Annotated in this window: 46 protein-coding genes (2 of these 46 running past the window's edge); 24 read left to right on the top strand and 22 right to left on the bottom strand. The window is 44.3% G+C overall.

What is annotated here, in order from left to right; translation table 11 throughout:
* The 5 genes from C7475_RS29400 to C7475_RS29380 form a co-directional block, all read left to right on the top strand.
* Window positions 1–78, top strand: the 3' portion of a protein-coding gene (locus tag C7475_RS29400) for a hypothetical protein (protein WP_110057006.1). The gene continues 1875 nt to the left of window position 1, outside the view; 78 of the gene's 1953 nt are visible here — the last part of the coding sequence; its start codon lies off the left edge, out of view; it ends in the stop codon at window positions 76–78.
* A 244-nt stretch (window positions 79–322) separates the two neighbouring features.
* Entirely contained in the window at window positions 323–787 is a 465-nt protein-coding gene (locus C7475_RS29395; protein WP_110057005.1) for a DUF1016 N-terminal domain-containing protein, read from the top strand.
* Window positions 778–1026, top strand: a complete 249-nt coding sequence (locus C7475_RS29390; protein WP_110057004.1) for a PDDEXK nuclease domain-containing protein — start codon at window positions 778–780, stop codon at window positions 1024–1026. Before C7475_RS29395 ends, C7475_RS29390 begins: the two co-directional genes overlap by 10 nt.
* A 254-nt stretch (window positions 1027–1280) precedes the next feature.
* The gene (locus tag C7475_RS29385; RefSeq protein WP_110057003.1) at window positions 1281–1970 is read left to right on the top strand and encodes a hypothetical protein; all 690 of its coding nucleotides are present in this window, start codon (window positions 1281–1283) and stop codon (window positions 1968–1970) included.
* A gap of 816 nt (window positions 1971–2786) precedes the next feature.
* Window positions 2787–3602: a restriction endonuclease gene (locus C7475_RS29380; RefSeq protein WP_110057002.1), complete on the top strand. Its 816-nt coding sequence runs from the start codon at window positions 2787–2789 to the stop codon at window positions 3600–3602.
* A 48-nt stretch (window positions 3603–3650) separates the two neighbouring features.
* Here C7475_RS29380 and C7475_RS29375 read toward each other — a convergent pair whose 3' ends face one another.
* The 3 genes from C7475_RS29375 to C7475_RS29365 are packed head-to-tail and all read right to left on the bottom strand — an operon-like array spanning window position 3651 to window position 6340.
* Window positions 3651–4661 (bottom strand): CBASS cGAMP-activated phospholipase, encoded by a 1011-nt coding sequence (locus C7475_RS29375; RefSeq protein ID WP_110057001.1) that lies wholly within the window; start codon window positions 4659–4661, stop codon window positions 3651–3653.
* A complete protein-coding gene (locus tag C7475_RS29370; protein ID WP_199236311.1) occupies window positions 4651–5118 on the bottom strand; it encodes a hypothetical protein in 468 nt (155 codons plus the stop codon). Before C7475_RS29370 ends, C7475_RS29375 begins: the two co-directional genes overlap by 11 nt.
* Window positions 5111–6340 carry a nucleotidyltransferase gene (locus C7475_RS29365; RefSeq protein WP_233260005.1) on the bottom strand — a complete coding sequence of 410 codons (1230 nt, stop codon included), beginning with the start codon at window positions 6338–6340 and terminating at the stop codon, window positions 5111–5113. Before C7475_RS29365 ends, C7475_RS29370 begins: the two co-directional genes overlap by 8 nt.
* Before the next feature lie 129 nt (window positions 6341–6469).
* Here C7475_RS29365 and C7475_RS29360 point away from each other — a divergent pair, with 129 nt between their 5' ends.
* Genes C7475_RS29360 through C7475_RS29350 form a run of 3 tightly spaced genes read left to right on the top strand, consistent with a single transcriptional unit; the run spans window position 6470 to window position 8268 of the window.
* Entirely contained in the window at window positions 6470–7168 is a 699-nt protein-coding gene (locus C7475_RS29360; protein WP_110057000.1) for a sigma-70 family RNA polymerase sigma factor, read from the top strand.
* Window positions 7155–7502, top strand: coding sequence for a hypothetical protein (locus C7475_RS29355; RefSeq protein WP_110056999.1), 348 nt, complete (start codon window positions 7155–7157; stop codon window positions 7500–7502). The genes C7475_RS29360 and C7475_RS29355 overlap by 14 nt, the downstream gene beginning before the upstream one ends.
* Window positions 7471–8268 (top strand): ImmA/IrrE family metallo-endopeptidase, encoded by a 798-nt coding sequence (locus C7475_RS29350; RefSeq protein ID WP_110056998.1) that lies wholly within the window; start codon window positions 7471–7473, stop codon window positions 8266–8268. Before C7475_RS29355 ends, C7475_RS29350 begins: the two co-directional genes overlap by 32 nt.
* Window positions 8269–8642: 374 nt before the next feature.
* Here C7475_RS29350 and C7475_RS29345 read toward each other — a convergent pair whose 3' ends face one another.
* From C7475_RS29345 to C7475_RS29320, 6 genes are all read right to left on the bottom strand, one after another.
* Entirely contained in the window at window positions 8643–10142 is a 1500-nt protein-coding gene (locus C7475_RS29345; RefSeq protein ID WP_110056997.1) for a hypothetical protein, read from the bottom strand.
* A 6-nt stretch (window positions 10143–10148) separates the two neighbouring features.
* Window positions 10149–10796, bottom strand: a complete 648-nt coding sequence (locus C7475_RS29340) for a hypothetical protein (protein ID WP_110056996.1) — start codon at window positions 10794–10796, stop codon at window positions 10149–10151.
* A gap of 62 nt (window positions 10797–10858) precedes the next feature.
* On the bottom strand, window positions 10859–12100 hold the full coding sequence (locus C7475_RS29335) for a hypothetical protein (RefSeq protein ID WP_110056995.1): 1242 nt from the start codon (window positions 12098–12100) through the stop codon (window positions 10859–10861).
* 25 nt (window positions 12101–12125) lie between these two features.
* Window positions 12126–13937: an O-antigen ligase family protein gene (locus C7475_RS29330; RefSeq protein ID WP_110056994.1), complete on the bottom strand. Its 1812-nt coding sequence runs from the start codon at window positions 13935–13937 to the stop codon at window positions 12126–12128.
* A gap of 22 nt (window positions 13938–13959) precedes the next feature.
* Window positions 13960–14511 carry a hypothetical protein gene (locus C7475_RS29325; RefSeq protein ID WP_146217692.1) on the bottom strand — a complete coding sequence of 184 codons (552 nt, stop codon included), beginning with the start codon at window positions 14509–14511 and terminating at the stop codon, window positions 13960–13962.
* 921 nt (window positions 14512–15432) lie between these two features.
* Entirely contained in the window at window positions 15433–15840 is a 408-nt protein-coding gene (locus C7475_RS29320) for a hypothetical protein (protein ID WP_110056992.1), read from the bottom strand.
* A gap of 727 nt (window positions 15841–16567) precedes the next feature.
* Here C7475_RS29320 and C7475_RS29315 point away from each other — a divergent pair.
* The 6 genes from C7475_RS29315 (at window position 16568) to C7475_RS29285 (ending at window position 24660) form a co-directional block, all read left to right on the top strand.
* Window positions 16568–17536, top strand: coding sequence for a sensor histidine kinase KdpD (locus C7475_RS29315; RefSeq protein ID WP_158286647.1), 969 nt, complete (start codon window positions 16568–16570; stop codon window positions 17534–17536).
* A gap of 107 nt (window positions 17537–17643) precedes the next feature.
* Window positions 17644–17922: a hypothetical protein gene (locus tag C7475_RS29310; RefSeq protein ID WP_110056990.1), complete on the top strand. Its 279-nt coding sequence runs from the start codon at window positions 17644–17646 to the stop codon at window positions 17920–17922.
* A 204-nt stretch (window positions 17923–18126) separates the two neighbouring features.
* Window positions 18127–19458 carry an McrB family protein gene (locus C7475_RS29305; protein ID WP_110056989.1) on the top strand — a complete coding sequence of 444 codons (1332 nt, stop codon included), beginning with the start codon at window positions 18127–18129 and terminating at the stop codon, window positions 19456–19458.
* 660 nt (window positions 19459–20118) lie between these two features.
* On the top strand, window positions 20119–21693 hold the full coding sequence (locus tag C7475_RS29295) for a recombinase family protein (RefSeq protein ID WP_110056988.1): 1575 nt from the start codon (window positions 20119–20121) through the stop codon (window positions 21691–21693).
* Window positions 21694–22080: 387 nt separating this feature from the next.
* On the top strand, window positions 22081–23010 hold the full coding sequence (locus C7475_RS29290) for a S1C family serine protease (RefSeq protein WP_233260004.1): 930 nt from the start codon (window positions 22081–22083) through the stop codon (window positions 23008–23010).
* Between the two features lie 123 nt (window positions 23011–23133).
* Window positions 23134–24660, top strand: coding sequence for a PD40 domain-containing protein (locus tag C7475_RS29285; protein WP_110056987.1), 1527 nt, complete (start codon window positions 23134–23136; stop codon window positions 24658–24660).
* A 3-nt stretch (window positions 24661–24663) separates the two neighbouring features.
* Here C7475_RS29285 and C7475_RS29280 read toward each other — a convergent pair whose 3' ends face one another.
* Window positions 24664–26481, bottom strand: a complete 1818-nt coding sequence (locus C7475_RS29280) for a glycoside hydrolase family 15 protein (protein ID WP_110057018.1) — start codon at window positions 26479–26481, stop codon at window positions 24664–24666.
* A 57-nt stretch (window positions 26482–26538) separates the two neighbouring features.
* Here C7475_RS29280 and C7475_RS29275 point away from each other — a divergent pair, with 57 nt between their 5' ends.
* Window positions 26539–27174 (top strand): hypothetical protein, encoded by a 636-nt coding sequence (locus C7475_RS29275; protein WP_110056986.1) that lies wholly within the window; start codon window positions 26539–26541, stop codon window positions 27172–27174.
* 126 nt (window positions 27175–27300) lie between these two features.
* On the opposite strand, the gene C7475_RS29270 is transcribed toward C7475_RS29275, so the two are convergent.
* The gene (locus C7475_RS29270; RefSeq protein WP_233260003.1) at window positions 27301–28062 is read right to left on the bottom strand and encodes a basic secretory family protein; all 762 of its coding nucleotides are present in this window, start codon (window positions 28060–28062) and stop codon (window positions 27301–27303) included.
* Window positions 28063–28206: 144 nt separating this feature from the next.
* A complete protein-coding gene (locus tag C7475_RS29265; RefSeq protein ID WP_110056984.1) occupies window positions 28207–28992 on the bottom strand; it encodes a patatin-like phospholipase family protein in 786 nt (261 codons plus the stop codon).
* A 51-nt stretch (window positions 28993–29043) separates the two neighbouring features.
* Here C7475_RS29265 and C7475_RS29260 point away from each other — a divergent pair, with 51 nt between their 5' ends.
* Both C7475_RS29260 and C7475_RS29255 read left to right on the top strand, forming a co-directional pair.
* A complete protein-coding gene (locus tag C7475_RS29260) occupies window positions 29044–29448 on the top strand; it encodes an ACT domain-containing protein (protein WP_110056983.1) in 405 nt (134 codons plus the stop codon).
* 148 nt (window positions 29449–29596) lie between these two features.
* Window positions 29597–30175, top strand: coding sequence for a hypothetical protein (locus C7475_RS29255; RefSeq protein ID WP_110056982.1), 579 nt, complete (start codon window positions 29597–29599; stop codon window positions 30173–30175).
* A gap of 72 nt (window positions 30176–30247) precedes the next feature.
* On the opposite strand, the gene C7475_RS29250 is transcribed toward C7475_RS29255, so the two are convergent.
* Entirely contained in the window at window positions 30248–30649 is a 402-nt protein-coding gene (locus C7475_RS29250; protein ID WP_110056981.1) for a hypothetical protein, read from the bottom strand.
* A gap of 171 nt (window positions 30650–30820) precedes the next feature.
* Between C7475_RS29250 and C7475_RS29245 the strand changes: the two genes are divergently transcribed.
* On the top strand, window positions 30821–34228 hold the full coding sequence (locus tag C7475_RS29245) for a glycosyl hydrolase (protein WP_110056980.1): 3408 nt from the start codon (window positions 30821–30823) through the stop codon (window positions 34226–34228).
* Between the two features lie 74 nt (window positions 34229–34302).
* Here C7475_RS29245 and C7475_RS29240 read toward each other — a convergent pair whose 3' ends face one another.
* Window positions 34303–38253 (bottom strand): caspase family protein, encoded by a 3951-nt coding sequence (locus tag C7475_RS29240; protein ID WP_110056979.1) that lies wholly within the window; start codon window positions 38251–38253, stop codon window positions 34303–34305.
* 390 nt (window positions 38254–38643) lie between these two features.
* Between C7475_RS29240 and C7475_RS29235 the strand changes: the two genes are divergently transcribed.
* Window positions 38644–38880: a hypothetical protein gene (locus tag C7475_RS29235; RefSeq protein WP_110056978.1), complete on the top strand. Its 237-nt coding sequence runs from the start codon at window positions 38644–38646 to the stop codon at window positions 38878–38880.
* A 135-nt stretch (window positions 38881–39015) separates the two neighbouring features.
* Window positions 39016–40548: a serine hydrolase domain-containing protein gene (locus C7475_RS29230; protein ID WP_110056977.1), complete on the top strand. Its 1533-nt coding sequence runs from the start codon at window positions 39016–39018 to the stop codon at window positions 40546–40548.
* Between the two features lie 58 nt (window positions 40549–40606).
* On the opposite strand, the gene C7475_RS29225 is transcribed toward C7475_RS29230, so the two are convergent.
* Together C7475_RS29225 and C7475_RS29220 are read right to left on the bottom strand one after the other, a co-directional pair.
* Window positions 40607–41701 carry a hypothetical protein gene (locus C7475_RS29225; protein WP_110056976.1) on the bottom strand — a complete coding sequence of 365 codons (1095 nt, stop codon included), beginning with the start codon at window positions 41699–41701 and terminating at the stop codon, window positions 40607–40609.
* A 190-nt stretch (window positions 41702–41891) separates the two neighbouring features.
* On the bottom strand, window positions 41892–42815 hold the full coding sequence (locus C7475_RS29220; protein WP_110056975.1) for a helix-turn-helix transcriptional regulator: 924 nt from the start codon (window positions 42813–42815) through the stop codon (window positions 41892–41894).
* 388 nt (window positions 42816–43203) lie between these two features.
* Between C7475_RS29220 and C7475_RS29215 the strand changes: the two genes are divergently transcribed.
* Window positions 43204–44091 carry an AraC family transcriptional regulator gene (locus C7475_RS29215; protein ID WP_110056974.1) on the top strand — a complete coding sequence of 296 codons (888 nt, stop codon included), beginning with the start codon at window positions 43204–43206 and terminating at the stop codon, window positions 44089–44091.
* Window positions 44092–44388: 297 nt separating this feature from the next.
* On the opposite strand, the gene C7475_RS29205 is transcribed toward C7475_RS29215, so the two are convergent.
* The 5 genes from C7475_RS29205 to C7475_RS29185 form a co-directional block, all read right to left on the bottom strand.
* Window positions 44389–45819: an efflux transporter outer membrane subunit gene (locus C7475_RS29205; RefSeq protein WP_110056972.1), complete on the bottom strand. Its 1431-nt coding sequence runs from the start codon at window positions 45817–45819 to the stop codon at window positions 44389–44391.
* Window positions 45820–45853: 34 nt separating this feature from the next.
* Window positions 45854–49027: an efflux RND transporter permease subunit gene (locus tag C7475_RS29200; protein ID WP_110056971.1), complete on the bottom strand. Its 3174-nt coding sequence runs from the start codon at window positions 49025–49027 to the stop codon at window positions 45854–45856.
* A gap of 101 nt (window positions 49028–49128) precedes the next feature.
* The gene (locus tag C7475_RS29195; RefSeq protein WP_110056970.1) at window positions 49129–50310 is read right to left on the bottom strand and encodes an efflux RND transporter periplasmic adaptor subunit; all 1182 of its coding nucleotides are present in this window, start codon (window positions 50308–50310) and stop codon (window positions 49129–49131) included.
* 341 nt (window positions 50311–50651) lie between these two features.
* The gene (locus tag C7475_RS29190) at window positions 50652–51533 is read right to left on the bottom strand and encodes a helix-turn-helix domain-containing protein (protein ID WP_110056969.1); all 882 of its coding nucleotides are present in this window, start codon (window positions 51531–51533) and stop codon (window positions 50652–50654) included.
* A 290-nt stretch (window positions 51534–51823) separates the two neighbouring features.
* Complete coding sequence (locus tag C7475_RS29185; protein ID WP_110056968.1) at window positions 51824–52264, bottom strand: MarR family winged helix-turn-helix transcriptional regulator; 441 nt, start codon at window positions 52262–52264, stop codon at window positions 51824–51826.
* Between the two features lie 178 nt (window positions 52265–52442).
* Between C7475_RS29185 and C7475_RS29180 the strand changes: the two genes are divergently transcribed.
* Window positions 52443–54029: a BACON domain-containing protein gene (locus tag C7475_RS29180; RefSeq protein ID WP_110056967.1), complete on the top strand. Its 1587-nt coding sequence runs from the start codon at window positions 52443–52445 to the stop codon at window positions 54027–54029.
* 51 nt (window positions 54030–54080) lie between these two features.
* Here the strand turns inward: C7475_RS29180 and C7475_RS29175 are convergent, their stop codons facing one another.
* Complete coding sequence (locus C7475_RS29175; RefSeq protein WP_110056966.1) at window positions 54081–56198, bottom strand: endonuclease MutS2; 2118 nt, start codon at window positions 56196–56198, stop codon at window positions 54081–54083.
* A gap of 202 nt (window positions 56199–56400) precedes the next feature.
* On the opposite strand from C7475_RS29175, the gene msrA reads away from it, so the two are divergent.
* Both msrA and C7475_RS29165 read left to right on the top strand, forming a co-directional pair.
* Entirely contained in the window at window positions 56401–57051 is a 651-nt protein-coding gene (gene msrA / locus C7475_RS29170) for a peptide-methionine (S)-S-oxide reductase MsrA (protein WP_370445446.1), read from the top strand.
* Between the two features lie 164 nt (window positions 57052–57215).
* Window positions 57216–57671, top strand: partial view of a hypothetical protein gene (locus C7475_RS29165; RefSeq protein ID WP_110056965.1) — the 5' portion only. It continues 291 nt past the right edge of the window; the window shows 456 of its 747 coding nt (coding positions 1–456); its start codon is at window positions 57216–57218; the stop codon falls past the right edge of the window.

Raw genomic sequence — 57671 nt, 5'->3', positions numbered from 1 at the left:
CTCGTATTGGCCATCCTTAAAATAGTGGATGATTTAATGCTTCAAAAAAGTATAGCAGATGAAAATGCAGGCTTATAATCCAGCTCAGAGCGGACCTTTGCACGTAAAAAAGCAAAAAATCGGAGAGATATCTCCGACCTTTCCGCTTTTGTGCCCAGTAGCGGAACGCTTACGAACCCAATAGTATTGATAATTAAAAAGTTATTCGTTTGCGTGTAGCTGTTACAGTATTATTTATAGAAATTAACATCGGATTAACCTGCCCGACGTTAACATAAGGTTATTTTTGAAGTTCGTACTGAACTAGTATGTGGATATTCTTATGGACAGACTATATAATGAATGGTTCTCACAAATTAAGCATAAAGTTCAACAGGCGCAGTTGCGAGCAGTTAGTAATTTCAATACTATTCTGATTGAACTTTACTGGGATTTAGGAAAAGAAATCGTGTCCAGGCAGGCAGAATTTAAATGGGGCGATAATTTTCTTCAACAGTTGTCAACAGATTTAAAAGCAAGTTTTCCTCAAGTAAATGGATTCTCCCGTAGGAATTTGTATACAATACGTCAGTGGTATTTATTCTTTTCTCAACAGTTTGAATTTGTGCCACAGGCTGTGGCACAATTGCCTTGGTCGTATCAAAGAACGTTGATTTCCAAAGTAAAAGACATAGATGTCGCCATTATTTATGCAAATGCCACTCATAAAAATAGTTGGTCCCGTGATATTTTGGAAGCAAAAACTTTAAAACGACACTTCCTAAGCCTCAGTCCGATTTGGCCGTAGAAAGTATAAAAGACCCGTATCATTTTGACTTTCTCGGTTTAGAGGATGATGCTCAAGAACGTGAAATAGAACAGGCTCTTACACGAAGAATTATGGACTTTATGTTAGAGCTTGGGAAAGGCTTTGCATTTGTTGGACGCCAATATAAACTGGAAATAAATGAATCGGATTATTTCCTGGATTTGCTGTTTTATCATTTGCATCTAAGATGTTATGTTGTGATAGAATTAGCTGGATAACGGTGTAAACCTAAGAGTTGATTTCCTGCTTACCAAGAAGGACAAAGTTATAGCTGCCCTTTGAATCGAAGGTAGATGGCAGTAAGTTGTCAGGTGGACAGAGTGACTTTTCGTAGAAGGAATTAAAGGCATCATATCCGGTAAAAATGGCGGCGCTTTCGACGGAATTCTTATCGATCCTTCAAAACTGAAAACAGGCATTTATCGCTGGAATTCCCAAACAGGTACATTTGTGTTGGAATAAAAATGCAGGTATGCAAAAAAAAGAAGTCATCAAAGAAATTTTTGAGTGTTTATCACCCACACTGGCGGCTGCGGGCTTTAGGGCCGATCTGAGAAATCAATTCTTTTTAAAGGATACTGACAGTGCTTTGTTCAATTTCGATATCCGGTTTTATGACCGGACCGTTTTACAGACCGGGCAGAAAGGTTTTTTAATAGAACCGGTAGCCTATGTACATGTAAAGGCTATTGAGGCGCTGTATAAGCAGATCACTTTAAATAAACACCTCAAAAAAGCCACACAGTTTATAACAGTAGGAGCAGCCATTGCAGACCTGGATGCCAACCCTGATGGTGTGGCTAAACATATAAACCAATCGTACGGGCTGCTGATTTTTGAGGAAAAGGATATTGCTGCTGTGTGCGATATGCTAAAAGAAATATTCCAAAGCAAGGCACTGCCTTATTTTCTCGCACATGAAAAAGCAGCGGGGATAGATGCGGTGCTCAATAATAAGCCTGATAAAGATTCCATACATATGGCCAATGAACGCTACCGGATTGTAAAAGGGCTGATAGCTGCCAGGCTGGCTGGCAACAGCAATTATCCAAAGCTGGTAGAGGCATATGCAAAACGAATAAAGAAGTATGATATGATGGATGAGACTTTTGAAGAATTTCAAAAGGTGCAAGTGTTGCTTGCCAGCCTTGCCAAGGCATAAATGACTGAACTACACCAGCTTTGCAGGAAGAAAAGATCTTTAAGTTAATTAGCTCATAACTGATTAATTTAAAGTAAAGCGATAAAAAATGACGGCCCTTAAAAGGGCCGTCGCTTTTTAGAATTATCCTGTTTTCTCGGTTATGGAGCCTTAGTAGGAAGAGGAAGGTAGATACTCTTACGCATAATAGGAGTTCACATTCAGATGTTTAACACTTGTTAGGCTATTCTTCCAGGAGATTATATGGCCCTAACGAGGGTGTGAGATATATTGGGTACTGCTGTTCTGGCTAACAAAGAGCGTTCATCAACAAGTAAAAAGAGCTGCTAAATTGGCCCTCTTTTACTTGTTGGTAGTTTTTTATTTTTTAGTAGTTCGAGCCTGTTAGTTGCAGGGATTTTCTTCACAATGGGGGATCGTACCGAAATTGGGTCGAGAAGAAGCCAGATATAGTGCCCAGTAGCGGTAAGTTATCGAACCAAATGGCGTTGATTATTAGTAAGTTGGAAAAAGTATATGTTTTATAGATCCTTTTTTTTAACCGAAATTAAGCCGAGAAGTAACAATTTATAGTCTTGAAGCTATGCCTCAAAGGAAATACAGGTATTTAATGCAGGGAACATTAACTTGTTTTAGGCTACCGTCTTCAATCTTTTCTTCCTGGATGTATGGTTTGAGAAATATTTAGCGAAAATAAAATTTGGTGTGCTTTATACTGGTATTGTGGGAACTCATCTAGCAGGGGGATTAACCTAACATTAACCTTTATATGTTAATCTGTTTATTAAATTGAGGGTCAAATATTCGGTAGTAACCATGAGTCGTTCGGATATCCATGAGCTCTTAATGTTAAAACTAACTGGAGGTCTTCACACTTCGCAATTGATGGAAGTTGATCATCTCATTTCCTCTAATAATGAGGTATCAACTTGTTGGAAGCACATACAGGATTATTACTTGGTTTCTGAGCGTAGGCGAAAGGACTTTGATAGTATTTCTGTTGACGATATCATGTCGGGGCTAAAGAATAGAATGAATTCTATTCACAGGATGACTTTCGCCGATATCATCGCAGATTGTCGAAATAAGGTGTTGGCGTTTACAAGAACGCTGTCGTTTCGTCCTGATTTGAGACCTTTTCTGACATTGGTTAATCCTCATATTCTGCATGTCCCGTGGATAGGTAACGGACACCTTTCTTTGGAAGAATGTCGCAGTTTGATTATCCGTATCGCGGACAATCCCCTTTTTATGAAGACTATTAGCCCGCGTGCATTTGAAGAAATAATAGGAGAGCTGTACCGGCATGATGGATTTCATGTTTCCTTTACCGGAAAAGCAGCTGACGGAGGTATCGATGTTATTTTAACTAAGGAAACGACAACTGGACCACAAAAGCATGCTATTCAATGCAAGCGGTATAGGTGGAGAAAAGTTGGAATAGAAGCGGTACGATCGCTTTATGGGGTAAAGGTTCACGGCAGCTTTACACAAGCGGTTATGTTTACGACATCAGCTTTTACTATGCCGGCGACCCTTTTTTCGAATGAACGGAAGCATGAGCTAACGTTAAAAAATGGCGGAGATGTAAGAAGCTGGTGTAAAGCCTACAGAGACCGGCACCTGGACTAAATTGTTAATCCATACAATGCACATCACCTTTGTACATTATCTCCCTACCTACCTGATGATTTTGTTCATAACATGATGGTTGTTATATTCGAATACCTGCAATGCTTTTTCGCTGAGTTTTTCGAGCTTAACAGCATCTGTTTCATCCAGTTCGACCAGACATGTTTTATCCAACTCTGTGGTAATGCGCATATAACTAAAGTTTTCGCCTTCCTGTTTACCTATTCCCAGGTGAAGCAGGCTAATAAGGTTTTCAACTTGCTGAGACTGCCCCTGCATAAACAGATCCATAATTCTGGTTTTATTAAGCCAGTATGCCAATCCCCAGCGCTTTCGTGCACATCCATCAGCAAACTTATGATGCCCGGTTCCTATACTGAGTACTTTCAGGTCTGCCAGGGAGCACCCAAACGCCTTCTGTGCCTCCACAATAGCCATTAATGCAGGGTTGTTAACGAAGACACCGCCATCTATTTTATGATTAAACGACTGTGTATTTCCATTTAGATCCTCATACGCAGCAGTGTAGGGATCAAAGAATGTAGGTGCCGCACTGGTTGCGAGAGCCACCATATATGCCGGAAGGTGGTAATCTCTTACGAAGATAGCATTGTACTTATTCTTCAATATGGCAGGTCTTCCCTCCATCAGATCATAAATAGGAATGCAGACATTGGTTTTTACATCTGCTAGCCTCGGGTCTGCGCCGTTGAAACCTGTCTGAAATACTTCACGCAGAAGTCCTTCAAGGACAGCCCGCTTATGTTTTGCCTGGGAAATCCAGCCTATCCATCTTTTTCCAGCGCCAAAAATAGCGGAAGCGTTTTCCATGTATAACTTATGTATACGAGCTGCCGGAATACCCAGTGCCAGGGCCAGGGCAATTATACCGCCGGTAGAGGTACCTGTGATCAGGTTGAAATGCTGATAAATGTGGGGCCTGTCTGGGAATTCCTGTGCAAGAGTAGCTTCCAGTTCCAGCAGATACTTCGCGGGGAAAACACCCCGGATACCGCCACCATCAATACTTAAAATTTTAAACGGTTTCTTATTTTCCATTCTCTTGTTCATTTAAATCATTGTTTTCTTTTTTATGGGTAAGTGGTTCCTCATGCTCTATTCCACCGCCAAGCCACTTGCCTCCAGTAAGTACCCATGTTTCATAGTAAAAGAGCCATTCGGAGGCCCAGGGTATTATCGTCTTTGCCATTAAAAGACCGGAATGCCATTCTCTATCCATCGGATAATACAGACACAGTTTCTGTTCGGCTGTACTATAAACGTGAGGAAGTTTAGTTGCTCCCGCAGCAAGCTCCAGTTTAGGCGATACCACATTTACACTTATTCCCTTCGTACGGTTATAGGTAAGTCTGACCCGGTAACGACGACTAAGAGCGGTAGGTTGAAGCTCTCCTTCCCAGACAAGCTGCTGTTCTCCCGTCCGGAGAACAGCGCTGTCAGGAAAATAAGAGAGCAGAGCGCCCTCCTGGTGTAATAAACTGATCTTTTTACTCATGACTGCCAAAGTAATTATGGTTAGGTACCTGTGTTCTGCCCACGTTTCCCAGTAGCCCTGATCCGGCTGCCATGAAAAGCCCGCCGTTCTCACGCTGTTCTCTGGTTTGTTGGCCTATACTGGTAAATACCGATTTAACCAGATCCTGCCCGAACGGTTTTTCGATAGCTTCCCGTAATGTAAACAGATCCTGCTGCTGTGTCATCAGTGCTACATCTTTTTTGACCTGATCGAGCCACTTCCAGAATTTTTTTTCTTTCTGGACGCATAATGGCCACTTATCAGCAAAATTCTCTGCCGGATTTACGGGGTTTCCGATCCAGTAGTGATATGACTGACTGAATGCATCATATCTTCTTTCAACATATTGTTCCATCTTAGCTACCACATTGGTTAATGCAGTAAGTACATCATCTTCACCACTATAAGCCCAGGCGGCGAGCGTTGTGATAATAATGGAGATAGGTTTATGCTCATCACCATGGAACATGATATCCCTGTGACGTTTAAGTATCTGCACTATAACCTGAAGAGGTAATTTGTTCTTTACCAGTTTGGGTACCGGTTGAATAGCCTCATTCAGTACCAGTGCCTTACGCAGTGCGGTAACCTGAGAGCGATACTTAAACCAGGCAGCAAAACCGAACATATTACTGGAGGGCCAACTAAGCACATCAGTGCCTGTATTATAATACCGGTGGCGTATGTCTGTTATGCGTATCGCCATGTCCTGGGCCTTCTGTAAATCCTCATCAGACATACGTTTCTCCAGTAGCGTGAAAAAGCCTTGACCAATCACTGCCGGTAATATGTCCATGTGAAATCTACGTTCCTCCGAGTAGCCAAGGGTCCAGTTGCGGCGTCCTTCAGGACGAAGCAGCTCTGCGTATACCCGGTGTGCTTTAAGCCGCTTTCCAACCTCGTGCTTAAGGTCATACTGCGTCCACCCAGCTTTCACACCGGAAAAACGACAGACCAGATCAATATCCAGGTCGTCTTCTTCATTAACTGGCCTGGTCATAGTTCCTAACAGAAATGAACCCTGGGGTAGGATTTCAGGCTCGTAAGGTGCCAATGTTGACCCTTCCGCCGCCAGCCACCTACCAACAGCCTGATAGCTATCTACAGCTCTTTGATATTCACTGGGCGTAATATCCAGGCCCGCTCCCAGTCCATTTAATACTGATGAAATTTGTTTTCTTTGTAGTTCGTTCATTTTCATGACTCTAATGTTATTTATTAACCCCATTTGTTTGTATCCGCCACATATCAGAAAAATTCCTTTAATTGCGGCTCACACTAACAACGGAAATGCGCCCCCACGCTTTTCCGTATACACCATAGCGATTGTATGAGCTGGCAAGAATTTCAGGCAGAACCAACGGCTGACCTCGTTGAATACATGATGGTTAGCGGCCCAGGTGATCAGGTTTCGGCGGATGATGCATTCAGGGCGTTTATTTTAAGATTCCGCGTATTTGTGCAGAAGTTATGTAGAAGCGTTGCTTCCAACTATGGTTACGATATTGATGTCGGTGACCAGATTGCAGAAGAAACATTCCGGAAGTTCAGGACATCAAAAACGTTCAGAACAGATAAATGTAGTTCCCCGGACCTCGATGCATGCATAAAGTACTATCTTGCCATTACGGCAAGCAGAACGATGGTGGATTTCCACAGGAATGAAACCGATGATAATCCCTTTGATGGTTCTGAAGAACTCGCTTACGACCTCCCCGATATTGATGATATTGTAGGAGATCCTGAGCGTCTAGCAACTCTGCGGAAGCAGCACGAAGTAGTAAAGTTGGTATTATCCAGATTGTCAGACAAGCACAAAATTATCTATCTTACTTATAAGCAGTATGAACTCGATTTATACAGGCGGGAACGTACTGAGGACGGCAAGCCGCGCCAGTACTATCTGCCCCGCCACCTTCTGAAAAAGCTGCGGGAACAGACAGGGTTAGCTCAGACTACCATTCGTAAATACAAGGAAGAGGCAAACGTACAGATTGAACAACTACTGAAAATTTATGGCAACAAATAAAACAGCAATAACACCAGGTAACATTCATGTATGGATGGCATCCTTGGGTTTTCTATTTCCCACCTCACACGGAGAAGTTGCCCGCTTTGAACGTCTCCATGCAGATATAGTTATTCCTGAAGAGGAGTTAATCGATCCTGAAGTCGTACTGGGTAATAAGCCAAGAAAGCAGCTTCCTATCCGTGGAATTAATGATAACAGTTTTGATAACCTACGCATGGCCGCCCGGAATGGTAACGGTAGCATCCCTCAGCACATATTGGATAAAATGAAGAAAAACCATAAGAAACCTGAAGAAGGAAATGACAGAACCAACGAAGAAAAAACTGAGTGAACTGGCCGAATATAGTGCATCCATATTTCGCACTCGGAATATTACACGTCTTGATGCTATAGCGGATATGGAAGACCTACAGATCAGTTATGACAGCTATGAAAATGCTTTTGATGGTATGCTGGTGATGGACGGTAATTACTGGCATATACATATTGATAATGACGGAGGCAATGGACAGGGAACTCGAAAAGGCCGTTTTACTCTTGCCCATGAACTTGCGCATTACATTATTGACGAACACCAACGGGGTATTGCTTGTGGAGAATTTCTACACGCCTCTAAGTTTGATGTTAACCGCAGTGATCCCAGGGAGAGAGAAGCAGACCACTTCGCCAGTGTTCTGTTAATGCCAGCTCAACGCTTTCGGGCAGTTAAAACGCCAAGAAAATTTTCGGCAGACACAATCATACAGCTCTCAGAGGAATTTCAAACAAGTTTTCTATCAACAGTTCAGAGGTTCTGCGAAATAGGAACGCACTCGGTTTGCGTGGTATTCTCACAAAACAATATTGTGAAGTGGTATAGAAAAAGTGTGGATTTTCCTGATTGGGCTTTCCGTTTTAAAATAGGGCAAACGCTTCCATCAACAACCATTGCGGGAGAGTTCTATTCTGATAGACAAATAAAATATACCAAACCAGAAGAGATGGACCCCTCAATCTGGTTTTATGATAAATGGTCTGTATCCGGTAAAATGCACGAACAGTGTTATTATTCAGATAGCTATGGTTATGTGATTAGTATTCTCTGGTTTGATAAATGAATACTTTGAATAGTATTTTGCTTACAAAATAATCTTAGTACCAACTATACACAAGCCAACACGTTGATTAGCGCAGACAATGGTATTGCTGCGTTATTACTTGGCGCTTGAAGCTGTGTGTTTGAGTAGCATGCAGGCCTTTCCTTAATGACTAGGATATCCTTGCGGCACCGGTCGCGTTGACAGACATCCGTTGTGCGGAGGCATTACAAAACGTATAGATTGCTACAAGAGAAAGCGGGGGGTATGAAAGTGTCGTCAAAGCACCGCCTTCTGGGATTCTTCGCAATATTTCGAAGATATACTTAAAATATTGAGATATGATGATGGGCTAATGCGCCCTATAATGGATACAAGCCCTTGCATGATTGTTATTAAAGCCAAACTTGCGCCCAAAAACTGTTATCAAAGGTAAATACCCTTGTTGCCTTCCCTTGGCTGCCTGGCAAAAGAATTTTATAAAGACCTTGAGTGGGAACATTTTGAAAGTAAAGCCCCGTGGATGTGCAAACTTGTTTCTGGAAAATTACCCATTTGTCTCTCCATATAGCAAGCGTATATTCATCTCCAACTACAGGCTTACACACTATTTTCTCTGTAGCTATATTTCTCATTATTTTATCAAAATTATGTTTGTCTGTGATTCGGGCCATCGTGTCCATCTGCATCTGTATAGGAGAGGCAAGTGACACTATAGGTAGGCTGGATATGGTGTTGCCTTTTCCATCGAGCTGGTGGATTTTACCTTCTTTAGTAAGTATAAACGGATGGGAGAGAGGCACTATGCGCCCATTATTACTGGCTGCTATCATATATAGCAGCTCCCTGCCCATCTTAGGGAAAAGCAGTGATCCTTCACGCAGTGTAACACTCCAATAGGCAGGCTTCCAGCTATCGTTGTTATAAACGCAGATATAGCCGGGAGCACGCACCAAGCATTTTAACCGATTTGAATATCGAATGTCAGATACACTCAGATATGAGTCGGTAACATCAGTAAAGCGATTATCTTTCAGAATTTCTGGCATTTCGAGGGAGGAATTCACGGGGTTGCCACCATCTGAACGAAGGCTATAGGTGCGGCGGAAGACCTTCGCGCATCTTTTATACGTAGTCAGGTCAGGATGGCTTTTGTCAAGCACAATAGCAAAAGGATCATATTCCATAGGGTAAGATTCCGCGGCCATAAATGGAACGGAGTGGTGATTATTGTAAACAATACTGTTCCACATGTGCATCGATCCGTCGAAGTTTCCGAATGAGCAAGTGAAATCCATCGCAACCGGGACACCCAGACTCCTGAGCGTATATACGCCCAACAGAGATTCGGAGATACAATCTCCTTTTCCACGGTTCCGGAGATCAGAATAGGTGAGACTATAGACCGCCCCTACCTTGGAGCTAAACCTGAACCAGTGTTTAAGATCGTCCACAATTTTTCGGGTGTAGCGGATATAATCACTGCTATCGGGAACAGCCGGTAATTCTTTATATTCCTTTCTTACCGCAGCCCGCCAGTTTTCTGCCCGCTCTGAAAATATTTTGTGGGGGAGCACATAGTTAAGAAAAACCTCCCTGTTAATCCCTTTTCCAAGCCGCCGCCCGCAAGCTTCATGGGCATCTACTATATGGGAAACGATAAAGGGTAGTTGCTGTTCAGGATTATCTTGCAAGAAGGAATCAATGGAGGGCTGATAACTTAGAAGTCCTTCGCTATGATCCAATAAAAATTGTAATGAAGATGCCTTCACTGAGTCAAGTTGGGCTTTTCTAATCCAATCTTCCTTCCCTCTGCTCCGGAGAGAGCTCACCAGGAGGCCAGAGGCCAGGCAGATACCTGAAAGGATGACTGCTGCATATGCTGGATAACGCATGGTTGTTTAAATAAGAACCCTGGGCACTGATAAATGATACCCATCGCTCATGAGAAGGTCATATACTGTATACTGCCTGTCGACCAGGAAAGGAACGTGATAAGGCTCACTACCGGAGATTTTTATGTCGAACAACGTGTGGTGCGAAACGTATACATAGCCAGAATAAGCGGTAGATATTAACTCCTGCACAGAGGCCAATGTTTCAGCAGTTTCCTTGTCCGATAAAGTAAAAAGCACGGTGAAGGACGTATCCATTACGCTGCCAGAATAGTCGGCATAGGCCTTCACCACATACCGGTCCTCAAAAAAGACTGTATAACATTTGCAAAGCAGTGATATATCTGTTATCATGCTCCTAGTAAAACTAATATTGTCTACCTGAATGTGGGTTGACAGTATTACACTTAGCGAATAACTAGGAAACTGACGGAAGGCATTGTCAAATACATTATCAGCCCCGTACCGTCGCCGCAACGCATCAACAAGACCAACCCACTCTAGTGGGGGCGCGGAATCTAAATTGTTTATTTTGTTCTCCAGTACTTGGAGCCACGCTTGTTTGCCGGTGTACATATCACTGTAGTCAGCAAAACCAATGGGATAATACGAATGCGCAGCCCGGATAAGCTCAGAAATTTGTTCGTTAGTCATTAGCAATTATTTAATGTGTAAAATTAAACCTGTGTATGTAATATACACAGGTTTAATTTTCGTTACTGGCAGTTGGGGCCATATTTTGCAGTAGTTACCGGAATGTTGCCTGAGCAAGTCGCTTCTCCTTCGCTAAACGTTGCCGCTACGTTGTGTTTTTTTAAATTCGTTAATAGAGTTTCTTTAAAATAAAGTGCCGTCTTGGCGCCTTGCGGTGGCATGCCTGCTTCTAGGGCCAGCTCCGTTTGTTTGCAGGCTTTGTTATAAGCTTCCCTGAATATTTCGGAGGCAGCCTCTGGGCCTATGCCATATTTCGGGATGGTGACACAAAACTTTTGCCAGTTAAATAGCAATGGCGATCCGCCACCATTATCCGGCAGGAAGCTAACTCCAAGGCCTCTGATGGCCCCGGTATAAGAATTGCCAACAAGCTTCATGGCAAAAATTTGTGGACAAAGGACAGGATCACCATTTCCCAAAGAATAAGAAGGATAACTTCCAGAACCGCCAGATGGCGGAGGCCCTACTTCGGAACAGGTAGTTACTACTTCACTTCCACAGATAAATGCTGGCTGGCACACAGTATGCGTGTACTCACCGTTCGTGTAATAGTCCGTGCAATCTTGACACCACTGGTCCAACACATAAGTACGGCAGCTTTCATCTGCAGCGACATTGTTATTATCAACTATCCGGCCACTAACCTGAAATGTTGTCGGATAGATCCCTGACACGGGCCTACCATTCTGATAGCGCCATCCAATAATAAAGTGTTCATCCCAGGTATGAAACAATATGTATCCGGAAAAATCGGCTGTCACTGAACGATAATTAACACCTTCCAGCGAATGATTATGCCGTTGCAGATAGCTTTTATCGCCTTTAATGGTCATTAGAGCAAAGCTGGTAACGCCAGTCCTATATTTATTAAAAACAACGTACCGGTATCCCACTTTATCAAGAATATTCAACGGCAATCTTGCTTTTGCATTCGTGTCGGAGATTTCATAGGCCCTTAATCCTTTAGAAAAAAATGGGATCTGATAAACGATGGTGCTGTCCTTTTGGTATGTTATGCCATCGTTCCACTGTAATTTCTTGCCGGGGATTTCACCACTCATTACTTTAGCCTCTGTAGCGGCATATTCGGTGGTGATCGTTTGCATAAACCATGCCTGGACATCGGGGAACTTTTGAGGTTGTGCGGCTTCTTTTGAAATACTGTCCTTTTTGTTGCAGGCGACGAATACAGCGGTTGCCAGAACGCCGATAAAAAGGACGACTACTAAGACTTTTTTTCTCATGAAATTTTGGGTTTAATCGTGATTGCTAAATGATACTTCTTTTATGCAAAAAAGACCTTGCATAATCCTTAATTTGGTTGGTCACTTTGGAGGGAACTTTCACATTCATGCCAAGAATCTCCTTCGCTACAAATACTGCCTTCACCCATTGGTTACAATCTTCATAAAGTGTCAGCAGGCGGTATTTAGGCATCAAGTGATGTGGCAGCATACGAGCTGCGAACAAATACGTCGATTCTGCACGGCCATAATCGCCCAACTGCTCAAAGCAACTTCCGATATAGAGAAACACGTCAGCGTTAGGCTGCTTTCTTGCGGCCGCTTCCAGTACGTCTAAAGAATACTGGTATTGGCCGTTGTTATAAAGGTCAATACCATAGGTGTATAGAAAATAGGAATTCCATTTAAGATGTGAATAATAATGGGTGAAATCGGACGTATTGTTTAACTGAGGTGGCCTGGATGACCTGGCTATCGATATACTGCGCCATTTACTCATCCAATATGCTCTTTCCAGATTGACCAATCCCGTTATCAGCGTAATTGATATAAGCAGCAGTGCGATTGGTTTGTTGATCATGAAACCGAAAATCTGCCGGTTACTTTTTAATTTTATGGACAGAAAAAGGATGGCCAGGAGTGTAATTACTATATTTGAAAACGGGAAACTAAAGCATGAAAAACAGACAATAAAACATAACTGTGCATTCACCATGTTCTCCATGTCGGTATCGGTCCAGATGGAAGAGGTATCTTTCCCTGATGAAAAGACGAGAACCAATGAGATTAGTACCAGTGCGAAACCGACCCAACCAAAGCAGGCTAACAAACGAAGCGGTTCTGAATAAGTTTCTTGTGTGAGGCTTGCCAGCAATTGCTCATACCCACTCCTGGTCGAAGAGAAATACCGTGCCTGCATCTTTGCATACGCGAAATTAATATTACCTACACCTACACCCGTAAAAGGATGTTCTTTAACCATCTGTAAAGTAATTTTCCATATCAATAGCCTGCCCCTGAGCGAATCCGGATTTACCTTTATCAAGGCCCAGATGAAAGTCAACATGATAGTAGTAAGCGATACCATCCCCGCAGTTCGTATGCTCTTCAAACTGGGCAGCTGTAAAACAATCAGTTTCTTTTGAACGAATATGAATAGAGCGACTATCAAAGACAGCCCTGCGGCCCTGGACCCTGATAAAACGAGTGCAATTGCCATTACTGTTAGCAATATTCCCGCTATCCAACTTTTAACCACTGGTTTCCAGGCGGCATAATACGGTGTACTTAGTACGAACAGCGCAGCTATGAAAGTAATGGCCAAAAAACATGCGTAAATAGCGGGGCTATTAAAAGTTCCAGGTGGGTGACCACTGATGAGCTCTTTTGAACCAACTACTACCTGATAAATCCCGAGTGTAGCTTCCATTGCCCCAGCAGCGGTCAGATATATAGAAATTTTATAAAATGTATCTGCGCGCTGAAGTTGTGACCGTAATATCAGTGCATATAAATAGGTGGCAACCACTAAAAAGCCACCGGCAATGTTGTCTGATCCCCATATACAGGTGTGAATAGTAAAGTATACAACTGCCCCTGAAGCAAAGACATCGGAAAGGGTTACGCTTACAACTCTTTTCCTAGCAAATAATACCATGCCGCACAGTAAAACCACAGCGGAAACTAAAGCTCCAGAGATGCTCTCCGTCAGTGCCATATTAATAGCAGTATGGCCGTAATTAATCCCCGTTAATACGGTAAGGCCTATCAGCAATAGTGCAAAAAATATCCTTTCCTGCAGGTTCTTGCCTGACTGACGGACCAACGAAGGGGCCATAGATAAGAGAAATTAATCAAACTTAAATGCTCAATTTTCTTCTTAAGGTTATTACGTACTGATCTTTATCATCAACAGGGGTGCCGTCGTAATCATTTGAATTATAAATAGATAAGATATAGTGTCCTATATTCCAGATATGATCGAGGTCCTCGGTGAGCTCAGACGATCCAAAGCTGGATTCATACCTCCATCTTCCATTTTCTGCACCTAGTTTTTCACTGGCAGTCATTAAGAATGCATCCTGCTTGCTAAGGGTTACAAAAACGCCGTTAACAGTGGAGTCCTCGTCAATACTGATCATTATTTTCCTGATTTCTGATCCAAATACACATATGCTATCCGGTTGCCTAAGTATAAAAAATCCGGTTTCGTACAGACTAAAGGTTCTTGCCGGAACATCCGATTGGCTGATGGGCCTTTCAAGATTATTTTTCAGATCCACTAAGGGTTTAGACAGCATACCTGTCAACGAAAGCAACTCGTGAGGAAGTTCCTGCTTAACCTGGCAAAGTGCGTTTTGCAGTACAAACAGTAAGCTTATTGAAAATGCAAAGCGGATTAAGGATTTCACGAACGTCTGATTTAACGTAACAATATTGCAACTGTAAGTGAATATAATAAATTTTTCCGGAAATAATATTATCAATCTCTACTACCAATTTGCTGAATTTTTCTAAACGCATATTTTTTAGACAAACTCATTTCAATGAACCTAACTGAATCCCCTAAGTCCGCACATCTGCTCATATTCTATTTAAACGATAAACACGTTTCATGGGTTGAATCATCCAGTCTGCCGTCAGCGGTAAGCTGTTTAGCCCTGAAATAGGTTTACACCTCAGTTGGACAATCCTGGTTTTAGTTTGCACTAGATTTTTTGTAATTCTGATTTAGTTTACAGGTAAATATCGGTGTGATTAGGCCCGTTTTGTTGTTCAGACATATTGCATTATTTATTTAAATTGAAATTCCAACTAATGCAGGATTGTGCCGGTCTTCTTGTTTATAACCTCGGTGTAATTTATCGTTTAATAAAAAAAAAGTGATGGCCCTTATAGTGTTATCGATTATAGGGGGCCAAATTCAAGAAAAATTTGGGTGTCTGACAGAATATTAGTGTCTCTATATTATAGATGCTATCGGGTTATAAAGAAAATACTCTCAATCTGTGATAAACCATTGCTTTATGAAACTATAATCGCATTATTTAGCTGGCCATAGTTTTATAAAATTGGAGCTGTTATAAGCAGATCTCATCTTCAGCTGTAACATATAGGGGTAGTCTATTTCGACCGACACTAAGTTAAAATGAAAATATTAATTAAGACGATGTTAGCAACAAGAGGGCTGCATCCATTTTTGGATATAGTCTTTCTTGTATCTCAAACCCTTAGCATATTGAAACAATTCATTAGGGGGCAAAATTCAACAAATTCTTTTAAACTCTACAGCATCTGGATGGAGAGCCCATATAAGGAAGTTCTTTATAAGACTAGCTCTTAGAAGTATATTGCTTCATATCTTCGACATTTTTGAACTTCTTCAATTTTAAAAGAAGTTCATTACTAATAGCCACCTCTTTTCCTATGTGCTTAAAAAACAATTGTGGGTCAGTTTCTATATATAGAGCAAATCGATAAACCTCCTTAACACCAAAATCCACAGGACTCCTAAACTTGCTTGAAAATCTAGTGTGATTAACCCCCATTTCATCGGCCATAGCCTTTGAAAACAACGGCTCTAACTCGCGTAGCCTGGTTAATTTACCTGTTTCAATGAGTGTTTTGATAGAAAGACGCTTCGATGCAATATCCTGTTTTAATTCCTCAATACTCTTTGTTTTACGACCACGTGCTTTCTTCGGATCATCTACAGGTGATATTTTAGTTTTCTTCGCCATTTAAAGAAATATTCAGTTAAAGCAAAAATGACGAAACACTTTGAATGTCAATATATTAATATACAATATAGATATTATTATATACAGATTGTTTATTTATTTATTTGGATTGTACATGTTTTTTATTAAATTGCTTACATAATAATCGTACTTGTATATAGCTATAGATAATGAGTTGACTTTTTTGTAAGAAATCATTATTTTGCGCTACTTAAGATATGAAGGTAAGCGTTTAACGAATCTCGTCTATCGAATCTGACAGTTTAAAGCACGAGTGTAAGTTAAGGCGCCCAATCCAGATAAAAAGGGTTGGGCCTACTTACGTATTGTGCTTGACTACCGAAAGGTAGTTGGCTTTGTCAGAGCCAGATAGACAATGCGGGTGGGTTCCAGCCCTTATTATTTCCCGTACCATTAATGCTTCCTCTGCTGAGTATTGCATGAAACCTTCTTACTCTATCTGACCTCACTCCTTATTTATAGCAGCATCAAATAGGGCAACTCAAATTCCCTGGCACCTCCTTATGCTTGGTCGCCAAGCAATTTGACCACCGTCAATCCAGATTATTTAAAATCTAATTTGGAGTTCCGTAAATGACTATTGTCGGTAAGATTAATTATTGGTAGAATCATGTATTTGGGTTTATTCGAATGAAACGGCATGTGGAAACTTCTTTCCATAGTCTCTAATTGTCCTATTTATATCAGCTTATATCAATCATCATTTATGAATAACAACAATCAAAGGTTAACTCAAAAAATCAAATTTCCGTTCTGTTTGTCAGATGAAGAAATGGTAAATCCGATGGACGTATTTTATTCATTCTGCAATAATTCCAATCTAAGAACAGAAACTCATAGACTTGATCGTGTTCTGGAAGCAATTTCCAGATCGGGGTACGAAAGTAATCGGCTTTGCCATGAATTGGTGGATACAGAATATCGACGGCTGATCGAAGCTTCATTTATACTTACTGAGCGCAAAACGATGGAAGAAATATCAACAGAGAGGTTTCTTGGGCTATTTGCACATGAAATAAAAACTCAACTTGCGGGTGCTTCAATTGCCATTGAAGCCCTTGTTGATAAAATGGATAAATTAATTCTATGTCAAACTGACTTTGCATATTATCTAACTTCCCTTAAAGCCATTCTTTTTAATAGTAATCAGGTATTGTCTAATATGGTTACAACCGTACGCTTCAAAGAGGAAGATTTCTCATTGAGAGCTGTTAAAGAGTCATTTAAAGTAGCTGATTTTTTAGATGATTGCACAGCACCTTATCATCTTATGAATGAAACCCTGAATAGAAAACTTCTTATCGAACATAGTGAATTACAGCATAAATCTATAATCTCTGATAAAATAAAACTCAGGCAAATAATTCAAAACCTTTTAAGCAATGCTTATAAATATAGCCGAGGAACGGATGTTCAATTAGTGGTTACTGATTTCGCCGATTACATAACTTTCTCAGTTATCAGTTTCGGCCACACAATTCCGTCTGAGGAACTTGAGCATATTTTAAAGTTATTTTATAAGGTAAGGCCGGGTGGTGCCGGGGATGGAGTGGGATTGTATTTGTGTCAAGTATATACTGAAATACTTGGTGGGAATATAAAGGTCACAAGCAATAAAGGGGTTACAAGTTTTACAGTAAGCATCCCATGCGAAAAATTCAATAATCTAGGATAAGTCAAAGATTTTCTAAAGCATGGAAGCCTCAAAGAGCGGCTGTTTATTGTCATTTTTTGTGTTTATGCTTTTACAAATTTTTAATCGTTAAATAAAAATTTCATAAAATGAAAAAATCGAAGCCATTGCAGGTATTACCAATCAATTTATTACAGGATGTGCATTCAAGGATGATTAATTTACCGATTTATTTTCGGGAGCGTGTATGTGAGGAATGTTCTTGGAGCATCCCTACATTTTATCGCAAGATGCGTAACATTTTAAAGCCTGGCGGCGATACAATGATGCCGAACTTAAGCAATGCAGAAAAAGAAAAGATCATTGCTGTTCTTGATGAGGTGTACGCAAGTTTTTGGGAATATTGTGAGAAGTACAGAAAAAAGTAACTCCTGGAGATTCATAACCTATGCCAACGTTATAAATACCTAGTAAATCCCCAACTGGTCAAAAATCCATGTTTAAAGAAAACGAAGAGATTAACTAACGGCCTCTGCTTGAATTTGGTAACATGTGGCTTTCTATGGCAGGTTATGATCCCTCAATAAAGCATTCGTTTGGTAAAATCATATTTATCACAAATTAATGATACCATGAGAAATATAATATCTAACAAGCCTGCTATAAAAAGTTTAAAGGAACGTAGATATAGGGCTTATAGAACTGAAGATGAAATCTTGGGATTGGATAAGCAATCTCCAGAAGGAAAGATTGGTGATATTGATGAGAGCATTGCTAATAGCAAGATCGTTAAGAAAAGGCGCAGTGCCAAAAAAGGGCTAAAGTCTGGGATTACTTTAAGTTCTACATTTCCCAATGACGTTGATTTCAATCATCCATACCGCCAAGCATTGATGGCCATAAAGACAAAGCCCTTCATAATCATGACCGGAATGTGTGGCACGGGAAAATCCCGGTTTGCAAGAATCTTAGCATATCAGACATGTCCGAAAAAGCTTCAAGAGGCTGGTAAGGCAGGTAATTTCCTAATGATATCAGTTCAACCTGAATGGTGCGCTAATGACGAAATAATTGGTTGGTTTAGCATGAGAGGAATTTATTATTTTACTACGTTTATGGAATTTATAATAAAAGCTTGGAGGCACATTGATACACCATTCGTATTATGCCTAGATGAAATGAACCTGGCTAAAGTCGAACAATACTTCGCTGACTTTTTATCAATTCTTGAAACACGTCGATGGATAAATGGCGAGTTAGTATCAGACGCGTTTATAAGTGGAGAAAAATTAAAGTTTTATGCTGAAAGGGATCGCGATATATGGGCAAGGTTTGGGCTCAAATTCGATGATGGTCTGCGAAATAGATTTTTAACCAATGGCATAACATTGCCTCCTAATTTAATTGTCATCGGAACCGCCAACATGGATGAAAGCGGTCATACGCTTAGTATGAAGGTGTTAGATAGAATTTCAGTATTGGAATTGACCGAAATAGATTTCTATAGCGGAATAAAATCAGATGATGCAGATTTTAACTTTCCAATAACTCCAATATCTCTTGACGCGATTTCGGGGAGATTATTATATGGCAAGGAAGCTTATGAATTGTCTCAGAAAAACGGGGATTTAATTATATCCGAACTTCAAGCAATAGATAAAATACTTACCAAATCACCTTTCAGATTTGGGTATCGTATTCGCGATGCAGCCCTTATCTATTGTGCTCATAATTCTCGATTATATAAGAATCAATATAATGAAGAGGCTATTTATAAATGTCTGGATGAAATTTTTTTGATGAAAATACTTCCTCGGATCAATGGCAGTGGTAAAGTTGTAAAAGAGGTTGTATCCGATTTACTCCGTTTGATTAAAAATAAGTATCCACGCAGTTTTCAACGATTATCATATATGTTGCATCAAGGTCAAGAGCATTCTTTTATTTCTTTTTGGCAACAGTGATTCCTTTCAGTTGTTTTTAGAGTTCCATCGATAAGCAAAGCAGTGTAAGTCAGATGTTTGTTAACCCAAATTTGTACGCTTTTAATCGGTTCTTGACTGAAATCAAATAGATTTCAAATGGGAATCAAATAGAAATCAAATGGTGAGCAAATAAACTTTGTCTCGTCCGGAAATAGGTTTACACCTTGGTGAGATAATCCTGGTTTTAGTTTACACCAGATTTTGGTAATCCGGACTTTAGTTTACAGCCGGATTTTTTAATCCTGTTATTAGTTGACAGATCAAACATACGGAATTATACGGATGCATTACAGTTACTTTACGAATAACATCATCCGGAAACACTTAATTCGGATAAATTTTAACTTCTTTTGGACAATCTGGACATTTCCGCGCAAAAGTGGGATAGCAAGTTTGTAGATGTTTATACATTGCCTGCTTATCATAAGCATATGAAGCATGACGTCCAACATCAATTGCCTCCTAAACCCTCAATGGAAGAATCGAAGCGAATAGTCCAGGCCGATCAATATGGCTATACAGACGAGGAAGTTTCCGTAATCATAGACTTCCTTTATCGTTTGGCTGCTATTGATTTGAATATCTATGAAGAGCTAATAAAGACAAACACACAAGTCATTCATATTAAGGATTATAACAATGATTACTCAAAGAAAAGCATTTCTATATCCAAGAGTCAGCACAGACGAGCAAGCTGACGGTTATAGTCTAGCCCATCAGGAAGACGTATTGATGCGCTATTGTGAAAAAGAGAATATTCAGGTAGTTGGTGTTTACCGGGAAGACCATTCTGCCAAAACATTTGACAGGCCGGAGTTCCAAAAGATGCTGCATGTAATCAGTAAGAATAAAGGTATTGTTGACTTAATCCTATTTTCCAAATGGGATCGTTTCTCCCGAAATGTCGCAGCTGCCTATGAAATGATAGGCAAACTGAAAAGGCTATCCGTAGAGCCTCAGTCTATCGAACAGCCTTTGGACATGGATATACCAGAGAGCAAGATCATGCTGGCCATCTATCTTACTACGCCGGAGGTAGAAAATGACCGGCGAGCGTTAAATACGCTTCATGGTATGCGACGAGCTAAGAAAGAGGGGAGATACCTAGGGATTGCCCCTATTGGCTACAAAAACGGACGTGATGCTCAGAATAAGCCTTTCCTTATACCTAATGAAAAAGCTGAAATAGTCCGCTGGGCGTTTGAAGAGTTGTCCAGAGGTATATGGGATATAGATACCCTTCGCCGAATGGTTAATAGGAAAGGCCTAAAAGTTGGGCGTAGCCAGTTTTGGAGCTTAGTCCGTAATCCAGTCTATTGCGGGAAGGTATTCCTGGCTGCTTATAAAAATGAACCTGCTCATTGTGTAAAGGGTATTCATCAGGCTATTGTCCCTGAGAGTTTGTTTGACGACGTTCAGGATGTCTTGAAAGGCAGGAAACGTAGTATCAGGGTGAACTCTTTTACAGAAATCGACGAGCATTTGCCACTTAGAGGTTTTCTAATCTGTCCACGTTGTGGAAGGCAGATAAGTGGAAGCGGTTCTAGGGGCAACGGGGGAATTTATTACTATTATCATTGTCAGTCAGTCAAGCAATGTAAAGAGCGTTTCCGGGCAGATACAGCCAACGAGGCATTTGTAAGGCAATTAAGCGAGATAGCTATCAATGCACCAATAATTGATTATTACTGCCAACTTATCAGTAATTCATTAAAGAACGACAAACAAGGCAAGGAAAAGGAGCTAAAGGAAATACAATCCGAAATAGATAAGCTATCCTTAAGGATACAAAATGCTAGATCTATGAGATTAGACGAAGAATTCACTGCGGAAGAATTCAAGGAGATGAAGACAGACCTTTTAAAAAAGATAGAAGGACTAGAAAAGAAGAAAACCAAGCTGTTGTCTGTCGCAGATGAACACCAGGAATACCTGTCCCAAGGGGGCGAGATAATAAGAAACATTGCCAATCGCTACATCGCAGCTTCCCCAATCGGCAAAAAACAAATCATTGGTTCGATCTTCGCTGAAAAGCTGATTTTTTCGGAAAACAAATATCGAACCACGGAACCGAACGTAATCCTTGAGCTGATAAGCAGGCCCAGAGCGGGCTCAGAAGAAGAGAAAAAAAGAAAGGTCGGAGATTTCTCCGACCTTTCCACTAGTGTGCCCAGTAGCGGTAGATACTCGAACCAGAGGATGTATCAAAAATAAACGAACGTTCTCTGGATCGCTTAAATGACTACCAGATCCCATCAGATACCCGAATAAAAGAGGCTACTCAATATTTTTGAGACAGCCTCAAAGTAGGAGCTGTAAGCTAATTAGGAGGAAGCCTGGTAGAGAAACAACAAAACAGGGCCTAATAAGCCGATTTTTGAGCAAACATTCCCGACAACGCATTACGGCTACAAAAATAATCTAAACGCACCAATAAGGCTTAAAATACCCTTAAATCATCGGCCTATATTAGCCTAAATGACAGCCCCTCTCCTTTTCTGACAGAATGCTGCTCCCGTATATCACCTCCTCCTGCCAGTCTGTCCAGATTTACAAGAGGTAAGATATTTGATCCATCTAAAAAAATCGATACAATTTAAAATGATGGACGCATATTCTCAACTCATCATTGACGCTGTTGAAAAAGTAAGTCCGGCAGTTGTCAAAATAGAAAGAGCTAACACAAATGGCAATCAGGAAGTCGCCTCCGGATCTGGTTCCGGTTTCCTGTTCTCCTCCGACGGATACCTGTTCACAAACAGTCACGTAGTTAATGGCGCTACCAGCCTCAAAGTAATGTTGCAGGATGGCCGCATATATCCGGCTACCCTGGCCGGCCAGGACCCGTCTACCGACCTGGCCATCCTGAAGATCGACGCCAGGGAGTTCACCACCGTAAAACTGGGCGATTCCGACGAACTGAAGATCGGCCAGATGGCCATTGCCATAGGTAACCCGCTGGGCTTCCAGCACACCGTTACCGCAGGCGTGATCAGCGCCCTGGGCAGATCATTGCAGGGACAGGACGGAATGATGATGGACTCCATGATACAGACAGACGCCGCTCTCAATCCCGGCAATTCCGGCGGCCCGCTCATTAATAGCAACGGAGAGGTCATTGGTGTAAATACCGCAGTGATCAGAGGCGCACAGGGACTCTGTTTTGCTATCAGCATTAACACGGCCAAAGCCATCGCCAACCAGCTGATCCGTTTCGGTAAAGTGAAAAGGGCCTACATCGGCGTTGCCATGCAGCAGATCGATCTCGTACCCAGATTACGTACTATTCACCAACTCAAGAACAAACAGGCACTGTTCATCTCTACGGTTGAACGTAGCAGCCCAGCTGCCAAAGCCGGCATCTTAAGCGGCGACATTATCTACCAGTTCAATGACCAGCCGGTGGAAACGGCCGACCAGTTCTTTAAAATGATGACCGCCGATAAAATAGGCCAGTTCCAGTATATCAACGTGATCCGCAACAACGAAAAGCACGAACTGCGCGTCACACCCGTTGAAAGAGGCGACTAAACCAGGTGACGTAATAAATACCTACTATGTAAATTAATAGCAATAGCTACTGACAGAAATCTGTAAATTAGATCAGATTCCACGGCACCCTTGCCTTAGTTGATCACGTTATACTATTTACTTATGGGTAAGATATTACGCTCATTAACCATTTTCATCTTGGCAGTTAGCCAGGCCGCAGGCCTCTCCGCACAGCACCTCGGCATTTTCGACGGACAAACAGACGTCGGAAAAGTAAAACACACCGGCAGTTTACGATACGATCCGAAAACACAACAATATACTGTTAGTGGCGCGGGTAATAACATGTGGTTCGGCAGTGATGAGTTCCACTTCGTTTGGAAAAAGATGAAGGGCGATTTCATCCTTCGCACTAATGCCCGTTTCCTCGGTAAGGGCACAGAATTACATCGCAAATGGGGACTGATGATACGCAGCTCGCTGGACACCAACGCCACCCATGTGAATGGTGTTGTGCACGGCGACGGCCTGACATCCCTGCAATACAGGAAAACACCCGGCGCTGTGACCGAAGAAATAAAGTCGTCCCTCACCGCCGCCGATGTTGTACAACTGGAGCGCAAAGGCAACACCTTTACGCTTTCTGTAGCAAAAGACGGTCAAACATTCATCAGCGAAAAACTCGATAACCTCTCACTCGGAGATGAAGTATATGCAGGTCTCTTCGTTTGCTCACACAACGCAGATGTTGTTGAAAAAGCCGTATTCAGTAATGTACGCATCGCAGTACCTGCGCCGGATACACTGGTAGCCTACCGGCAGTATATTGGCAGCCTGCTGGAGTTACTGGATATCAATACGCTGAACAGTACAATTGTTTACCAGACACCCGGTTCCATACAGGCGCCTAACTGGAACACCGATGGCAAATCACTGATCTATAATGCCGACGGACTGCTCTACCAGTTTGACCTCGCGAAGCAAACACCCTCCCTCATCAATACCGGTATCGCTAAACGCAACAACAACGATCACGTATTGTCCTTCGATGGAAAAATGCTGGCAATCAGTAGTGGCGACGGAGAAAAAGGCGCCTCTGTAGGTTACGTCGTACCGCGTACCGGTGGCGATCCTACCCGCATCAATAAGATCGGTCCTTCCTACATACATGGCTGGTCGCCCGATGGTAAATATCTCGTGTTCACAGGGCAACGTAATAACGATTTTGATATTTACCGTGTTCCCGCTGCCGGTGGTGAAGAAGTACGCTTAACCACTGCCCCCGGACTGGACGATGGCCCTGAATATACACCCGACGGAAAGTACATTTACTTCAATTCTGTGCGTAGTGGATTGATGCAGATCTGGCGGATGAAAGCAGATGGTTCAGAACAGACACAGATCACCAATGACCAGTTCAATAACTGGTTCCCGCATATTTCTCCCGATGGCAAATGGATCGTATTCCTGACATTCCTGAAAGAAGAAGTTGAACCTTCCGACCATCCTTTCTATAAAAGGGTTTATTTACGGTTGATGCCTGCCAGTGGTGGCCCCTCCAAAGTGATCGCATACCTGTATGGCGGACAAGGCACGATCAATACGCCTTCATGGTCGCCCGACAGCAAACGCATTGCCTTTATCAGCAACTCAAAATTGCTGTATCCGATATTTCCGATAGGAAAATGATCTTTACACACGACTAAGCTGTTTATTGAGCTCAACGGCAGCACTAATCAAAGCAAGGTGCGTGAATGCCTGGGGAAAGTTCCCCAGGTGCTCCCCCTTCTTACCCAGTTCCTCACTGAATAATCCCAGGTGATTGGCATACCCGATCATCTTTTCAAAACTCTCTATCGCAAGGTCCAGCTGCCCGCATTTGGCAAGCGCTTCGATATACCAGAATGAGCACATATTGAACGTCCCCTCTTCCCCATCCAATCCGTCTATCTTCTCCAGGTGATTATGATACCTGTAAATAAGCACATCCAAACGTAATGTCTTGTCTATCGCCTGCATTGTAGATAACCATCTCGGCTCCAGTGGCGTAATAAAATGGGTAAGTGGCATCAGAAGAGCGGCAGCGTCCACGGTCTTGGCGCCTTTGTATTGTACCCACGACTGCAGTTCTTCATTCCAGAAATTATGATAGATATCGTTATAGATCTCGTCACGGATAGTCTGCCATTCCGTTTCCGGATAAGGGAAAGACCGGTGTTGCGCAATCTTGATAGCCCTGTCCATCGCTACCCAGCACATTAAACGGGAATGCAGGAATTCTCTCTTTTCATTCCTGATCTCCCATATACCGTGATCAGGCAGTTTCCAATCACTGATCACACATTCTATCTGCATCTTGATCAGCTCCCAGAATTCGAAAGTAATAGGCTCGTAAGATTTGTTATAGATATAGATGGTGTCGATCAGCTCTCCGTAAATGTCCGTCTGCCGCTGACTGGCAGCGGCATTTCCTATACGCACAGGTTTGGACCCTTTGTATCCGTCCAGGTGTTTCAGTTCCTGTTCATCCCCGCTTTTATTGCCATCAATTTTGTACAGCAACTGCAATTTACTCTCCTGGCATAAATTGAATATCCATTTCATAAAGGCAGTCGCCTCGTCAAAAAAGCCCAGCTTGAGGAAGGCATACATGGTAAAAGCCGCATCTCTTATCCAGGTAAAACGGTAGTCCCAGTTACGGTTACCCGACAATGTTTCCGGGATCCCGAAAGTCGGTGCAGCTACTACCGAGCCGTATTTTGTAGAGGTCAGCAATTTCAGCGTAATGGCCGACCGTTGTATCAATTCCCCATAATGTCCCTTATAAGTCGATTTCCCTACCCATTCCCGCCATTTCACGATCGTATCATGATAGACGTCCGCATAATATTCAATGCCCTCTAATGGCTCCTTATGGTCTTTTTTTGCGGCCTGCAATACAATATGCGCCACCTCCGACTCCTTCAGCGTAAATTCCGCATATCCGTTCTTATGTTTCAGCTTAAGGGGTACGTCTGCGATCAGTCTGAGTTGTACGTTGCCATCATCTATAGGTGTGAAAATGATCTCGTTCTTTGTCTTCTTCAGTACAGCCTCGTGTTTCGCCCCTGCATAATCAAAACGGGGCACGCAGTTCACTTTGAAAGTTATATTTCCGCGGATAGTTTTGATCTTCCGTACGATCGTACAATCATTATCCTTCTCCACATCTGCAATGGGCATATAGTCCGTCAGCTCTGCAATACCTGCATCAGAAAAATAGCGTGTTAACAAAATAGCCGTACCGGGTATGTACAGCTGTTTGGAATTATAGTCCACGAGTTCCGGCTCAACGGAAAAGTAGCCCCCTTTGGTGGAGTCCAGCAGGGAAGCAAAGATAGTGGGGGAATCGTACCGGGGAAAACACATGAAGTCTATCGACCCGGTCAGCGAAACCAGGGCAACCGTCTCCAGGTTACCGATAATACCATAGTTCTCAATACGTTGATATGGCCTTTCGGAATGTTTCATACCCCTATGATGCATGAACCATGCCTAAAGCATGCCCGGCTGTGTTATCTTTACAGCATGTTAGAACTGCCCATCACCGTACGCATTCCCTCAGATGAGGAAATAGACTACCGTCCCGATATAGACGAGATCCTTTTCAAACGGAGGAAAGCGAAGATCGTGGAAGGATATGACCTTACCCTCAATGAGAACCCTCGCCTGCCCTACCGCTTCCAGGCTACGGTCAATATCGGCAATAGCCGTTTATGGGACTTATTCCAGGCGCTGGCAGCCACCCTGCCCGATAAGGTGAGCTGTGTGTACGGATTATATGAAGAAGACAACGTCACCACTCCCCTGCTGCAAAAACAGTTTGTGCTCAATGAACTGGAAAAATACCGGGACGAACTCACGCAGGAATGCCAGCTGGAAGCAGGCCTGCTGTTTCAAACAAAAGACATCCTTATAGAACTGGGTATCAGTGAAAGTAAGTACATCCGTTACTGGGGTGCTGAACTCGAACGCTTTAAGCTGTTGATGAAATCATTCCGCTTACCTTTTGTAGAAGGTCTGGAATTCATTGATGAATATCCGAAGATAGTCACTCCCCTCAGAGAGCTTGTACGCACGGCAAAAGCACCGGAGACAGTGATCTATTATCTCGACCAGGCCTTCCATATAGACAGAAGAGCGCCCGATCCATTCTTCGACTAAATAAAAAATATCCCGGCCATATGGAATAGCCGGGATATTATATAGCATCGCGTGTGACAGATCGCTGCCCATCCGCTCCTGATGATTGTTAAATGATGGCAATGCTACAATTGAATGAATAAGCTGCTACAACGCAGGACTGGCAGAATACTCAGCCCACAGCTGATCGACTGTTTTGCCGGTCAGCGTTACCCAGGTATTCGCAGTGTAAGTGTGGTTACGTAAAGCAGTATTCAGATTTGTAACGATCGAAGCGCTTTTGTGATTCTCCAGCCAGGCCAGGAAACGTGCAGTGATACGATAAGAATTCGTGTAAGACTGGGATGACGACCAGTTAGGCAAAGACCAGCCTGCAGGGCCGTTATTCACGCCATACCTGTAACGTACCAGGTCAGCGATGCCCTCAGTCAGCCAGCCGGGTGTACCACCAGTATAAGCCTGTATAACGTGCATGATCTCATGCGTTACAACATCTACATCATTCGGGTTGTTCACGAACCATGCAGAACTGTAGGTAATTGTTGTACCTGACGTATAGGCCACGCCAGTGTAGTTCGGATCAATCACAAACTTTACTGTTTTAGTAGCGTTAGTATTGAACCTGGTCCGCAGCTGCGGATAAGTACCGAAAAAGATGTCTACAAATTTCTGACGGATCGAGTCCTCAAAATTAGTAGCATTGTTAGTAAACGTTAATGTGTAACCATTGCTGCTGTAAGTAACCGTCCCTACAGGTACAGGCGACAGTGCGATGGCATCATTGACAGTCAGGGCTGTTTCATTGGAACGTTGCTGATCAGGCGCAACGGATTCAGATTTGCTACAAGCGGACAGTAAGAAGATACCCAGGGTACCGATAATCATGGAATTTTTAAGCGAGTGTCTCATTTTTGTGAGTGGGTTTACAATAGGAGGCAGATGAACAGTGATCTCAGGTTATAAAACGCAATTACTGCGATTTTCGTACGTCCATTGCTCATTCCTGCTAACTTTTCTTACACTCACATTGATCGCTATATGATAAACAACCTGTTATAGCTCAACCGCTTCAGGCGTTTCCTGCAATACTTGTCTTGTGTATTCCAATCCCACGTTATAGATAGCATCAAACCTCTTAAAATCGAACATACCGAACTGCCCCAGTTCCTGCGGCTCTATAAAGCGGCTGCATTGCAGCTTGCTCTTCAGTACGGGTTCATGAATGGCCATATGCAATGTCCGTTCTATGTTTGCAAGTATACCGCTTGCAGGGTTATAAGGCGTCAGCGGATTTACATGCACACCCACAATAGACCTATACTTTCCTACCAATGGCTCAACCGGAAGATTCCCTGAAATACCTCCATCCACATAAGGAACACCCTCTATTTCCACAGGCGGGAATAACATAGGGATCGTAGATGCCGCCAGTATAGCTGGTATCAATGGTCCTTTATCAAAAATAGTTTGCTGCCCGGTAGAGAAGTTAGTCGCCGTGATATATAGCGGAATAGGCAACGATTCAAAAGTAGTATGACGTAAATGCTGCATCAGCGCCTTCTCTACGGTCTTCAGCGACAGGAAGCCCGCCTTCAGGTTTGTCCACTGCATAGACAATCCCATCTTCGTATGCTGGAAGATATCTCTTACTTCATCCGTACTATAACCGTCACATATAAATGCAGTTGCAATAGAACCTGCGCTGGTAGCGGCTATCACTTCGGGATAAATATCCTGTTCAGCAAATGCTTTTAAAACACCAATGTGGGCATAACCACGGGCGCCACCACCGGAAAGGACAAAGGGACGCCGTATAGGGACTTTCAACTCCTGATTCATAGGGCTAATATATATAAAGAAAGTAAAATCTGGTATTGTATATTTACAACTATGAGCGGCATTACAGACATCACAACCTTACTCAAACACATGACGCCTCAGTTACATGAGGGAACGTACGTCTTCTGTACAGTTAACGATCCGGTGCAGATAAACCTGCAGGACGTCATCTGTACTTTCCGTGAAAAAGAAGGTGTAACACTTATCCTCTCCCGTGAAACCGCCGACCGTCTTCAGCTTCCATACACTTATATCGCTGCCTGGATCACGCTGACCATACATTCTTCACTGGAAGCAGTTGGGCTCACAGCAGCCTTCTCCGCCGCACTGGCGGGGGCCGGCATCAGCTGTAACGTAGTAGCCGCATACTACCACGATCATATTTTTGTACCTGTTGCAGATGCGGAAAAAGCCATGCTGGCGCTTAAATCGCTCACTATCAACACTTCCTTATAACTGGCAGTTTTTACATCAACCGTTCAGACCATTCCTCAGACCGTTGTTATAAAATTGTAAAGGGATAGTACTGAGGGGGTACAGTTTTAAAAATATTTTTATATCTTCGGCAATATTCAGACAATCAGCCATCCCTAACCAAACCTACATGAAAACTAAAATAATACCACTGGTAACAAGTGCTGTTATCGCTTTATTCTGTATGGGTTCCACGACCATACTGGCACAAAAGAAAGTGCCTAATCCGGGTACATTTAACATCGAAAAGAATGGCTCAGTGATCTCCACAAAGGAGATAAAGGGCAAAGCCACCATTGGTACCAGTAAAATGGCTATCATGAACCTTGAGTGTACACTGAAGGAAGGAAACAGGGTCCTGTCATTCCGATTCGATCTGAACAAGATCGGAGAGTTCAAGCCGGTGACCGTCACTTTCGACAAACCTGCAAGTGAAGAAGAACCATCCAACATTGCGCAGTACCTCAACTATCCGAAAGACGAATCAGCAGAAACTGCCGATGATGCTTCCGGAAAGGATGTATCCTGCAATTCGGAGAAAGGAAGCTTCACACTTTCAGAGATCAGGTTTGATGATGTAAAAGCCTACATCTCAGGTCATTTTGACTTTACCGGTAAAAATGATATCGAATCAGGGACTGAAAAAACGATATCACTGAAAGGCACCTTCAGTGGTGTGGAGATCGTTTGTATGGGCCCTCACCCATGAGAAATGCTGCCTGCGGTATAGAAACGAATTTTAAATAAGGGGATGTCTTTTCAAAAAGGGCACTCCCCTTATTTACAGGTCCTTACCCGTCAGGCAATAGAACAGGTTCTGTAACTGGTGTACATGTACGACCGGCCGTCCATAAGGCACCAATTGCCCCTGGGCAGCCGCCAGAAATTGAAACGAATATCCTTCATCCCGCACGTATACACTATCATTACGATTGTACTTGTAGGAAAAAACATTTTCATCCTCACCATGTTCTTTCTCTCCCCGTACAAATCCGAGGCTGTGCAGATAGCCGGCATCCAGCGATATCGGATGTACACTCGCCAGCGGCAGTTTACTTTTAGGGAGTGTAGAACAATAAATGAAGCCATCTAAAATACCCTCCACCTCAAACTCCGTTTCATTCATGTACATATCATAATACCATACAAGGTTGCCGGGGCGCACGTCAGTTGCTTCGATCATGATACAATAATTCTCCTGCAAGTATAACGGTATATTCCTATTATTTAGCGTTTCAGTACTGTCAATTAAATAGTATATTTGATAGTACGCAGCCTTATGCCCGGATTTCACGTTAAAGCGCCAACATTTCCCTGACACGATTTTTCTTAACTCAAAATAACCTCGGTAACTATGAAAAACCTGTATTTGTCAGCGTTCCTGCTGGCTGCAAGTGCATTACAACTGCATGCACAAACGCCCGTTCCCGTAGGCGCCGGAAGCTACGCTTCTTTCCCGCCCGCCACAGAAAATACTTTCGACTGGAATAACGATGGAAAAGGAGATCTGTATCAGTTCGTGTACGAACGGCCTATCTATGTAGCAGCAGATAAATTGAACAAGCCTATCCCTACCAACGACTGGTGGACGGACCTGGTAGTATCGCAATATGGCGGTATGATGTGGGCCTATCCGTTAGCCGCCGATCCGGAGGATTATGGCGTTAAACTGTACTACCCGAACAGCTTTGTAGCAGATGGTTCTAACATTGCTTACGGCGGTAGTATGATGATCAGGGCTACAGGCTACACGCCTTCCAAAGCCATCGCGAAAGACTGGAATGACTGGGGTGTAGTAATGTCGCTGCCGGATAGTGTCCATAACAAGAATATGGATGTCACTATGGTGCATGGCATCCCCTTCATGTGGCTGGAAACACAGGGCATCAATCCCGAATTCTCATTCGATCAGGGCGCTTCCTATCTTACCCAAAGCGGCGCCGCAGTGCAGTTCCCTGTTACCAGCTCTTTTGTGGTACAGACTGATGGCCGCTACTTTGGCGTACATCTCAACGGTAGCAGTACCGCAGAATTGCAGGGACAACAGTATGTGCGGATCGACCTGGGCGCTATCCAGAACATCACCAAAGTAAAGCTGAACTGGGAAACTGCCTTCGCAAAAGGATATTCCATACAGGTTTCCGCCAATGGCAGCACCTGGAGTACAGTCGCTTCTGAAGTGAACGGCAACGGCGGTCTTGACAGCTTAAGCTTCAACACATCCGCCAGGTATGTAAAGATCGCGCTTGCAGAGAAAGGCACTATCTACGCCTACTCACTATGGGAAATGGAAGTGTTCAATGGCAGCACACTGCTCTCCAGGAATAAACCAGTGGAAGTATCTTCCGTACAGGGCGCATTTACCGGCAACAATGTTAATGACGGCAATGCCGGCTCCCGCTGGGCGTCCGATGGCAACCAGGTAGAGAAACTGGTATTGAACACCAATAACGGTAACTCCTACTTCGTTGTTTCTGCACTGCCCTCCCCTGCCGATCTTGGCGCCTACGAAACCTATGCGTTCAACAAACCGTCCAATACAGCAGTTACGTACGACTATGACGCTACCGCCGGTAAGGTGTATGTGAACTGGAATATTACCACCGTTAACCTGAAAGGGCAAGCTGCCGGCAATACCATACAAGGGTTCCTGCCGCATCTCTATCAGAATGCAGCTAACACCATTGCCTTCACACCGGTTAACTATGTTACACCAAGAGGATCAATGAAAACGGCCATCGGTAAATCGTTCTCATTTACGTACGACTTCAACGGCATCCTTCCTACTTACAATGCGCCTTACAGGAATGCAGCAGACGCTAATCCCTACAACGCCAACGTTATGTTCGACCTGCTGACGAAGTTCTCCAAGAAACAGGGTTATGGAGGAGATACTTACTGGGGCGGTAAAGACCTGGTGAACTATGCCAAGTATACCCTGATGGCCAAAGAACTGAATCACCAGGCATATCAGTCGCTCAAAGCTAAAACAAGGGAAGCCCTCGTCAACTGGCTTACATACACTCCCGGTGAACAGGACAAATTCTTCGCCCGCTATGATCGCTGGGGAGCTGTTGTAGGGTTCAATGAATCTTACGGATCATCAGAATTTACCGACAACCATTTCCACTATGGTTATCTCATCTATGCCTGCGCACTGTACGGCATGACAGACCCTGATTTCCTGTCACAATATGGCCCTATGATCAGGATAGTGGCAAAACAATATGCCAACTGGGATAAAACAGATAACTTCCTGCCTTCCTTCAGGACCTTCGATCCATGGATCGGGCACAGTTATGCAGGAGGTACCAGTTCCTCTTCCGGCAACAACCAGGAATCCACTTCCGAGGCCATGCAATCATGGATAGGTCTATTCCTGCTGGGCGATATGCTGAACGACGAAGCTATCCGCGATGCGGGCGCATTCGGCTATATCAGTGAAGCCTATGCTACGCTGGAATATTGGTTTGACTGGAAGAACAGGAACCTGCCTCCCGCCTATTCGCACAATGTGGTAGGCATTCTCTCTAACCAGGGCTTTGCTTATGGTACCTACTTCAGTGCAAGTCCCGTGCACATCCACGGTATACAATACCTGCCTGTAAATCCCGGCTTTAAATACCTGGCAAAAGATACCACCTGGGCCAAGAGAGAGTACAATGATATGCTGACAGAATCAGCAGCTATTGACGGTCATACCAGTGAAACACAGTTCGGCGATGACTGGGCGCATGTGGCACTGGGTTTCAGACAACTGTTCGATGCGAAGTACGTCAGCGCATTTATGGCCAACAACCTCGCATTACCCGTTACCGATACCCGCTACATCATGGACTATGAAGTGGGTGGCATGACCTATTTCTATACTCATGCCAATCAAAACCTGGGATTCTTCTCTTTTAACTTCCGCACCAACTTCCCGTCCAGCAGCGTGTTTGAAAAGAACGGCGCATTCAGTTATGCAGTAGCCTACAACCCGACAGCCAGTGCGAAGACCTGTAATGTATACAATAACGCAGGCGCTGTCGTAGCATCATTCAGCGTTCCTGCAAGAACATTGGTGACTTATCCTACATTGTCAACCAGCGGACAACAACCTACCGGCTGTTATGGCTTATTGCCATCCACAGCTACTGCAACAAGCGGCAACGCATCAGCAGCTATTGATGGTAGCCTGGGGTCCCGCTGGGAAAGCGCCTTCACTGATCCTCAACAACTGACTGTCGATCTGGGCGTAGTATCTACAGTGAATAAGATCACCATTTCATGGGAAGTAGCCAATGCGAAGGACTATACCCTTACCGGCTCCACAGACGGCAATACATGGCTTCCGATTGCCACGAGGACCAATATGCCATCGGGCAACAGAACGGACCTTATTGACAACCTGAATGGCAATTACCGCTATATCCGTATGAATGGTACAGCAAGGACTACACAATGGGGCTATTCTATCTATGAACTGGAAGTATGTGGTACCGCTTCAACCGGCGCTGCGCTGCTGCCTGCTGCTCTTTCAATGGCAACTAAGACAACGGCCGATCAACCGTATCTTTATCCGAACCCCGCAAAAGACTGGGTGAAGGTCCAGTCTAAAGGAACGGGCCTGTTCTCCATTACCGACCTGCAAGGCAAAGTGATAAAGAACGGCAGGCTCGAAGCTGGCGCTAATGCCATTAATATTGGCGGCATTCCTGACGGCGTATACTTTGTTAAATTCAATGGACAGGTATTTAAACTGATCATCTCGAACAGGTAAAAACCTGCCGGCAAAAATAAGGCTGTCCGCCTGAGGTGGACAGCCTTTCTTCTTATTATGAACGGATAGTTACTTTAATGTGGTGCAGACATTACCGATGCTTCAGCGAATGGTTTAAGCTCTGATCTCAGTTCCTCGATCACATTTACAAACTTGTCAGCTACCAGCTGGAAACCTGCATTTGTAGGATGGATCTCATCATACCAGCTACCCCGCTCAACGATCTCCCTTACGTTGATATAATACACCACACCAGGAAATGCCGCTGCAACCTTTTCAAGCCGCTTGTTAAATTCATCCACCATAAAACGGATCAGTGATTCCCGTACCGTTTGCTGATGAATATTCTTACGGATCATGTACTTGCCCAGCCAGCTGGTTTTACGTGGATACAGGTCCGTATCAACCGGGATAATATAATCATAACTGTGCACCAGCATCCGGAGGTTCGGATACCTGTTATGCAGTTCCGTGAACATGTCCGTATACCATGTTTCCAGACGGTCGAGCTTGTCAAAGAACGTCTTGTTCAGGTAACGGGCAGGTGTGATATCGTCTTCCGCAGGTGTATCTCTTAATGAGTGCTGGAACTGTTCCCCGAGGATGTCATTACCTCCGCCGCTCACTACGAAGATCTGCGCTTCTTCCTCTTTGATCGCATCCAGGTATTCCCTTTTCTTCATATAATTTTCCAGCGTATCCCCTGCTTCCGCAAAACTGCGGATAGCATAGAGCTTATACAGATGATCAATTGTATCTAATACACGGATAGGATACTGGAACCAGGAATCACCTTCAGCTACGATCCGTAATCTGTCAGTATTCTTCAAACGTTTGTACAACCTTCTGCGCTGACGGCTTTCTATGGCATTAGCTGCCCATAGTATGACATCGCCCCATAAACCTTTTTCGCCTTCCGGCACTTTGATCTCAGGTTTCAGCTTCAGCCTTGTGGGTTGTCCGTTCTCGTCTGGTACGAGGTCATAGTACAGGCCAGCGGCATAGTACGATGTCTCATCATATTCCATCAGCTCTTTCAGCGTCTTGCGATCTATAACGTTAAAGTCCGGATTGTTGAAGACAAGGTATAATGTCTGGGTGATCCAGCCTTTGAATTCTGCAGGTTCCTCATCCTCCATGATAGCCCCTTTGGACACTTCTGTTTTACCCCTCAATATTCTCTTCTCACGATCAGACAATACATATGGCGCAGGCAAGTTATTCAGAGAAAGCGCCTTGACATTGAATTCGTCTGTGCTCACTATCAGCTTCAGCGTTTCCATGCTCAGCGGCCAGTTATACTCTCTCACAAATTCATCCTGCCGGATGCTGATCCTGTCCTTACCCTTTCTGGCCATGATCAGTTCTTTACCAGGTTCCAGCAACCAGGGTGATTGCGACAGATACTCCAGGTAACTGCTGAACTGAATACCCAGGTACAGGGCTGCTACATATACCGGCTGGTTAGTGGTATTGGTGAGTTTTATTTCCATCGCACCTTCCCACAAACCTTGTCCCTGCTCAAAATTAAAGGTGGCAGTACCGCTACTGGTATTGATCTTTTCTTTTCCTCCGTCAGGATAGATCCGTGATACGTCGATCTGTACAGGGTTTTCCGGGAAGCCTTCCGGAATGGAACTGTTCTGCAGATGTTTGATAAAGTGCCATTGAGAGATGTGCTTGAGAGTCTCCACAAGCTCAACATCTCCTTTGTCTTTCAACAGGTCGAGCGGACGCACCACCGGACGATAGGGATCATTGGCCCTGGTAATGACAGCCTCTCCTCCCCTGATATGCAGTGTATAATCCGCACTGCGCCCATTCTCTGCAGCGGCAGACTGGAACTCAAAATGCCCGCCGGCTTTGCTTTCTATGCTGTCCAGCAACTCGGCCATTTCAGCGGGGTTACCGTTGCTGTTGTCCAGCTCCAGTAAGATCTTTCCGCTCATCAATCCTTCAGCAAAGGCTTTATGGGCCTTATCAGGATCAGGAGTACCATCAATGGTGATGCTGCTGTAATCGATGAAAACATTGTCTATCCGGGCAGTCCATTTCTGATTAACATCAGCGGCATTTACGACTGTTACTTTTATGTTTTTGTCTACACCATGAATAGCACCGATATTCAATTGCCAGCCTTTCGGGTTGTAAGTAGCTTCAGCAATGGTGATATTGTCTGTGAGACTACGGTTCAGGAAACCGGTGAACAACAGCCTGTCTGTATCGCCGGACACATAGATCCGTGGCGTCTGTTCAAAACTGAACCGCAGGTATTGCCTGATCCTGCTACTCAGGTCATTGTAAGACACATTGCCTGTACAGGCGTCCAGTGCGCCTAGTAGTTTCTTTGTGAACACACCTTCCCCGTTTACTTCAACAGCCGACTGGTTACTTTCACAGGCCGCCATTTGTATATGGATGCCTTCGGGTAAAAATTCGTCCACCTTCTTATCTGCGATGTCCGCTTCTTTGATCTCATTGCTGAATATAAACTCACTCCATTCACGTTGAGGGAAAGCACCTGAGTAGCGGGTATTATCGTAGATCATACGTTTGGTCACCTTATCCTTCTTAAAGGCCGCATTGATCAGCTGACCACGGGTATTATCCCCCGAATGACAACAGTCGAAGATCACTACAATGTGTGCCCCTGTCTTTTCATATAACTTACCGATCAGGTAACGGAGCTCCTTGTCGGTCAGCAGGAACTCTGCCGCCTTTGAAGTACCTCCGTCATAACATACGATCGCTTCCAGTTTACCATCTGTCTCATTCCACATAGGCGCAGCGTCTTCCTGGGTACCATGACCGGAGAAATAGAACAATACGGTGTCGTCTTTCTTTGCCAGTCCGCAGTGCTCTTCAAATGCCTTTACCACATTCGCCCTTGTTACTTCGGAGTCTGTGATCTTTTTGATCTTACAATCGAACACAGTGCGGTTCTTCAGATAGTCTTCCACTTGTTGCAGGTCATGCAGGCAACCGCTTAACTTACGGACCTGGTCATATTCATTGATACCCGCCAGCAGTGCATATACTTTTCCGCTGGATGGTGTTACCTGTTTAGCACTGCTTTCTTCGAAATCATTGGGGTTATAACCTTCATTGTCGCTGGCTTCCGGAGCGCCTTCTTCCGTACTGCTTTCTTCAACAAACTGAGCAGCGATCCCGCCTTCAGTGGTCAGTCCGATAGATAACTCACGGGCTGCGAAATTCAGTGAACGGACAGTGGCGGCAGGCGTAAACTCTGTAGCGGTCACCCCATTGATCAGCGCTGGCCAGTCGAACGCCGGGCCGATGTCCCATTTTCCCGAAGGGCGGTAGTTAACGTGGGAAACGATGCCCTTGAATGTGAGCACATCATTGGTAGTAATGTATCTTTTATCTTCCGGCAGGAACTGACGCGGGATGTTGTACTTAGCCGTCAGGTAGCGGAGCAGTATAACAGTGCTTTCCACTTGTTCCGGTGTATAGGAAGCATAATAGGACTGTTCCCGGAAAGGTTTGTCGATCTTCAGGTAGGCGGCAGTATTGCTTAAGGAGCAATATTCATCAACAGGACCGGGCTTACCGTTCTGTGGCGCACGTGAGTAGATGGTTTCCAGGTTGCCGTCACGCGGTACCAGGTATGCATAGTTGGACAGCTCGATGCCGATGGTCGCCTTGTCCTGCGCATTCTGAGTACCCTGGTTGCCCACGCCGGCACCGATGTGGCCTGACCAGTTAGCCGATGGAAATAGCTGGTAAATAGTGCCGTCCCTGGCAATTACAAAAGCTACCGAAACATGCCTTCCCTGCGTGGTCAGGCTTTGCATGTCGGACCTGAGATTCCCGGCCGTAAAATGCAATACTATCCGCTCTTTTGTATGAGTGGCAGGATAGAAATAATCGCTACGGTTTGGTTTGTACAGTTGCCCTTTCAGGATCAGCTGTTCATTGGGGACCTGCAAGGAGAATGGCGTAAGGAATGGAGCCGCTTCACTCTTGAAACGAGCCTCGATCTGGGGTAAGGAGTCGTATCTCATGTAGAGGTTAAATTTAATATTGGGGTATGTATGATAGTTAATTGCTGATACTTATCTCAAAGCTATTCTGATCTGTTAACGTGTGATGATCTGTTTAAAAATGATTCTCCAACCGACAACAAAAGACGTTTGTCCATTCCAAATATATGAATTTAAGTTCAGAATCAGTGGTTTACCTTCCTTTTCTCGCGAGGGTGTTATAGATGTGGCTGTATAATTATTTTCCCCATTTTCGTCTACAAGTCCACAACAACATATTATTTACGCTTCAATACTTAATTATTCCAGAGATATAATGATGTGGTATATAACGAGATTTCCTGAAAACCTGAAACAAGCAGGATTTTAGTGGTAAAAGCTATTATTAATTCTCTTAAAAAATTCTCAGTCATGAAAAAGCATCTTTTAACAATCGGCTTACTGATCGTGGCTGGTGGGTTTGTTTACTTCCAGAACACACCGACACCATCTTATGCGGCTAAGACCGCTTCCGGTCAGGAATATACAAATTATAGCGAATCATTCAGGCAGGATACAACTCCGCGTACTGACACTTCAAAACATAAGATGAAGAAACATAAAATGAAAAAAGACAGCACATGGCGTAAAGACAGCATACCCCAATAAGCGCTGACTAGCATAAAGGCCTCCTTCGTTAAACGGGGAGGCTTTTCTCTTTATCACTTATCCCATGCGTTTCGTCACATTTGTTCCATCCACGTTCTCTTCTTCGCTAGTATTGCTGTCAAATTGATTGCTACTATGAAACGCATATTTTTCCTCGCAGCCATATTGCTAAGCGGCATGCTTTCCATTGCACAAAACCGGCTGGGGAAATTAAACATCTACTTTAATAACATTGCGCGGGAGAAAAACATGAACGGGAATATACTCCTAGCAGAAAATGGACGTGCCATATACCGCCGGTCTTTCGGCTATTCAGACTTTACTTCCGCCACTGAAAATGACGTTAACGTACATTATAATCTCGCCTCGATATCTAAAGTTTTCACAGCCACAGCCATTCTTCAGTTAAATGAAAAAGGAAAGGTCCATCTGGAAGATACGCTCCGGCATTATTTCCCTGACTTTCCTTATCCTGGTATCACCATCAGGCATTTACTCACGCATACATCCGGCCTGCCCGACCTTGAATTGTATGAACCGCTTGTTAAAAAGTTTCCGGACACTATCATTACGAATGATATTATCATTCCCGTATTAAGACGGGAGAACAGGCCGCTTTATTTTCATCCCGGCGATAAGTTCAGTTACTGCAATACCAATTATTCATTACTGGCGATGCTTGTGGAGAAACTCAGCGGGCTTTCATTTCGTGACTATCTGCATACATATATTTTCGAACCAGCAGGCATGCTGGAGACCTATTATGCAAAAACGTCGTACCAGGATACTTACCAGGGAGTAGTTACACCACATGTGAAAGCGTTGTATTATGACACTGCCTACACTTCTGCCTTTAAGGTAAAACGGTATCGTTATACCAGTTACAATAACAGTGCTGCTACCGGAGCATCCAATATTGTCACCACTATAAGTGACCTGCAGTTGTTCGACCAGGCTTTTTTTGATGGTAAATTATTAAATGCAGCAGCAATTGAAGAAGCGCTGACACCTGTCAGACTTAACAGTGGAGAAACTTACTGGGAGCATATGGATACGATGCTTGGAGAAGGGAAAGGCAGTTATGGTCTTGGTTGGGAGATCTTTGACCAACCAGGCTTTGGTAAGTCCGTGGGACATGGAGGTTTCAATTTCGGCCTGGCTACCTTCTATTTCAGGAATATCAGCAGGAAACAAACAATCATTGCCTTTGACAATGTAGCAGGACCATCCTTTGGGAACATTGTGACATCCGCCTTTTATATGATGAATGATCAGCCGCCAATGCTATTGAAAAAGAAAACATCTCTTGTCAGGTTATTTGCTGCAACCATGATACAACGTGGTATAGATAATGCTATCAGTGGTCTTACTGCATTTAAAAGCGACACCAATAACTACTATTTCAGCGAGCGTGAAATGAACCAGCTTGGTTATGAGTTCCTTTATTTCTCTCCTGTTCCCGAACATCTGCAATTAGCTATAGAGACCTTTAAGATCAATATGCTTTTATTTCCAGGCAGCTATAATGCTTATGATAGTTATGCGGAGGCTTTATCAAAGGCGGGCAAGCGCCAGGAGGCCATCCTTATGTATCAGAAGTCCATTGAGTTGAACCCGGACAACCAGGGAGGTATAAAGGCCCTGAAACAGCTTCTCAGCCGGCTGTAACAGGTCCGCCCTTGCTGTGAATAGTGTGGCTGCAAACAGCCACACTATTTCTTTTATATTATCGGTTGTTCAGTTCTGCTATCATTGCCAGCACATCTGCGCCCGATACAGGCACCAGATTAAATGCGACAGGAGAATAGTTTGTACCTGGTGCAGGTGCACCAATTACAACATCCTTTAACTGAGCATAAAACTGCCCGTTCAATGCTGTAACGGCCAGGAACGTTCCCTGCTGTCCAATAGGAACGATATTCTGGTAGCTCAGGAACCCTTTGAATCCGGTAGGCGCATCCAGGATAATGTTATAAAATTTGATAACGGAATTGATATTTCTCGGTTTGAAGAACAGCATGCTTGGCTGTTCGGGAGAAGAATTCGGGGTATCGTCATTGAAGATATTGAAATAACCCAGTACGGTTGTTCTTGGTCCGGTTACACTATTGAAGGCGTCACAGTTCCTCCAGCTAATGAGATCAGACAACTGGAAGTCCAATGTACCTGTTGTGGAGTTAAACAATGCATAAGCAGACGACTGGTTCCAGTCCACACCCGGATTCTGGGCCACAGGTTGTGTTACAGTCACAGACTGGTTCTGATAGTCATAACCGCTAAAGGTGGTAAACACAGTAGTGTCTCCCTGCCACATGGGAACACGTTGCTGCGGACGGTTATCTCCTCTTACAACAACCTGCACGGTAACAGGTGCTGCCAGTACGAGGTCGGCACCGGCTTCTGTAGCGCGTACAAAGAACTCACCATAAGAAACCAGGTAATCGCCTGCATTGGCGGTAGGTCTGTCAGACAATACAAAATCTTTAGGACTTAATACTTCTTTCACTGCAACGGTTACAGGGCCGGTAGGAAATGAACCGTCTCTTCTACGAAACGCTTGTGCAGGAATAGTGTACGTGGTACCATTCTGGGTCCTGATCGTGTTCCTTTCTTTGGGCTGAATAGTGAAAAACTGTGATTTAGGCGCTTCTTTTTTTAGAAGGTCTGCTAACAACTTAGCATCTTTACTAGGTTCTAATGCGGCGGCAGCTGCGGTTCCGGTGGGTTTCAACTTTTCTCCTGCGGATTGTTTTTTACAGGAAGCAAAACCACCAGCAATAGCAATTAGCAAAGCGAGTGCTTTGACAGAAAGGCTTCTCATGATTATCAGTTTTTATAGTTAGGAAATTTCCGGGGGCATTGGGTTATTACATATAGGTATCTACTTTATACAATAATAGGCACAAGGATATGAAATTCAACCGCACTACATAAAACAAAGGCTGTCAGCCATAAGACGGACAGCCTTTAATAAAGTAATATTATAACCTCATAAGACTTCTTTACACTATCTATATGCAGAGAAATTGCTGCATAGCTTCTTTCTTATAATCAGTAAAGCTTCTGCCGGAAAAGTTCTTAAAGAATTTACTGAAGTGTGCGATGTCGTCGAAGCCAAGACTATACGCAATCTCTTTCATGCTTGAACCGGAATAGGTGGCTTGTCTTTTCGCTTCCAGCACTACACGCTGACGGATGTGATGACTTGCAGGAAAGCCGGACACCTTCTTAACCATTTCATTCAAATGATTAGGTGTTACAGCCAGTTCGTCGGCATATTCCGCTACCAGTTTATACACCATGTATTTCTTCTCAACTGTGGAGAAGAACTTATTGACCAGCGCTTTGTTACCCTGCCTCGCCGGAGGCACCGTTACGGGTCTGTACTGACGGGTAAGATAGATCATGAAGATATTCAGTAAGCCTCTCAGTATTTCAGAACGTAACAGGAAAAAATTGTCAAATTCCTTCAGCATTTTTATCACCAGGTCTTCCATCTCGGTCCGTACTTCTTCGCTAAGAGAGATAACCGTGCTGCCAGACAACTGGTGAGAAGAATTGGAATGAAAGATCAATCCGGCATTTTCTTTCGGCATCAGCAGGAATTCATGGCTGAATGTGATTACATAACCCTTTATATTCTTATTGGGTTTAAACATATGCAGCTGTCCCGGGGTAAGGCAATATACCTCGTTCGGGGCCGCTTCATGTTGTTCATTATCTACCCAATAATGGCCTCCGCCCTCCAATACCCATATCAGCTCAAAACTGTTATGCTGATGGGGCTCACTATTCACAAAATGGCTTCCACCGGATCTATCTTCCAATTTATAGATCTCAAATGATAAATTGGTCTTCTCCCCCTGAAGGGAAGCATGTCCTGCACTGGGAGTTAAAGCGGGTTGCGTACTGCAACAATGAATAGTCTTTGGCATATGTGTGGTTAATAATGGTTCCTAATGTGATGGCGCTTTTTCGTCATCCTGGAAAAACAAAACACATACCACAGACATAACTGATTGATAAATAGCCAATTGATATTTTTCCACCATTTGTCAATTAACTATATTTAGTGATTTCACTGTTTTTCTTCGTTTTATTTAACGAATAACGGTCGTTGTTCCTCGCCGAACAGACCTTCGTGAACGTCGCACCTTAAATCTTCCATATATTCCCGCTTTAAGGCGAGATTTCGCTTACGAAACGGTGATATAACGAAATATCGTGGTTATGGCCTTCCCGGAAATATCATAAACAGATGATTATCAACAATAATCAATCAGGCATATAATTAGTCATAGTGAGACATAAAGCCACTGTTTTATGAAGTTTCCGGAATACAACCCCTTGCTAAGACCAGACGGCGCGGATGCTACGCTGCCATTCAGGATCCATCCCCTCCGCCTTCAGCGGACAGAAATGGCAGAGCATAATGCGTTCCCTCATAAGCAGAACTATATTGAGATCATCTGGATCACTAAAGGAAGCGGCACCCTTATTATGGACATGGAGAAGTTCACGTTACAGCCTAACAGTATCTTCTGTGTTACACCAGGACAACTGCATCAACTGAAGCACGATGAACAAACGGAAGGATATGTATTATCATTCACGGATTCGTTCCTGCATATGGGTGAACAAGAGTTTGACCTGATGTATAACTCGGGTCTTTTCCAGGCGCTGTCGCGTTCAGCAGGCATCAGACTAGATGCTGATATTGCCTGTGAGATGCAGGAAATCGCGATGAAAATGCAAAAGGAAAGTAATAACGTATATCTGTTCCGGACAGAAATGTTGCGGCGTTATCTGAAGATATTCCTGATCTATATTACAAGGCAACTTCAAAGTCCTTTACAAACTATTATACAAACGAGGAACCTGGAGTTGGCGGAGAAGTTCAAATCATTGGTAGAAGAGCATTTTAAGACACATAGAAAAGTAGCGGACTATGCGAAGCTGCTGGCAGTAACACCTAATTATCTGAATGAGATCATTAAGAAGATCACGGCTTATCCTGCCAGTTATCATATCCGTCAGCGCATTATACTGGAAGCAAAACGAAGAGTGGTATACTCCGACGAATGTATGAAGGAAGTGGCCTGGTACCTGGGCTTTTCAGACATTGCACACTTCAGCAAGTTCTTTAAAAATGCAACGGGTACAACCTTTACTGACTTCAGAAAAGAATGTGTAGTGATCAGTGTTGGCTAGCTGTCAGTAAGGATAAATGCAGTCCATGATTAATACAAATGAAACCACGAATCGTGCATTGCTACAGAACGTATGTTTTTTCATCTTTGCATTGTTATCAACAAGATATCGGATCATCAGCGAAAAATTAAACCTGATATTTTTATCAAGTTGGCATTGGTTACCAAACGGCTGTTTCTCTCCAGAAACAGCTTTTTTTTTATAATTGACAATAAAAATAAATAGCGCCACTGGGTTGTGGCGCTATTGGGTTACAAACATTTATCTACCTATTACAACTGTCTTTGATCAATTAAACTATTTCCAGCCACCACCCAGGCTTCTGTACAATTCAACAGAAGCGCTCAGCTGCTGACGGGTGATATCAGCCTGTGTCAGCGAAGCTTCGAGAGATCTGCCTTGTGCAGTCACCACTTCCAGGTAGTTGGCCATACCGCTCCGGAAAAGCATTCTTGCCTGTATCACTGCCAGCTGCAACGTACTCACCTGATCGGATGCTATCTGTTGCTGTGCTTTCAGTTTATCCAGTTTCACAAGAGAGTTAGACACCTCTCCTATTGCGTCCAGGGCTATCTGTCTGAACCTGATCACTGCCTCTTCACGTTGTACCTTCGCTACTTCCAGATTGGCTTTTAACTGTCCGCGCTGAAACAACGGTTGTGCAATACCACCTGCCACCGTACCAAACAGTGAAGCAGGCAATGTAAACCAGTCGCTCGCTTTGAAGGCATTCACACCACCACTCGCTGTGATATTCAATGATGGGTACATACTGGCCTGCGCTACGCCTACTTGTGCATTAGCTGCTACCAGTGCCATCTCCTGCGCCTTTACGTCCGGCCGGTTACTGATCAATGCTGCCGGTACACCTGTTGGCAACAGCTCACGCAATGGTGTGCCTGTCAGTGTAGTATTATACACGATAGTACCTGGCAGTTCACCCGCCAGTATGCGAAGTGTATTCTGTTCAATGGCCTTTGCCTGCTCCAGTTGCGGGATCAGCAATGCCGCTGTCTGCCTTTGTGCAATAGCCTGTTGTACACCCAGCTCTGTCGCTTCACCGGCAGCCTTTTGCAGGCGTATCATTTGTACAATGGTATCGCTCAAGGCAACATTGCTCCTGGCAATTTCCAGTTGTGCATCAAGCATCAGCAGGTTGTAGTAACTGTTAGCAATATCAGCTACCAGTCCTGTTTGTACGGCATGCATGCCTTCGTACGTTTCCAGGTAACTGGCCAGTGCCGCTTCCTTACGGCGCCTGATCTTTCCCCATACATCAATCTCCCATGACAGTCCCGCGCTGACGGTATAGTCTTCGATATGACTGGTACCCAGGAATACGTTCAGACTGGTACCATTTAAACTGTTCTTAGAAGGGATGGAAGTAGACGCTGTCGCCTGGAGGTCCACAGCAGGCAGCCAGCCTAGTTTCGCCTGTTTCAGGTATGCCTGTGCCGTTTCTATTCTTTTCAATGCCAGCTGCAGATCATAGTTCCCGCTTAGCGCCCTTCCTATTAATCCCTGCAGCGTAGTATCTGCAAAAAATTGTTTCCATTCTATTGTTGCTATACTGCTATCTGCCGCCGTGTTACCCGCAACGGCCGTATCGCTGTATTGAGCTGGCAACGCGACTACAGGCCGTTCATAATTACGGCCGACCCGGCACGCTGCAAACCCTGCAACTATAAAGAAAGAGACGATTAGAATCCTTATATATTTTAGTGTCATCCTGTTTTTCTTTATGCTTTAATATTAAGTGCGCTTATACAGTTCCATCTGCTGATAGTTCGGCAGCTGCAGCCTTCTGCTGCGGTGTTCCGCTGATCTTCTCCTGCAGATACTGGAAAACGATGAACAACACCGGAATTGCAAAAACACCCAGTATCACGCCTGTCAGCATACCGCCGGCAGCACCCGTACTGATGGAACGGTTTCCTAATGCTGAAGAACCTGTTGCACGCATCAGCGGCGTTAAGCCTGCCACGAATGCGAAGGACGTCATGAGGATAGGACGTAAACGCAAGCGTGATGCTTCCAGTGCCGCCGCCAGCAGTCCCATACCATTACGGCGTCGCTGCACGGCGTACTCCACGATCAGGATCGCATTCTTCGCCAGCAACCCTATCAGCATGATCAGCCCCACCTGTACATAGATATTGTTATCAATACCAAACAGGTTAATGAACAGGAACACACCGAAGATACCCAGCGGGATAGACAGTATTACAGAGAATGGCAGGATATAACTTTCATACTGTGCTGACAGCAGGAAGTATACGAAGACAAGACATAACAGGAAGATGATACCTGCCTGTCCGCCCGCCGCGATCTCCTCTTTTGTCATACCCACCCACTCATAAGAATATCCTCTTGGCAGGTATTGCGCAGCTACTTCCTCTACAGCTTTGATCGCATCGCCCGAACTGTAACCTGGTTTAGGCTGCCCGTTGATGGTCACCGCGTTAAAGAGGTTGTTACGGGTCACTGTTTCAGGGCCATATACCCTTTCCAGTTTTACCACCGCATTCACCGGTACCATCTCACCTGCATTGTTCTTCACATAGATCTCATCCAGTGATGCTGGTGCTGCACGGGAAGGCGCTTCCGCCTGTACGATCACACGATAGTATTTACCAAAGCGGTTGAAGTCGGACGCAAATGTGCTACCGTAATACACCTGCATTGTTTGCAGGATATCCGATACAGATACACCTAACTGTTTGGCCTTCGATTCATCGATCTCCAGGTCGTATTGCGGGTTACCTGCATTGAAAGTGGTAAATGCAAAAGCGATCTCCTTACGTTTCATCAGTTCACCGATGAAGCCATAGGCTGTATTTGCCAGCTTATCTAACGGACCGCCTGCACGGTCCTGCAAGATCACTTCAAAACCATCCACGTTACTGAAACCGGGTACAGTCGGCATGTTGAACATAAAGATGTTCGCCTCGGGAATACCGGCCAGTCTTCCCTGCATCATATTCATCACATCCTTCAGGTCTTTATGCTGTCCGCGGGCCTCATGTTTTTTAAGCTTCACGAAACCTACCGCATAGGCCGAACTACTGGAGTTCGTCAAGAGGTTGAAACCCGTCACACTCAGGTAAGTGCTCACAGCTTCCATCGCCTTCATTTCCTTCTCTACTTTGTTCACGACTTCCTGCGTACGTTGCAGGGAACTACCCGGAGGCATAGTTACGGAGTATACCACGAAACCGTTGTCTTCTCCGGGAATGAAACCGGTAGGCGTTCTTTTCACTAACCAGATCGTCACGCCCAACACCAGCGCCAATAAACCGATAGGTATCCATTTACGTCTTACCAGGAAACGGACACTGTTGATATATTTATTGGTCACTGCTTCAAAGCCCGTATTAAAAGCCTTGAAGAAACGGCTGCCGAACCCTTTGGTATAAGCAGCACCATGTACATCTTTAGCGTGATTATTCTTCAACAGCAGCGCACATAACGCAGGGCTTAAGGTCAACGCGTTCAATGCGGAGATAAGGATCGCGATGGCCAGCGTAAAGGCGAACTGCCGGTAGAACACACCTGCAGGTCCCTGCATGAAGCCCACCGGAATGAACACGGCCGCCATTACCAGGGTGATAGATATAATAGCGCCGGAGATCTCCTGCATACTGGTGATCGTGGCCACACGCGGCGACATATTAATATGCTCCATCTTTGTATGGACGGCTTCGACGACCACAATGGCGTCATCCACCACAATACCAATGGCCAGTACCAGCGCAAACAATGTCAGCAGGTTGATCGTAAAGCCGAACAGCTGCATAAAGAAAAAGGTACCAATAATTGCTACAGGTACTGCAATAGCAGGGATCAGCGTAGAGCGGAAGTCCTGCAGGAAGATGAACACGACGATAAATACCAGTATGAAGGCTTCTATGAGCGTGTGTTTTACCTGGTCGATAGATTCATCCAGGTATTCTTTGGTGCTATAGATATTAAAGTATTCTACACCTCTTGGAAAGAGGCCTGACGCCTTTTCCATCAGTTCATTCACCTGGGTCTGGATCTCGTTCGCATTTGAACCGGCAGTCTGGTATATTGCCATACCGATACCATGTTTGCCGTTCACCTGTGTATCATTGTTATAAGTAAACGAACCAAATTCAACACGGGCCACATCTTTCAACCTCAGTAGTGAACCGTCTGCATTTGCCTTCAGCACAATGTCTTCGTATTGTGCGTTCTCGTTACGTTTACCTTTATATTTTATCACATACTCGAATGCTTCCTTACTGCTTTCGCCAAAGCGTCCGGGAGCGGCTTCGAGGTTCTGTTCCCTGATAGCGGCCAGTACATCCTGCGGAGACAGATTGTTGGCGGCAAGACGGTCGGGACGTAGCCATATACGCATGGAATAGTCTTTACCACCAAACACCATCGCCTGTCCTACTCCGGTTACACGCTGTATTTCCGGGATGATGTTGATCTTCGCATAGTTCTGCAGGAATTTCTCATCGTATTCTTCCTGGTCGCTGACCAGGTTCACCACCATGATCATACTGTTCTGCTGTTTCTGTGTGGTGATCCCCGCATTCACAACTTCCACCGGAAGCAGGCTGGTAGCCTTTGAAACGCGGTTCTGCACATTCACGGCAGCCAGATCGGGATCAGTGCCCAGTTTGAAGTAGACGGTCAGCGTCATGGAGCCGTCGTTATTGGAAGTGGAGGTCATGTAGGTCATGTTCTCCACACCGTTCACGGCTTCTTCAATGGGTGTAGCCACAGAGCGGGCTACGACTTCTGCGTTCGCACCAGGGTAAGCGGCAATAACAGCTACGCTGGGCGGCGCGATATCAGGAAACTGTGTAACGGGCAAGGTAGCCAGGGACAATAATCCCAGTAACACCAGGATGATGGAAACCACCGTTGCCAGTACAGGTCTTTCTATGAATTTTCTTAACATAATCTTGTTGCATTAGTTGTTTATCCGGATGTCTGAAACGTAGCGATCCTGTGCGGCCTATACGGCCGTCATAGGGGGATACGTTGCCTGCCTGTAGTCAATTAAAGGGGTCTTACCTTCAGCAGACTATCCAGAGACATTGGTTGTGGTTGTATAACAACGCCATCGCGAAGACGGTCTAACCCGGTATAGACAATACCTTCTCCGGGAGCGATACCTTTTTCCACGAAATAATAAGCGTTATTCTTACCAGATACCCTGATAGGTTTGCTGACTACTTTATTGCTGTCGCCAACGGTGAAGACAAATACTTTGTCCTGCAGTTCAAAAGTAGCTTCCTGTGGCACCACTAATGCGGCGGGGAAGGATTCGGACAGCTTCACCTTACCGGTATTACCGGAACGCAGTAAACCGTTAGGGTTAGGGAATACAGCGCGGAAGCTGATAGCACCCATTGTCTTATCGAACTGGCCTTCCATGGTTTCAATACGGCCTTTCTCAGGATAGACTGAATTATCGGGCATTACCAGTTCAACAGGAGGTAATTGTTTTACCTTGTCTGCGATGGTAGCACCTTTTATCTTGTCTTTAAACTGCAGGAAATCCACTTCACTCATAGAGAAGTAAGCGTATACTTCGTGCACATCGGATAACATGGTGAGTGCCTGTGTTTCACTACGGCCCACAAGGCTACCTATCTTATAAGGAATACGGCCGATGTACCCGGTAACCGGTGCAGTAATTAAGGTATATCCCAGGCTGATACGCGCGTTGCTGACACCTGCCTGTGCCTGCGCTACATTGGCTTTTGCGGCCTGAAGAGCAGCTACGGCGGTTTTCAGTTGTACATCAGAGACTACATTATTGTCAACCAATGGCGTGATCCTGGATACTTCCACCGCAGCTTTTTCCTCGTTGGCCTGAGCGGCAGCCAGGCTGGCGGACGCATTGCTTAATTGTTCGCGGTAAGGACGGTCGTTGATACGGAATAACGGCTGACCTGCTTTTACATAAGCACCTTCATCAACGAAGATCTTATCGAGGTAACCGTCAACCTGTGCGCGGATCTCCACATTCACTTTACCCTCCAGTGAAGCATTAAACTCACGGTAAGTGGTAGCAGGCAATGCAACGGCTTTGAACACCGGCAGTGCAGCGGGAGGAGGCGCACCATCTGATCTGGCGGAAGAAGAGGCACAACCTGATAATACTGCCATAACCATTAAGCTATAGAGAAAGCCAGCGGGCTTTTGTTTGTAAATGATCTGAAATAAGTGGTTCATACGATTTGTTTTTCTTGATTATTGACAATAGCGGTCCAGACTGTAATCTTTATTGGCGATTTCAGATACATCGTGGAGCTACGGGCAAATCTTGCCTAGCCCTTTCCGAGGTTGGAGGAAAGGAAATATAGTTGTCGCGTAGTTCGCACTACGGGGTAGATTTACGCTTAACTTAATGACTAATAAAAACTGCTAAGAGAATTGGTTCCTGGCGATTAGCAGATAGAGACACTGAACTTCATGAGCTTTCGGTTTTAGTTTGACGGTTGCTAAAACATTAATCCTATCAATGCACAAAAATAGAACGTATGAAAAAGAAAATCGTTTAACAAATTACGGTATTAGTTGTACTTTTCCCGGATGCTTCTCTGAAAAGAGGCAGGAGTTGCACCCGTGTGTTTCTTAAAAAAGCGGTTAAAATAGCCGTCGTCTTCAAAATTAAGCTGCCCTGCTATTTCCTTAATGCTATGTTCCCCCCAGTACAGTAACCGTTTTGCTTCAGTTATACGTTTCTCATCAATGATCTGTTTTGCTGTTTTTCCCATGGCTGATTTGATGGTATCATTCAGATGCCCCGGTGTTACAAACATCATATCTGCATAATGTGCTACCTGTGTTTTGTCCTTATAATGCAGGTCAGACAGCTCGTTAAACTGTCTTACAATGCGGTTAGGCAGGGTATCTGACTGAATAGAGGCTATATCCAGTTGCGGTAATCTGGCGGTTGCTGCCATCAGTGATTTCAACTGACTGCGGATGATCAGTTCACTGAGTGGCTGCGGATTTTCCGTTTCCCTCAACATCAAGCGGGCAAAGCCCATCAACTCTTTTAACTGGCCATCGGTCAGTTCAACTATTGCCTGTTCAAATACACAGGCCCAGCAGATCATGCCACTGGCGGATGTTTCAGGTATCAGGAACTCGGGGGAGAAAGAGATGTTGACAATTTCTGACAGGCTATCACCGCTATGCTGATGTATCTGGTCTGGCGATAACATGATCAGCGCCGGTGCTTTCACGGTGTATTTATCAAAGTCAATATATTGTACGCTTTCTCCTGACAACAATAGGGTGAGGCTGTAATTCGAGCGTCTGTGCGGCTCTGTCAGATCTCCCGGTTGTACAAGGTATGTGGTGCGATCTATATGGAATCCTTTCACAGGATTATCTGGCCTGTTAACGTCGGCATAGTTGTAAACGGGTATCAATACATTATTCCTCATAACACTTGACGGTTTGTTATTAATAATGGTTCACTACAGTAAATAAGGTGATCAGGCAGATCAGGATCTGATTAGACTATTTGATCGGACAGAAGCAGGTGGTAACAAGTAGTATTAACGTATAGTACAATATGGCCGTACAAAAGTATAAATTCCACTCACATGTTGTAATGATTCTTTGAACTTTAATTTAGAGCTTGATAATTTATTCTATACGATCCGTGCTACTTTTCAATGCCATATTTAATTAGCCGGCTAAGTAAATATGGTTAAAAAAAGGAAAAATGACCCTATTCTTCCTCTTCGATGTTCTCTAACACCTGCATTAGTAATCTCCTGAGCAATACCTTCTCTTCCGTGCTCATATTTTTGACGATCTGTTGTTCCAGCTTATTCCAGGTAGTATCTATGATCTTAGTTGCGGCTTCCGTCCCCTTTTCCGTCAGTTTCACCCTAACCACCCGCTGATCGGAACAGCATTTCTCCTTCGTGAGGAAACCGTTCTTTTCTAACCGCTCGGCCATTCTTGTCACTGTTGCCGGGGTAACGTCCAGATTTTCCGTGAGTTCATTCATCGTCATCGCTCCTCCGCATAATACCTGGGCCAGGAAATGTTCCTGTCCTGCGTGGAGGTTATAGGCAGCCAGCATCTGGTTGCCCTTATTCCTATGCACCTTACAGATCTGCACAAGCAAATGGCTGATGGTACTACACATCATCGGTCTGTTCATGGGTCAAATATAATAATTAGCCGGCTAAATAAAAGTAAATTATCTTTTTGCATGTCTTTTTATTTTCATACATGCTTCTTAAAAAGGCTCAATGTGTATTATCTGTTCCTAAAATAACCTGTGCTTTTATTAATTGTCAATATATTTGAAATCTAAATATGTCCTAATACCTGTACTTATGACTGAAAGAATTGCCTGCTTACTTGCAGCAATAGTGTTACTCTTCTCCTATTGTAAAAAAGACGCTCAACCAGAAAAAGTGACTTTAACGGCTGACCAGCCCGACTTAAGCCTGTTCGGTCTGGCCGGATCAACCACCTCATTCAACCTCCAGACGCAAGGCGGCTGGCAGATCATTAGCACCGAAGACTGGGTCACCACTGACGTGTCTTCCGGTACAGGAGATGCCCTAATAACGGTAAAGGCGTCTATGACAAACACAACAACTACCTACAGGACCGCTACATTGATCGTTAAATCGACCTCGGACACCTCGATCCACCCTGTCAATATTACCGTAGTACAACAAGCGGTGGAGATCAATATTTCACCTGCGAAGTTTTCAGGCGGGTCATGGTTTGACTATTGGGATAATGCTGTTAAAACAAAAGATGGCGGTTTTATTATGACCGGTATGGTCGGGTCTGAAGGTCCCGGTCTCTCTCTGAAAGGCGGAAGCGACATATGGGTTATTAAGACAGATGCAAATGGCGGTTTAGTATGGCAGAAGGCATTTGGTGGCAGGGGGCAGGATATCGGCCGTAGGGTTATAGAAATGGAGGATGGAGGTTATGCAGTAGTGGGAACTGTTGAAGAAAGTTCTGACGGAGATATTTCTGCCATTCATGGTTTGAATGACGCCGCGATCATCCGGTTGGATGCTTCCGGCAATATAATATGGAAGAAGGTATGGGGAGGAAGCCGGAACGAACAAGCCTACGCGCTGGCAGAAACAGCAGATGGGGGCTTCATCGTATCAGGAAGCAGTGAGAGTAATGACGGAGACATGGCGGGACAATTGAAAGGCCCATCTGATATATGGCTCTTATCGCTTGACAAAGATGGTAATTCAAGGTGGCAGAAAACTGTTGGAGGTATGAGTGGAGAAGACCGCACAAGCATTATAAAGACTACTCAGAATACTTATCTGTTGCTGGGGCTTACCGCAAGTAACGACGGAGAGTTTGCCAGTGACGTCACCAACAATTATTACCACGCATTTATAAGAGAAATTGATGCTAATGGCAATAAGTTAATGCATGTTAATTACGCCGGGTCACAATTTGGCTGGCTTACAAGTGGTGTACAAACTGCTGATGGCGGCTTCATACTCGCCGGTAGTAATGAAAGTCATGATGGCGATTTTATTTCCAATCGTGGCGGCCGTGACGCATGGCTGCTTAAAATAGACCGGAGAGGTAATAAAATATGGCAAAAACTGCTGGGCGGCTCTTCTTCAGACCAGGCTTATTCTGTGAGAATTGTTGATAATGGTTATCTCGTATTGGCCGACTCCTGGAGCGAAAACAGGGACGTGAAGACTAACCTGGGAGATAATGATCTATGGGTATTCCAGGTTGATGATAAGGGAGCTATTCAGTGGCAAAAATCATTCGGAGGCACCGGGTCCGACAATGGTTGTGACATCTTTTACAATGCTGATAAAACCATCACTGTCCTGGGTACTTTTGAGAGTAACGACGAGAACTGTAAGGGCAATCCTGGCAGTTATAGTCCGGCAGTGTTCCAACTCACGGTACGCTAGAACTGTATCATAAAACAAAAAAGGGAAAGCGGTCGCTTTCCCTTTTTATAACTACTTCGTAGCCGGTTCTTTTGGCCGTTCTTTTACCAGCACCAGGTCTGACATGAGAACGTTCATCGGGATATTCCCCAGCTTCACGATACCACGTTTGTCACGGATCTCAATGAGTTTACCTACCTGACCGTTACTCTTTATTTTTACCTGGTCGCCCAGTTTAAGGTCACTTCCTACTACTTCCAGGAACCGCTCCTGCACCTTCTTCTCAAAACGCTCATTGATCGCCTTTTCCTTTTTACGGAATAAGAGTGCTTCCGCCTGTTTGAGCACTTTCTGCTTATCGTCGGTACGCTTCCACTCTATCACGATCTGTTTCATCTTGCGTTCCATGTCCTTCAGGTATTGCAGCTCCTCTTCCTTGATCTTGTTCTGAAGCTTCAGCGTAGTGAACTGCTGCGTCTTCCTTTCTTTATCGGAGAGGATCTCGTATTCCCGCTTGAGTTTTTCATTCTCCTTCAGGAGGATTTTCAGTTCCTTTTCCTTCGCCTCTATCTTCTGCAGGTCCTGTTCGGCCTTATTTAACAGTTTATCCAGCTGGAAATGCCCTTCATCTACGAGGTTCTTGGCACGGGATATCAGCGAAGGATTTAGCCCGATACGCTGTGCGATAGAGAACGTATAAGAACTACCCGGTTTGCCTACGATGAGTTTGTACATAGGCAGCAGGTTTTCTTCGTCAAAGCCCATCGCACCGTTAATGATACCCCTCACCTTATTGGCCATGATCTTCAGGTTGAGGTAGTGGGTGGTGACAATACCGAAGGCATGTTTTTTGGCCATTTCCTCCATGATCACTTCTGCGAAGGCGCCCCCGAGATTGGGGTCGGAACCGCTTCCCAATTCATCTATAAAGAACAAGGTTTTACCATTGGCTTCTTCCATGAAGTACTTCATGTTCTTCAGGTGTGAGCTGTATGTACTCAACTCAAATTCCAGGGACTGCGTGTCACCGATGTGGATCATCAGCTGGCGGAAAATACCAAGTTGTGAACTGGGATGTACCGGCACCAGCAGGCCTGCCTGTAACATGAGCTGGATCAATCCCACTGTTTTCATGGTCACCGTTTTACCGCCGGCGTTAGGACCACTGATCACCAGGATATGACTGTCCTTATCCAGGGTCAGGTTTACCGGGATAGTCGGTTTCTTGTTGCGGCGGTTATACAATAACAACAGCGGGTGATATGCTTCCTGGAGGTGCAGCTGTGCATGCGGTGAAAGCATGGGATAATTACCATCCATATCCAGCGCCAGCTTAGCTTTTGCTCTGATGAAGTCGTATAACCCCAGGATCTCGTGATAATTGTTAAGCAGTTGTGCATGCTGGCTGAGGGCTGCTGTCAACGTGCGCAGGATCTTGTAAACCTCCTTGCTTTCCTCTCTTTCGAGGGACATGACGTCGTTGTTCAGCTCTATCGTTTCTTCCGGCTCTATGAAGGTAGTACGGCGGGTATCAGACTCCCCGTGCTGGATACCTTTCACCATACGTTTGTTTTCCGCGTAGATGGCTACTACCCTTCTGCCGTTCAGGAACGCCTCTTCCGTGTCGGCCAGGTAACCCAGTTTGCTGAGTTTACTGAGGCAACGGTCGAACGCACGACGCAGTTCATTCCTTTTACGGAAGAGGTTCATACGGATCTTAGCCAGTTCGGGTGTGGCGTTATCGCGTACGTCGCCGTTTTCGTCCAGCACATCGTCGATCAGGGCGGTGATCTTCTTTTCATAATGGGTATGCGTGATCACGCTGAACAAGCCGGCATACTGTACCCGCCTGTCGTGATCAAAGAAACGTACAATACTGTGCATGCTTTCTGCAAGCTTGCGCAAGAGCATAATCTGTTCACCGCTGAGTACTGCACCCTGGATGCCGAGCATCCGGAGTTCATTTTTCAGGTTCAGTACATAATCGTTTGGGAAATGCTCCTGCAGCAAAGTAAGCTGCTTGTATTCATGTGCCTGTTGCAGGGCCGTTCTTACATAGTCAATGTGGGTGTGCAAACGCAGGTCATCTGCCATTTGTTTACCCAACTCCGTTTTACAATGCTCCTTTAACAAAGCCTGTACCTTGTCAAATTCCAGCTGTACCAGTGCTGAATCGGGAAAATATTTCATCTTACTTATCCATACAAAGCCTGTAAACCCTTTGTTTACAGACGGTTAAAATTGGCTGATGCCGTTCCGTACCTTATACGGTCTGGCAAAAGGAATGTTAAAGTTACTTAACTTGGTGATCTAATCCGTCAATCTTATCGTAATTTAACTTGTTGGGGTGTCTGAGCCCTTGACATTAATGCCACATTCAACATTTTAAATCATGCGAAGATACTCATTATTAAGCTGTTTACTGGCACTAACTATCAGTGCCTGTGCACAGGGCGGAAAATCAAAAGACAAAGTACCAGGAGATATGGAAGTCAGCAACAATGTTAAAACTGAGAAGGCTACATTTGGCGGTGGCTGTTTCTGGTGTACAGAGGCCCAGTTTCAGTACCTGGATGGGGTGACTAAAGTGGAATCCGGCTATGCCGGCGGCACCGTCGCTAATCCCACATACGAACAGGTAAGCTCCGGCACTACCGGTCATGCGGAAGTGATCCAGGTAACCTACGATCCTGCGAAGATCACTTATGAAGAACTGTTACAGGCGTTCTGGCAAAGCCACGACCCTACCCAGTTGAACAGACAGGGTAACGATGTAGGCCCACAGTACAGGTCTGTTATTCTCTATCACAATGAAGAGCAGCATAAACTGGCCGAATTGTATAAAGAGAAACTGCAACAGTCAGGCGCGTATGATAAACCGGTAGTAACTGAAATAGCACCGATGACGGCTTTCTATAAAGCGGAGGACTATCATCAGAACTATTACAATGAGAATGGCTCTCAACCTTACTGCCACTTTGTGATTCAGCCTAAGCTGGAAAAATTCAAGAAAGTATTTAAGGATAAGTTAAAGAAGAACTAACTTACTGTAATACAACATTTTCACAAAGCGAATGACTTATCCCGGTCATTCGCTTTGTGCTTTTATGCCTATTCCCTTCGGTTACATATTTAAAAATAAAGGTATATTGCAGCAGGACAAGCTACGTATCCCGCAAACTGTTAAGCTCTATATACCTATTACCCATGAAATACGAACAATCCGTGGCTGCGAATATCTCCGAGCAGGAGAAGGCTTTTCGCACCTTTATCGGCAACGACCCTGCACTGAGTTATTTCCTCGAAACGGGCTCTATGCGTAAAAACGCTAAATTCTCTAAAGAAGAGATCTATAAGGACCCTGCATTCCTGGCATTCATTTCCCCTTATTTTCAGGATGTCTATGTAAAGGCTATCTTAAGGGCATTCGATCTGAAAGATACAAACCTGATGAGCGACGTGGCAGTGAACCCTATCCTGCTGGACGACGCGCATAAAACACAGGCTTTTGATCAGATCCGAAGGTACCTGGAGGAAATGAAGGGGAAACTGGTTTCACTCAACAACAGACTGCAGCTTGGAGGCTCCGTTACCATTACCGAACTGTCAGAACATGCCGGTATAATGGTTATTGCCAACCTGAACTATCTCCCTCTTGAGTTC

It is taken from the genome of Chitinophaga sp. S165, assembly GCF_003182155.1.
Classification (GTDB): Bacteria; Bacteroidota; Bacteroidia; order Chitinophagales; family Chitinophagaceae; genus Chitinophaga.
Note: the sequence above shows the minus strand (reverse complement) of the source record. Positions and strands in the feature narration are given on the sequence as shown.

Excerpts from the sequence above, each read along its gene's own strand:
- C7475_RS29395 (WP_110057005.1), top strand. The coding sequence starts at position 323 with ATGGACAGACTATATAATGAATGGTTCTCACAAATTAAGCATAAAGTT.
- C7475_RS29385 (WP_110057003.1), top strand. The coding sequence starts at position 1,281 with ATGCAAAAAAAAGAAGTCATCAAAGAAATTTTTGAGTGTTTATCACCC.
- C7475_RS29380 (WP_110057002.1), top strand. The coding sequence starts at position 2,787 with ATGAGTCGTTCGGATATCCATGAGCTCTTAATGTTAAAACTAACTGGA.
- C7475_RS29375 (WP_110057001.1), bottom strand. The coding sequence starts at position 4,661 with ATGGAAAATAAGAAACCGTTTAAAATTTTAAGTATTGATGGTGGCGGT.
- C7475_RS29370 (WP_199236311.1), bottom strand. The coding sequence starts at position 5,118 with ATGAGTAAAAAGATCAGTTTATTACACCAGGAGGGCGCTCTGCTCTCT.
- C7475_RS29365 (WP_233260005.1), bottom strand. The coding sequence starts at position 6,340 with ATGAAAATGAACGAACTACAAAGAAAACAAATTTCATCAGTATTAAAT.
- C7475_RS29360 (WP_110057000.1), top strand. The coding sequence starts at position 6,470 with ATGAGCTGGCAAGAATTTCAGGCAGAACCAACGGCTGACCTCGTTGAA.
- C7475_RS29355 (WP_110056999.1), top strand. The coding sequence starts at position 7,155 with ATGGCAACAAATAAAACAGCAATAACACCAGGTAACATTCATGTATGG.
- C7475_RS29350 (WP_110056998.1), top strand. The coding sequence starts at position 7,471 with ATGACAGAACCAACGAAGAAAAAACTGAGTGAACTGGCCGAATATAGT.
- C7475_RS29345 (WP_110056997.1), bottom strand. The coding sequence starts at position 10,142 with ATGCGTTATCCAGCATATGCAGCAGTCATCCTTTCAGGTATCTGCCTG.
- C7475_RS29340 (WP_110056996.1), bottom strand. The coding sequence starts at position 10,796 with ATGACTAACGAACAAATTTCTGAGCTTATCCGGGCTGCGCATTCGTAT.
- C7475_RS29335 (WP_110056995.1), bottom strand. The coding sequence starts at position 12,100 with ATGAGAAAAAAAGTCTTAGTAGTCGTCCTTTTTATCGGCGTTCTGGCA.
- C7475_RS29330 (WP_110056994.1), bottom strand. The coding sequence starts at position 13,937 with ATGGCCCCTTCGTTGGTCCGTCAGTCAGGCAAGAACCTGCAGGAAAGG.
- C7475_RS29320 (WP_110056992.1), bottom strand. The coding sequence starts at position 15,840 with ATGGCGAAGAAAACTAAAATATCACCTGTAGATGATCCGAAGAAAGCA.
- C7475_RS29315 (WP_158286647.1), top strand. The coding sequence starts at position 16,568 with ATGAATAACAACAATCAAAGGTTAACTCAAAAAATCAAATTTCCGTTC.
- C7475_RS29310 (WP_110056990.1), top strand. The coding sequence starts at position 17,644 with ATGAAAAAATCGAAGCCATTGCAGGTATTACCAATCAATTTATTACAG.
- C7475_RS29305 (WP_110056989.1), top strand. The coding sequence starts at position 18,127 with ATGAGAAATATAATATCTAACAAGCCTGCTATAAAAAGTTTAAAGGAA.
- C7475_RS29295 (WP_110056988.1), top strand. The coding sequence starts at position 20,119 with ATGATTACTCAAAGAAAAGCATTTCTATATCCAAGAGTCAGCACAGAC.
- C7475_RS29290 (WP_233260004.1), top strand. The coding sequence starts at position 22,081 with ATGATGGACGCATATTCTCAACTCATCATTGACGCTGTTGAAAAAGTA.
- C7475_RS29285 (WP_110056987.1), top strand. The coding sequence starts at position 23,134 with ATGGGTAAGATATTACGCTCATTAACCATTTTCATCTTGGCAGTTAGC.
- C7475_RS29280 (WP_110057018.1), bottom strand. The coding sequence starts at position 26,481 with ATGAAACATTCCGAAAGGCCATATCAACGTATTGAGAACTATGGTATT.
- C7475_RS29275 (WP_110056986.1), top strand. The coding sequence starts at position 26,539 with ATGTTAGAACTGCCCATCACCGTACGCATTCCCTCAGATGAGGAAATA.
- C7475_RS29270 (WP_233260003.1), bottom strand. The coding sequence starts at position 28,062 with ATGAGACACTCGCTTAAAAATTCCATGATTATCGGTACCCTGGGTATC.
- C7475_RS29265 (WP_110056984.1), bottom strand. The coding sequence starts at position 28,992 with ATGAATCAGGAGTTGAAAGTCCCTATACGGCGTCCCTTTGTCCTTTCC.
- C7475_RS29260 (WP_110056983.1), top strand. The coding sequence starts at position 29,044 with ATGAGCGGCATTACAGACATCACAACCTTACTCAAACACATGACGCCT.
- C7475_RS29255 (WP_110056982.1), top strand. The coding sequence starts at position 29,597 with ATGAAAACTAAAATAATACCACTGGTAACAAGTGCTGTTATCGCTTTA.
- C7475_RS29250 (WP_110056981.1), bottom strand. The coding sequence starts at position 30,649 with ATGATCGAAGCAACTGACGTGCGCCCCGGCAACCTTGTATGGTATTAT.
- C7475_RS29245 (WP_110056980.1), top strand. The coding sequence starts at position 30,821 with ATGAAAAACCTGTATTTGTCAGCGTTCCTGCTGGCTGCAAGTGCATTA.
- C7475_RS29240 (WP_110056979.1), bottom strand. The coding sequence starts at position 38,253 with ATGAGATACGACTCCTTACCCCAGATCGAGGCTCGTTTCAAGAGTGAA.
- C7475_RS29235 (WP_110056978.1), top strand. The coding sequence starts at position 38,644 with ATGAAAAAGCATCTTTTAACAATCGGCTTACTGATCGTGGCTGGTGGG.
- C7475_RS29230 (WP_110056977.1), top strand. The coding sequence starts at position 39,016 with ATGAAACGCATATTTTTCCTCGCAGCCATATTGCTAAGCGGCATGCTT.
- C7475_RS29225 (WP_110056976.1), bottom strand. The coding sequence starts at position 41,701 with ATGAGAAGCCTTTCTGTCAAAGCACTCGCTTTGCTAATTGCTATTGCT.
- C7475_RS29220 (WP_110056975.1), bottom strand. The coding sequence starts at position 42,815 with ATGCCAAAGACTATTCATTGTTGCAGTACGCAACCCGCTTTAACTCCC.
- C7475_RS29215 (WP_110056974.1), top strand. The coding sequence starts at position 43,204 with ATGAAGTTTCCGGAATACAACCCCTTGCTAAGACCAGACGGCGCGGAT.
- C7475_RS29205 (WP_110056972.1), bottom strand. The coding sequence starts at position 45,819 with ATGACACTAAAATATATAAGGATTCTAATCGTCTCTTTCTTTATAGTT.
- C7475_RS29200 (WP_110056971.1), bottom strand. The coding sequence starts at position 49,027 with ATGTTAAGAAAATTCATAGAAAGACCTGTACTGGCAACGGTGGTTTCC.
- C7475_RS29195 (WP_110056970.1), bottom strand. The coding sequence starts at position 50,310 with ATGAACCACTTATTTCAGATCATTTACAAACAAAAGCCCGCTGGCTTT.
- C7475_RS29190 (WP_110056969.1), bottom strand. The coding sequence starts at position 51,533 with ATGAGGAATAATGTATTGATACCCGTTTACAACTATGCCGACGTTAAC.
- C7475_RS29185 (WP_110056968.1), bottom strand. The coding sequence starts at position 52,264 with ATGAACAGACCGATGATGTGTAGTACCATCAGCCATTTGCTTGTGCAG.
- C7475_RS29180 (WP_110056967.1), top strand. The coding sequence starts at position 52,443 with ATGACTGAAAGAATTGCCTGCTTACTTGCAGCAATAGTGTTACTCTTC.
- C7475_RS29175 (WP_110056966.1), bottom strand. The coding sequence starts at position 56,198 with ATGAAATATTTTCCCGATTCAGCACTGGTACAGCTGGAATTTGACAAG.
- msrA (WP_370445446.1), top strand. The coding sequence starts at position 56,401 with ATGCGAAGATACTCATTATTAAGCTGTTTACTGGCACTAACTATCAGT.